Raw genomic sequence first — 56399 nt, 5'->3', positions numbered from 1 at the left:
TTCCAGAATGGCGAGCCATTGCTGAACCGTCTTTTCGCGCAGGCGGCTGGCGATCATGCTCTTGATCTCGTCCCGATGCTGGAAGGCATCATCCGGCGCGTAACCGGCAAGCGCGGGCAGATCGAGCAGCGGCGCGAGTTTCGCGAGTGGCATCATCGCGATCGCCAGCCAGCCGTCGGCGCAGCGATAGACGCCATACGGCGCCGCGAGATAGGCGTGCGCATTGCGCACGGCGGATTTCTTCGGCAAGCGGCCTCCGTCGTTCAGGTGCGTGGTCAGCACTTCGAACTGAAAGTCGACCAGCGCCTCCAGCAAGCTCGTCTCTACATGTACGCCGCGGCCGGTGACGCCGCGCCGTACAAGGCCGGCGAGGATGGCCTGGACCAGGAGATTGCCGGCCAACATGTCGGCGATCGCAAGGCCGAACGGCACAGGCCCGTCATCCGCCTCGCCATTCAGCCACATGACGCCGGAGCGGGCCTGGGCCAGGAGATCCTGTCCGGGGAAATGTCGCCATTCATTGTCGGGGCCGTATCCGGTGATGCTGCCATAGACGACACGGGGATTGATCGCGGCAACGGCGGCATAGTCGAGGCCAAGCCTTTCGATGACGCCGGGGCGGAAGTTCTGGATGACGACGTCAGCCTTGGCGATCAGCGCGCGCAGTTCCTGCAGATCGCCCTCATCCTTCATATTGACCGCAAAGCTCTCCTTGCCGCGATTGATGGCGTGAAAGAGCGTGGAGTCGCCGCCGATCTCGGTGTCGCTCAGATAAAGCCGGCGGCAGAGATCGCCGCCATCGGGTCGCTCGATCTTGATGACGCGCGCGCCGAGATCGCCGAGCCGGAGCGCCGCCATCGGGCCGGCAAGAAACTGGCTCATATCCAGTACGATGATGCCGGAGAGCAGGCCCTCTTCGTGCTCGTTATTCATGTCGGACTTTCAGCGGCGGCGCGTCCGCCGGCCGACCGTTCCTGTAACGCACGGTCTGGATGTGCTCGCAATAGAGTACCAGCTCGCCTTCGCCCTTGAAAACTTCGTAAGAAGAGCGGATCAGGCCGAGCTCGGCATAATTCGGCTGCTTATCCAGATTGGTGCGGATGGTGTATATCGTCTCACCGATGAAGGTGGGCTTGATGAAGCGCAGCTTGTCGTAGCCATAGGAAAAGGCGTTGACGCAATTGGTGGCGACAAGCCCGAGGCCGGCGGAAAAGACGAAGGCACCGGCAACGAGCCGCTTGCCGAACAGGCCTTCGGTTTCGGCGAAGATCTGATCGCTGACGTAAGGATGCATATCAAGGACGAGCGCGTTGAACTGCTGTGACTCGCCTTCGGAGATCGTGCGGCGCAGCGAGCGTATCCTGTGGCCTATCTCGAAATCCTCATAGAACCAGTTCTCCGCGTTCCAAACGGGGATTTCGGCGTGATCGGCCGGCATGGTTTTCGGATGGGTGCTGGAGACGCCGACGGTGGCGGTCATGACATCGTCTTTCGGAAGAAACGCGCCTGGTCTCAGAGAGACCAGAGGCGCTTGGCATTCAGATGATAGAGCCGATTGCGTTCGTCGTTACTTACGCCTTGCATCAGAGTGTGGGTGGCGGCGACCCAGGTGGAGAGATTGCCGCCGAGCGTGCAGACCGGCCAGTCGCTGCCCCAGATGACGCGATCCCAGCCGAAGCTTGCGATGCAATGTTCGACGAAGGGACGCAGCGTTTCCGGCGTCCAGCTGTCCGGATCGGCATAGGCGACGACGCCGGAAATCTTGACGATGACATTCGGGCGCTTTGCCGCTTCTGTGATCCCCGCTGCCCAGCTTTCGCTGAAGCCATCCTTCACCGCCGGTACGCCGCAATGGTCGAGGACGAAGCGGATGTTGGGATTGAGGTCGATGAGTACGAGCGCCTTGGACATCTGATGCGGTAGGACACAGAGATCGAAGGTGAGCGGCGTGCCACCGAGCTGTTTCAGGTTCTCGCGGAAGAGGGCGCCCTCGGAGACGTCATCTGGCACGACATGCAGTACACGACGGAAACCTTTGACGAAGGGATCGGCGAGTACGCGTTCGAGATAGGCGGGAAAGTTCGTGCTTTCAGGGCGGCAGGCGGCGATGGCACCCCTGAGGAGGCTGCCGGGCTCACGGCTGAGGTCTTTGACGTAATCGGTTTCCCGCTCGATATCATCCTCGGCGACGTCGACCTCCATGTGAAGCGTATCGGTGATCCCGAGGCGCTTGGCCTCGCGCGCATAGTCTTCATAGAGGCTGTCGCGATTGAGCGTGCCGGCGCCGGCCAGCCAGGGATAGGCGAGACGGTTCCGGTCGACGATGTGCAAATGGCTGTCGAAGAGCATGGTGATCCTCCCATACCTGCTTGCTCAACATATACTCACAGAAGAATAGTTTATTCAAATAAAAATTACAGCTCGGCCTTATCGACCGTGCCGGCCACGGTTTCGGAGATCTCTTTTGCCGCTTCGCGGACATATTCGACCACCTGCTCGCGCGTAGGCGCCTTCGGGTTCACTGGCTCGATATAGGGGCAGGTGAGGGCGGCAAGCGCGTTGCCGTCCATCGCCAGCACGGGCGCGGAAATATTGTGTACGCCGCTCGTCTGCAGGCTGCTCATGGTTTCGAAGCCCTTTTCACGGATTGCCGCGAGCTTTTCCTCGAGATCTGCGGGCGGCTCCTCCGGATCCTGTTCCTGGCGTCTCTGCTCGTTGATCATCATCTGGCGCTGCTTTGCATCCCGGAATGCCAGAAGAATATGGCCGGAGCCGGTATTGTAGAGATTGATCTGCGCGCCGACGCGGATGGAGATGCCCCAATAGGTGGGAGAATCCTGCTGGGCAATGACGATCACCGAGCCGCGGTCGTAGATCGCCAGATGGCAGGCCTGCTCGGCACGGTTGGAGAACTCACGCATCAGCGGGGTCGCGAAGGAGACGAGGCGGCGCACCGGTGCATGATAATGCGCGAGCCCGAAGAGCTTCAGCGTCAGATAGAAGCGATCGCCATCCTGACGCTGTACGTAGCCGCGCCGCACAAGGCGATCGAGCATGCGATAGAATTCGTTGGGGCTCTTGTTGAGCGCCTTGGCGATTTCCGCCTGCGTCAGGCCACCATCGATCCTTGCCAGCAGCTCCAGAATGTCGAGCCCCTTGTCCAGCGCCGGCGCGCGGTAGCGGTCACTGTCGTCTTCTACGCTCATCAACAAGCCCCTATGCGAAGAAACATGAATCATCATTCATATATGAATGAAGACATTTTACAAGCGCGCGATCGCAGCTTGACGGCCAATGAATAAGATGTTTACTTATAAATCATCGATCCATATTTGGGTCGGGAGGACAATCGGACAAGGGTCCGGTCTCAGGGGAGGAACTTCGATGAGGAATTGGAAGGCCGGTCTTGCTGCCGGCATGATGGCATTGCTGGCGGGTACTTCGGTCTTCGCCGCCGATCTGCCGGGCAAATTTAAGGGTGTGACGATCGACGCCAAGCTCATCGGCGGCCAGCAATATGAGCCGCTTTATGCGCGCATCGCCGAGTGGGAGAAGGAGACGGGTGCCAAGGTCAACATTCTCTCCAAGAAGAACCACTTCGAACTCGACAAGGAAATCAAATCCGATATGGCATCGGGCAGCATCTCCTGGTGTGTCGGCTCGAACCATTCGTCCTTCGCGCCGCAGTATCCCGACCTCTACACCGACCTCGGCAAGCTGCTGCCGAAGGAAGAAATCAGCCAGTTCGTCGATTCGACCATCCAGGCCTCGACCATCGACGGCCGCCTGATCATGCTGCCGCGTGCGCAGTTTGACGTTTCGGCGCTCTACTATCAGAAGAGCCTCTACAAGGACGATGCCAAGAAGACGGCGTTCAAGGCGAAGTACGGCTACGATCTGGCGCCCCCGAAGACCTGGAAGGAAGTCTCAGATCAGGCGATCTTCTTCTCCAACCCGCCGAACTTCTTCGGCACGCAATTCCCCGGCAAGGAAGAGGCGATCAACGGCCGCTTCTATGAAATGCTGGTCGCCGAAGGCGGCGAATATCTCGACAAGGACGGCAAGCCTGCCTTCAATTCCGAAGCCGGCGTGCGCGCGCTCGACTGGTTCGTCAACATGTACAAGGCCAAGGCCGTTCCGGCCGGCACGACCAACTATCTGTGGGACGACCTCGGCGCCGGCTTCGCCTCCGGTTCGATCGCCCTCGATCTCGACTGGCCGGGCTGGGCAACCTATTTCAATGACCCGAAGTCTTCGAAGATCGCCGGCAATGTCGGTGTCGTCGTGCAGCCCGCCGGTTCCTCCGGCAAGCACACCGGCTGGTCCGGCCATCACGGCTTCTCGGTCACCGAAGCCTGCGCCCACAAGGATGCTGCCGCCTCGCTCGTCTGGTTCCTGACGAACGACGATTCGCAAAAGCTCGAAGCCGCCAACGGCACGCTGCCGACCCGCAAGGCGGTCTGGGATTGGGATATCCAGCAGGCGGCTTCCGATCCTTACAAGAAGGAAGTGCTGAGCACCTTCCAGGAAGCCATGAAATATGCCTTCCCGGTTCCGCGCACGCCACAATGGATCGAGATTTCCAACGTCGTTTATCCTGAGCTTCAGGCCGCGATCCTCGGCGACAAGAGCTCGAAGGAAGCGCTCGATGCCGCTGCTCAGAAGGCAACCGATGTCCTGAAGGACGCCGGCGCGCTCTAAGCGGTGCAATTGAAGCCCCGCGCCTTCAAGAGCGCGGGGCTTCCGCAATCTGACTTCGAGAATCGCTTTCGATCGGCACCGCTAGGCGCCATCCGCGTTGCCGGTTTTCTGCCGGGTCTCGTCCCAAGCAATTCATTCCACGCAGTCCGGGCCACGCTGCCGAGGAATGCCGACAGGTGCAAACCATGCTCAAAAGAATATCTCCACCGGTCCTGCTTCTTCTTCCGGCGATCATCGTCCTGGCGGCGGTGGTTCTGTTTCCGCTGCTGCTCTCCTTCTATTCCAGCTTCACGCCGTTTCGCCTGACGCGGCCGGCCACACTCTTCACCTTCATCGGTCTGCGCAACTACATGCGCATCCTTTCGGATCCGGTGTTCCTCGCCGCCTTCGTGCGCACCGTGGTGCTTTTGACGATCGCGCTCAATCTGGAAATGCTGCTTGGCCTCGGATTGGCTTTGCTGGTCAACAAGGCGACCTACGGCAAGCGCGTGCTGCGCACGCTGATGATGTTCCCGATGATGTTTTCGCCCGTTCTCGTCGGCTTTCAGTTCAAATTCATGTTCAACGACAATGTCGGCATTATCAACAATGCCCTGCAATCCCTGGGCATTACCGAGACGGCCATTCCCTGGCTGATCGATGGCAATCTGGCATTGTTTTCCATCGTCATTGCCGAAGTCTGGTCGTCGACGTCGGTCTTCGCGATCCTGATCCTAGCCGGTCTGCTTGCCATGCCGCAGGAGCCTGTCGAGGCCGCCAAGGTCGATGGCTGCACCAGCTGGCAGACCTTCCGCTACGTCACCTGGCCATTCCTGATGCCGTTTGCCTTCATCGCCATGACGATCCGCTCGCTCGACGTCGCCCGCGCCTATGACATCGTCAAGATCATGACCGATGGCGGGCCAGCGCGGCGCACGGAGCTGATCTGGACGCTGGTCGGGCGCACCGCTTATGCCGATGCGCAGATGGGGCTCGCCAATGCCATGGCCTATGTCTCGATCATCCTGTCGATCGTCTTCACCGTCTATTTCTTCCGTAAGCTGGCGCTTGCCCGCACCCAGATCGGAGCGGAGTGGTAATCATGGATCGCAACGCTCAACAACGCCTGCAGCGCCGCCTCTGGAAGGTCGCCTATCTCATCGGCCTCTTCCTCGCGATGCTTATCATCTGCCTGCCCGGTTTCTGGATCGTCATCAGCTCGCTACGGCCGACCGTGGAAATCATGGCGAAACCGCCGGTCTGGATCCCGCAGGAGCTGTCGCTGGAAGCCTATCGCGCCATGTTCAGCGGCGTCGGGCAGGGCGGCATTCCCGTCTGGGATTATTTCCGCAATTCGCTCATCATCTCCGTCACCTCGACCGCCATTGCGCTCGTCATCGGCATGTCCGGCGGCTATGCCTTCGCTCGCTTTCGTTTCGCAGGCAAGTCGGCCGTATTCCTCGGGCTGATGCTGACGCGTTCCGTGCCCGGCGTGGCGCTATCGCTGCCGCTCTTCATGGTCTATGCGCGGCTCGGCATCATCGACACGCATTTCGGCCTGATCCTCACCTATGTCGCACTGAACGTGCCCTTCACCATCTGGCTGATCGACGGCTTCTTCCGGCAGGTGCCGAAAGATCTCGCCGAGGCCGCGCAGATCGACGGCTGCACCCGCTGGCAGGCTTTCTGGCAGGTGGAATTTCCACTTGCCGGCCCGGGTATCGCATCGGCCGGCATCTTCGCCTTCCTTACCTGCTGGAATGAATATGCTCTCGCCTCGCAGCTGACGCGTTCCGTCGATTCCAAGACGCTGCCTGTGGGCCTGCTCGACTACACGGCCGAGTTCACCATCGACTGGCGCGGCATGTGCGCACTGGCGGTCGTGATGATCATTCCGGCGCTCGCTCTCACTTTCATCATTCAGAAGCATCTGGTGTCGGGTCTGACATTCGGTGCGGTCAAAGGTTGATCTCCATGGCTCAGGTTTCCCTCAAAAAACTCGTCAAGCGCTACGGCGCGCTGGAAATCGTCCACGGGATCGATCTCGACATCGCGGACAAGGAGTTCATCGCGCTCGTCGGCCCGTCCGGCTGTGGCAAGTCGACGACGCTGCGCATGATCGCCGGCCTGGAGAATGTCTCCGACGGCACGATCGAGATCGGCGATACGGTCGTCAACGACCTGCCGCCGCGCGACCGCAACATCTCCATGGTGTTCCAGTCCTACGCGCTCTATCCACATATGACGGTGCGCGAGAACATGGGCTTCTCGCTGAAGATCGCCAAACAGCCGCAGGCCGAGATCGACCGGCGCGTCAACGAGGCCGCTGCTATTTTGAGCCTCGAAGCGCTGATGGATCGCCGCCCGGCGCAGCTTTCCGGCGGCCAGCGTCAGCGCGTTGCCATGGGCCGCGCCATCGTGCGCCAGCCAGAGGTCTTCCTCTTCGACGAGCCGCTATCGAACCTCGATGCCAAGCTGCGCACGCAGATGCGCACCGAGATCAAGAAACTGCATGCGAAGGTGCAGTCGACGGTGGTCTACGTGACGCACGATCAGGTCGAGGCCATGACGCTGGCGGACCGCATCGTCATCATGCGCGATGGCCACATCGAACAAGTCGGCACGCCGGACGAAGTGTTCAAGCGGCCCGCCACCCGCTTCGTCGCCGGTTTCATCGGCTCGCCACCGATGAATATCGAAGAGGCGACGCTGAAGGCAGGCGAACTCACCTTCAAGAACGGTGATCGTCTGCCGCTGCCGAACCAGTTTGCCGGAAGGGTCAGGGAAGGAGAAAAGGTCGCCTTCGGTCTCAGGCCCGACGATATCTTCCCGACCGGCCACGGCCTGCATTCCGGCGTGGAATCGGCTGTCTACGAGCTGACCTTGCCGGTTGCCATCACCGAACCGCTCGGCAATGAAACGCTCGTCTTTGTCGAATTCGCCGGGCGCGAATGGGTGACGCGCATGCTCAATCCGCGCGCGCTGAAGAGCGGCGAACGGCTGAAGATGAGCTTCGATCTTAGCCAGGCACATCTCTTCTCCGCCGATACCGGCAAGAGCCTGGCAAACTGAGGAATAGCTCCCATGGCACGTATCGAGAAAATTGAACTGCGCATGGTCGACCTGCCGCCGAAAGTGAAGCGGACGGATGCGATCCAGAGCTTCGTCAGCCAAGAGACGCCGATCGTCACCATCACCGACAGCGATGGGGCAGTCGGCACCGGCTACAGCTATACGATCGGCACCGGTGGCTCGTCCGTCATGCGGCTGCTTTCCGACCATCTGGTGCCGCTGCTGATCGGCGAGGATGCCGATTGCATCGAGGCGATTTGGCACAGACTGGAATTCGCCACGCATGCTACGACGATCGGTCCCATTACGGCACTGGCGCTTGCGGCTGTCGATACCGCGCTTTGGGACCTGCGGGCCAAGAAGCAAGGTCTGCCGCTCTGGAAGCTTGCCGGCGGCGCTAGGGATCGTTGCCCGCTCTATACCACGGAAGGCGGCTGGCTGCACATCGAGAAGGAAGCCCTGGTCGAAGACGCCCTGCAGGCGAAGGCCAAGGGCTTTTCCGGCTCGAAGGTGAAGATCGGCAAGCCGCATGGCTCCGAGGATTACGACCGGCTGGCCGCGATGCGTCTGGCACTCGGCTCCGGCTTCGAGATCATGACCGACTGCAATCAGGGCTTCACCGTCGATGAGGCGATCCGGCGGGCGGCACGCTTGAAGGAACTGGACCTTGCCTGGATCGAGGAGCCGCTGCCGGCCGACGATCTCGATGGCCATATCCGGCTGACCCGATCGACGCCGACGCCGATCGCGGTGGGCGAATCCATGTATTCGATCCGGCATTTCCGCGAATACATGCAGAAGGGCGCCTGCTCGATCGTGCAGGTGGATGTCGCCCGCATCGGCGGCGTCACGCCCTGGCTGAAGGTGGCGCATGCGGCCGAAGCCTTCGACATTCCCGTCTGCCCGCATTTCCTGATGGAGCTGCATGTCAGCCTCACCTGCGCCGTGCCGAACGGCAAATATGTCGAATACATCCCGCAGCTCGACGACTTGACGACGAAGGGCATGGACATCGTCGATGGCAAGGCGGTGGCCCCATCAGAGCCCGGCATCGGCATTGCCTGGGATTGGGAAGCGGTGAAGGCGCGCTCGATCGGCGAATTCACCCGGGAAATTCACGGCTGAGGAGGAGCTTGCCATGCAGCGGATGGGAATGGTGATCGGCCTGGAGCCGGCCAAGGTGGCGGAATACAAGGCACTGCATGTGGCCGTCTGGCCCGAGATCCTGGCGCTGATCTCAGACTGCAACATCACCAACTATTCGATCTTCCTGAAGGAGCCGGAAAACCTGCTCTTCGGCTATTGGGAATATGTCGGCACGGATTTCGAGGCCGATATGGCCAAGATGGCTGCCAACCCGAAGAACCAGGAGTGGTGGTCCTTCTGCATACCCTGCCAGAAGCCCTTCGAGACCCGCAAAGAGGGCGAGTGGTGGGCCATGATGGAGGAGGTGTTTCATCATGATTAGGGATTGGAGTGGAACGGACCGCGAAGCGGTCACCTCCCCCTTGAGGGGGGAGGTCGCGCGGAACGCGCGGGTGGGGGTGATGCTCCGGGCGCATAGCGCTGCCGTTTTCGCACGAGGAGGGATCACCCCACCCCGGACCTTCGGTCCGACCCTCCCCCTCAAGGGGAGGGTGTCGTGACCTTCGATCCCAAATCCTTGCGCCAATGGTGGCCGATGCCGTCGCATCCTCGCTCCATCGTGATCTTCGGTGCCGGCAGCATCGTCGGCGACGCGCATCTTCCGGCTCATAAGCAAGCCGGCTTTCCGGTCGCGGGTCTTTACGATCCGAACGCCGAGAAGGCGGCGGCGCTGGCTGCTCGATGGGGCATTCGAGTTTTCGCCTCCGAAGCGGAGGCCCTTGCTGTCAAGGGCGCGATCTTCGATCTGGCGACGCCGCCGGCAGCGCATGCGACGATCCTTTCGAAATTGCCGCGCGGTTCCTTCGCGCTGATCCAGAAGCCGATGGGCAGTGATCTTGCCGGCGCCTCCGAAATCCTGCGGATCTGCCGCGAGCGGGATATCAAGGCGGCCGTCAACTTCCAGCTTCGCTTCGCGCCGATGATGCTGGCGCTCTACGATGCGGTGAACAAGGGCTATCTCGGCGAGGTCGTCGATTTCGACGCATGGCTGGCGCTTGCAACACCCTGGGGACTCTGGCCGTTCCTGAAAGGCCTGCCGCGGATCGAGATCGCCATGCACTCGATCCACTATCTCGATTTCATTCGCGGCTTGCTCGGCAATCCGCGAGGCGTTCATGCCAAGACCATCGGCCATCCCAATCACGATGTCGCGCAGACGCGGACGGCGGCGATCTTCGATTATGGTGACAAGGTTCGCTGCGTGCTCTCGGTCAATCATGACCATGATTTCGGCCGCAAGTTCCAGGCCTGCGAGTTTCGCATTTCCGGCACCAAGGGCGCTGCCTACGTCAAGCTCGGCGTCAATCTCGACTATCCCAGTGGCGAGCCGGACGAGCTGTGGATCCGCCCTGCCGGCGGCAGCGATTGGGTCGAGGTCAAGCTGGAGGGCGCCTGGTTCCCGGATGCCTTCGTCAATCGCATGGCCAACCTGCAGCGCTTCGCATCCGGTGAGGATCAGGAGCTGATCGGCTCGGTCGAGGATGCCTGGCAGACCATGGCGCTCGTCGAGGCCGCCTATCAGTCTAGCACCTTGCCGGCGACACCGATCGCGGAACTCCCAAAGGTTTGAGCAATGGCAGAGCAAACCATCTATTTAGAAGACTATGAACTCGGCCATGTCAGGGTGACCACCGGACGGACGATCACCGAAACCGATTTCGTTGTCCATGCCGGCCATACCGGCGATTTCTTCCCGCATCACATGGATGCGGAATTCGCCAAGACGTTGCCCGGCGGCCAGCGCATCGCGCATGGGACGATGATCTTTGCGATCGGCGTCGGACTGACGGCCTCGCTCATCAATCCCGTCGCCTTTTCCTATGGCTACGACCGGCTCCGCTTCGTCCGCCCGGTACATATCGGCGATACGATCCGCACCCGCGTCACCATTTCAGCGAAGGAGGATGATCCGAAGCGTCCGGCGTCCGGTCGTGTGGTCGAGCGTTGTGAAGTGCTGAACCAGCGCGACGAAGTCGTGCTTGCCGCCGATCACATCCTCGTCGTTGAACGCAAACCGGCAGCGGAGCAGGCATGATGGCGACGCTGAAGGGAATGACCTGGTCGCATCCGCGCGGCTACGATCCGATGATCGCCTGCTCGAAGGTGTGGCGGGAAAAGACCGGCGTCGAGATCGGCTGGGAAAAGCGGTCGCTGCAGGATTTCGAGACCTATCCGGTGGAAGAACTTGCCGCCCGATACGACCTCATCGTCATCGATCACCCGCATGTTGGCCAGATCACCCGCGAGAACTGCCTGCTGCCGCTCGACGACGCTGAACATGCGGATGAAATCGCGGCGATCGCGGCCGGCACCGTTGGGCGCTCCTATCAAAGCTACAACTGGCAAGGCCGGCAATGGGCCTTTCCGCTCGATGCAGCAACACAGGTGCAGGCCTATCGGCCTAGCCGACTGAGCGCGCCGGTCAAGGATCTCGCCGAATTCGTGACGCTCGCCAAGGAAGGCAAAGCGATCCTGCCGATGCGGCCGCCGCATTCGCTGATGACTTTCATCACGCTGGCTGCCCATCTCGGCACGCCCTGCAACATCGAAGGGCCGGATTTCATTGCCAAGGCTGATGGCGAAGCGGTGCTCGACTGGATCGCGCAGCTCGTTTCGGGCATGGATGCCAGCTGCTACGAAATGGATCCGATCGCCGTGCTCGACCTGATGGGCCAGCCTGACAGCCCCTATGTGGCGTCGCCTTTCATCTATGGCTACGTGAACTATTCCTTTGCTGGATTCAGGCCGGCGCGGATCGCTTTTTCAGATATGCCCGTGACCGATGGACGCGCGCCGAATGGCTCGGCACTCGGCGGCACCGGCATCGCCGTGTCGGCACGCACGCAAGCGCCTGAAGAGGCGAAGGCCTTTGCGCGCTGGATTGCGAGCGGGCCGGTGCAGGCGGGTGTTTATGCGAGTGGAAACGGTCAATCCGGCCATGCCGACGGCTGGGTCAGCGATGCGGTCAATGCGCCGGCGCTCGATTTTTATCGCAACACGCGTGCGACGCTGGAAGGCGCCTATGTGCGGCCGCGGCACGACGGCTACATGGCATTTCAAAGCGACGCATCCGCAGTGATTAGCGATGGACTGCGAACCGGAGAGCGGCATACAGTCCTCATCGACAAGCTGAACCGCCGTTTCGCGCAGTCCTTCGAAGCTTAGTGTGAGGCTGCGCCAACTGATTGTTATTGCATGATCTTATCCGAAATGCCGGCTACAGAGCCGGCGAAGTGGATGAGGTCATGATCCCGGAGGAAAGGATCAGGATTATGGGTCACGGGTTGGAAGGCAAGAAGGTCGTCATCACGGCGGCGGGGCAGGGGATCGGCCGGGCTTCGGCCGAGCGCTTCATCTCGCTTGGCGCGCATGTCTACGCCACCGACATCAACGAGCAGACGCTCTCGACGTTGGAAGGCGCCAGCAAGCATGTGCTGAATGTGCTTGACGGCACCGCCGTCAAGGCTTTCTCGCAAGAGGTCGGCCCTATCGACGTGCTCTTCAACTGTGCCGGCTTTGTCCATGCCGGCACGATCCTTGATTGCGAGGAGAAGGATTGGGATTTCTCCTTCAACCTCAATGCCAAGGCGATGTACACGACCTGCCGGGCCTTCTTGCCGGGCATGCTGGAGAAGGGCAAGGGCTCGATCGTCAACATGGCTTCGGTCGCTTCCAGCGTGAAAGGTGTGCCCAACCGCTTCGCCTATTGTGCCTCGAAGGCTGCCGTTATCGGGCTCACCAAGTCGATCGCTGCCGATTTCGTTGCGAAGGGCATCCGCGCCAATGCGATATGCCCCGGCACGGTCGACAGCCCCTCGCTGCATGAGCGGCTCAGGGCAACCGGCGACTATGACAAGGCAATGAAGGATTTCATCGCCCGCCAGCCGATGGGCCGCATCGCGACCGCCGAAGAGATCGCCGCTCTGGTGACCTATCTGGCCGGTGATGAGGCGGGCTTCACGACGGGTCAGATCCACGTCATCGACGGCGGCTGGACGGGCTGAGGCTTCCTTGTCGCAATCGGAGACCTCGTGTTGCGAGGCCTCCTTTTATTTGCCACTCTCGTTTGCGAATCGGTTTGTAACGGCGATTTGCGATCAGGAGAGCGGCATGGATGCGAACGGATTTTTGCATCGTTCCAGAGGTCTCGTGCTGTGGCGCAAGCACCATGTGATCGTGATCTCCGTGCTTGCCGGTATCGCCGTCTTCCTGTTTCTGACATCACGTGATCTCAATGCCAGCAACCTGTTGATCGCCTGGGACACGACCGCCGTCGTCTTTATCGTCTATAGCCTCTATCGGATGCTGACGGCCAATGCGCTTAGCATCCGCAAGCGCTCGGCCGACCTCGATTTTTCGGATGGATTCCTGCTTTTCCTGTCGATCGCGGCGGCAATCGCCAGCATTGGTGGCATTGCGCTGGATCTGCTTGGCGTCAAGGACGCCTCACCCGAAGTCGCTTTCTACCGCGTGATGATGGCGATCGTGACGATCCTGATTTCATGGACCTTCCTGCACACCCTGTTCACCATCCACTATGCGCATCGGTTCTATAGCATTCCGGGCAAGGGGCAGGGATTGAAATTCGCCGAGCCGGTGGAGGAACCGATCTATTGGGATTTCCTCTATTTCTCCTTCACCATCGGCGTTGCTGCACAGACGGCCGATATCGGCGTTTCCACCGTTTCGATGCGTAAGCTCGTGATTCTGCACGCCATCCTCTCGTTCCTGTTCAACACGACGATCCTGGCGCTTGCGATAAATGTCGGGGCGAGCCTGATCTAGGCCCGCCCCGATGCATCGATGATCCCTGTCGTCAAACGACGGCGTTACCGGCCATCACGGCCAGGATCAGGAACACCAGGAATATGATCAGGAAGATGGCGAAGAGAACGCGCGCAATGGTTGCGGTTGCCGCCGATACCCCTGAAAAACCGAAAAAGCCGCTGATCAGCGAAATCACAAAGAAAATGAGAGCCCATTTCAGCATTTAGCAATCTCCTCTGCGTTGTACTTGTTGAAGACGCGGGAGGAGGGTGATTTGTTCCGAGGGCGGTTGGGTTTTGACGACGGCTCTGGAATTGTGGGGAGTGTGGCACCCCCCTCTGTCACTTCGTGACATCTTCCCACAAGGGGGGAGATTGTAACTTGCAGCGCTGCCATTGCAAAACAATGAGCATCGTATCGGCTGGGCTATTATGCTTTATCTTACGGACTGAATGATGCGCTCCAACGATCTCCCCCCTTGTGGGGGAGATGTCCCGAAAGGGACAGAGGGGGGTACAGCGGGGCCCCAAACTCAGGAAGGCTGGTTTGCGTCAAACCTCCCGTCACCCATGATTGATCATCACATGCCGGACGGCTGTATAGTCTTCGATAGCGTAGACTGACATATCCTTGCCGTAGCCGGATTGCTTGAGCCCGCCATGCGGCATTTCGTTGACCAGCATGAAGTGGGTGTTGATCCAGGTGCAGCCATATTGCAGGCGGGCAGCCGTCTGCATGCCGCGGCTGATGTCCTTGGTCCAGACCGAGGAAGCCAGGCCGTAGTCGCTGTCGTTAGCCCAGGCGACGGCATCCTCGGCATTGGTGAAGCGCGTCACCGAGACCACAGGGCCGAAAACTTCGCGGCGGACGATCTCGTCATCCTGCGTAGCGCCGGCGACGACGGTCGGGGCATAGAAGAAGCCGCGCTCGCCGGAAATCTTGCCGCCGGTGGTGATCTCCATGTGCTTGTGTTCGGCGGCGCGGGTGACGAAGCTTTCGACGCGGTCGCGCTGGCGCTTGGAGATCAGCGGGCCGATCTCGTTCTCGGTGTCGTCAGCGAGGTTGAACTTGATGCTTGACACGGCTGACGTCAGATCCGCGACGAAGTTGTCATAGACTTTTGCGTCGGCATAGATGCGGCAGGCAGCGGTGCAGTCCTGGCCGGCATTGTAGTAACCGAAGGTGCGGATGCCGGCGACCACGGCGTCGATATCGGCATCGTCGAAGACGATGACGGGAGCCTTGCCGCCGAGCTCGAGATGCGTGCGCTTGACCGTCTTGGCCGCAGCCTGCAGGACCTTCTTGCCGGTAGCGACATCGCCGGTGATGGAAACCATGCTGATCTTCGGATGGTTGATCAGCGCATTGCCGACGCTCTCGCCGCGGCCGAGGATGACGTTGACGACGCCCTCGGGAAGGATATCCGCCAGCAGCTTCGCCATCTTCAGCGCCGTCAGAGGCGTCTGTTCGGAAGGCTTGAAGACGACGGTGTTGCCACCGGCAATGGCTGGCGCCAGCTTCCAGGCCATCATCATCAGCGGATAGTTCCAAGGCGCGATGGAGCCCACGATGCCGATCGGATCGCGGCGGATCATCGAGGTATGGCCGGGCAGATATTCGCCGGCGACCGGGCCGTGCAGGTTGCGCACCGCGCCGGCAAAGAAGCGGTAGCAGTCGACAATCGCCGGGATCTCATCATTGAGCACGGCGTTGATCGGCTTGCCGCAGTTCAGCGCCTCCAGGGCTGCGAAACCTTCGGCATCGCGCTCGATGGCATCGGCGATCTTGAGGAGATAGGCCGAACGCTGGCTTGGCGTCGTCTGCGACCAGCTCGTGAACGCCTTTTCGGCGGCATCGACGGCGGCATCGATCTGCCCGAGCGACGCCTCGGGCAAGTTGAGCACCGTCTCGCCTGTCTTCGGGTTGAGGACGCGTTCTTCCGTTTCCGTGCCGGCTTCGAAGCGGGAGCCGATCAGCATTTGGGTATCCATTATTCTCTCCCTTTCATTTGCCGCCGCCGGCGATCTGATCGCCGTCGCGGGTGAGATAGTAGGCTGCCAGGATCGGCAGGAAAGTGACGAGCACGACGACCATGGCGACGACGTTGGTCACCGGTCGCTGGCGCGGACGGATGAGTTCCTCCAGCATCCAGATCGGCAGGGTCATCTGCTGGCCACCGGTGAAGGTGGTGACGATGACTTCATCGAAGGACAGCGCGAAGGCGAGCATGCCGCCCGCAAGCAGCGCCGTGCCGATATTCGGCAGGACGACATGGCGGAAGGTCTGGAAGCCATCGGCGCCGAGATCCATCGAGGCCTCGATCAGCGAGCCGGAGGTGCGGCGGAAGCGGGCGACGGCGTTGTTATAAACCACGACGACGCAGAAGGTGGCATGGCCGAGAATGATCGTCCAGACCGAGAAGGGGATGTCGAACAGGCTGAAGGCGGAGCGCAGCGCAATGCCGGTGATGATGCCGGGCAGCGCGATGGGCAGGATGACCAAGAGCGAGATCGCCTCGCGGCCGAAGAATTTCGTCTGGCTGACGGCGGCGGCGCAGAGCGTGCCGAGGATCAATGCGATGATGGTGGCGATGGTCGCGACCTGCACCGACAGCGCCAGCGCCGACCAGACATCCGGCCTGTTCCAGGCGATGCCGAACCATTGCAGGGTCAGCCCCGGCGGCGGCCACTGATAGCTCTTTTCTTCTATCGTGAAGGCATAGACGAAGATCAGCAGGATCGGCAGATGCAGGAAGAGGAGGCCGCCAGCGGCTGCGATCTTCAAAGGCAAGGAGGCGCGTTGGCCACGATCAGAGCGCATCGAAAGCTCCCTGCTTTTTGGCGATCCAGAGATAGATGGCCATGATGACGATCGGCACGACCGAGAAGGCGGCGGCCAGCGGTACGTTGCCGGCAGTTCCCTGCTGCGTATAGACGGCCTGGCCGATGAAGAGGCGCGAGGAGCCGATGATCTGCGGGATGATGTAATCGCCTAATGTCAGCGAGAAGGTGAAGATGGAGCCGGCGACGACGCCCGGCAAAGCGAGCGGCAGCAGAACCGTGCGGAAGGTCTGGTTCGGCGTCGCGCCGAGATCCGAGGAGGCTTCCAGCAGGTTCGCCGGCACGCGCTCAAGTGCTGCCTGCGTCGGCAGAATCATATAGGGCAGCCAGATATAGACGAAAACGAGAAAGGTGCCGATGTAGCTCACGGAGAGCGAGTTGCCGCCGATGATCGGCAAGGCAAGCACGCCGTCGAGCAGCCAGCCGAGATGCAGTTTGTCGAAGATCCAGGTGAGGATGCCTTCCTTGGCGAGGATCAGCTTCCAGGCATAGACCTTGACGAGATAGCTCGACCAGAGCGGCAGCATGACGCCAAGATAGAACAGCGCCTTCCATTTTCCCTGGGCATAGCGCGCGGCGTAATAGGCGATAGGGAAGGCGACGAAGGCGGATGCGACGGTCACGAGGGCGGCCATCACGACCGTGCGCAGGATGATATCGAAATTCGCCGAGTTCAGCAGCTGGGCATAGGTCGAGAGGGTGAATTCGTAGTTCACCATTCCCGAGAAGTCGTCGATCGAGAAGAAGCTCTGCAGCAAGAGCGCGATCAGCGAGCCGATATAGATGATGCCGAGCCAGAGCAGCGGCGGCGTCAGCATCAGGAAGAGGAATAGTTTCGGGCGGCGCCAGAAGAGATCCGAGAGGCGGCCGAAGACGCCGCCGCGGCGCGGCAGGATCGAGGCCGGCGCCCGGCTCGACGAGGCGGGGAAGGCGGCGGCGTTCATGCGGCGTCGTCCATATAATGAACATCCGCCGGCAACCAGGCGAGGCGGATGGCGGCGCCGGTATCCGGAGCCGGCTGGCCAGCGGGTACGGTCACATGCAGGCGGGCGCCATTCGTCTCGACCGAGAGGCGGGTAGCGGCACCGAGAAAGCTCGTTGCTTTCACGGTGGCCACCACGCCGCTCCCCTCAGTCAACCGGATGGCCTCGGGGCGCAGGCTTGCCCAGCGCCGCTCGCCGCCGAGCGACGACATGGTTTCGGGGGCGATGACATTGGAGGAGCCGACGAAATCGGCGACGAAGCGGGTCTTTGGTCGCTGATAGATGTCGTGCGGCGTGCCCTGCTGCACGATGCGGCCGTCGTTGAAGACAGCGACGCGGTCGGCCATGGACAGGGCCTCGCCCTGATCGTGGGTGACGAAGACGAAGGTGATGCCGAGCGCCCGCTGCAGGCTCTTCAGTTCCTCCTGCATCTGCTCGCGCAGTTTCAGGTCGAGCGCGCCAAGCGGCTCATCGAGCAGCAGTACCTTCGGCTTGTTGACGAGCGCGCGGGCGAGCGCCACACGCTGGCGCTGACCGCCGGAGAGCTGGCCGGGGCGACGCGCGCCATAACCCGGAAGCTTCACCAGTTCCAGCGCCTGCTCGGCTGCCTTCAGCCGTTCGGCCTTGCCGACACCCTTGACCATCAGCCCATAGGCGACGTTGTCGAGGATATTGAGGTGCGGAAAGAGCGCATAATCCTGGAAGACCGTGTTGACGTTGCGCCTATAGGGCGGCACGCCTTCGGCGGTTTCGCCGAAGATTTCGATATGGCCACCCGTGGGCTGCTCGAAGCCGGCAATCAGTCTGAGGCAGGTAGTCTTGCCGGAGCCGGAAGGGCCGAGCATGGCGAAGAATTCGCCGGGCGCGATCTCCAGATCGACGCGGTCCACAGCGCGGACCTGGCCGAAATGGCGCGACACCTGCTGAAAACGAACGGCGGTCATGGGGTGCTCCAGGGGTACTTGTTTTCCTTCTCCCCAGTGGGGAGAAGGTGCCCGATAGGGCGGATGAGGGGCTGAAGAGCGGAGTGAAGCGGAGGGTGAGCGGCAAGCGAAACGCAGCTTTTGCTATGCTGCGCCACCCCCTCATCCGACCCTTCGGGCCACCTTCTCCCCGAGGGGAGAAGGTAAGTTCCTACCGCCCGCCGATCACGCCGATATAGTCGGAGACCCAGCGGTGATAGGGCACGCATTCGCCCTGCGTGCTGCATTTCGCGACGGGCGTCTTCCAGAACTTGATCTTGTCGAAGTGATCATAACCGTTGGTGGCGCAGCCGCTGTCGGTCAGGAGTTCGTTGCCCTTGCAAGCTGCCGGAACCGAGGGTACGGCGCCGAACCAGGCGGCGGCATCGCCCTGAACCTTGGCCTGCAGGGAGTGCTCCATCCACATATAGGCGCAGTTCGGATGCTCGCTGTCGGCATGCAGCATGGTGGTGTCGGCCCAGCCCGTAGTCCCCTCATCCGGGAAGGTGGAGGCGATCTTCTGCTTGTCGGCTTGCAGCAGGTTCACCTGGAACGGCCAGGAGCCGGAGGCGACGACGCCTTCGTTCTTGAAGTCGTCGGTCTGGATCATCGCATCATGCCAATAGCGGCTGACGATCTTGCGCTGGCCACGCAGCAGCTCGAGGGCGGCCTTGTACTGATCTTCGTTGAGCTCGTAGGGGTCCTTGATGCCCAACTCCGGCTTGTGGGCCATGAGATAGAGGGCTGCATCGGCAATATAGATCGGCCCGTCATAGGCCTGCACGCGGCCCTTGTTTGACTTACCATCAGGCAGCGTTGTTTCTTCGAAAACGATATTCCAGCTCTTCGGCGCCTGACCCTTGAAGGCGTCCGTGTTGTACATCAGCACGTTCGGCCCCCAGAGATAGGGCACGCCATAGTGAACGCCGTTGACCGTGTGCCAGGGGGCATTCTTCAGGCGTTCGTCGAGGTTCTTCCAGCTCGGGATCAGATCGGTGTTGATCGGCTGGACGCGCTTGCCGGCAACGAGTCTCAGCGACGCATCACCGGAAGCGGTCACGAGGTCGAAGCCGCCTTCGTTCATCAGCGCGACCATTTCGTCTGAGGTCGCGGCGGTCTTGACGCTGACCTTGCAGCCGGTCTCCTTTTCGAAACCGGTAACCCAATCGTAATTCTTGTCGCTTTCACCGCGCTCGATATAGCCGGCCCACGCGACGATGCTCACCGCACCTTCGCCCTTGCCGAGCGTCTTCAACGGTTCGGCGGCAATGACCTGCGTGGCGAAACTTAAGCATGCGAGTGCGGCCGTGCATGATTTCAGCAGATGCTTCATCGGACTCTCCCGGTTTTTAAGCCTTGATGGCGTGGAGCCAGTGGCTGGCTTCCTGTTCCCGGAAGAAAAGGTGACGCTATTTCACCGCATTCGCAAATTCATTTATCAGAAAGGCGATATCGGAAATTCCGATTCCCGGCGCGTACGCGTGAGCTAGGAATAAGCTCGTGCTACCGCTGCCGGCCCGAGCGCATGCTTTCTGCGACGCCGACGAAGTCGCGGGCGGCCTGCGGCAGGCTCGAGCCCTTGCGCCAGACCATGCCGACCTGCACCACAGGCAGCGAGCCGGAGACGTCGCGGCTTTCGATGCGGTCGCCTTCCAGCGACCAGGGGCGATAGACGAGATCCGGAAGGAGAGCGACGCCCGCGCCTGTCGCAACCAGGCTGCGCACTGCTTCGACAGAACGGGTTCGGAAGGCAACATGGGGGCGGGCGCCGAGCGCCGTCAGCAGCTTGCCGGTATTTTCCTCGATCTCGTCGATGGTCAGCATGATCAGTGGCTCGCGGCTGATGTCGGCGACACTGATGATGTCGGCCGAGACCAGGGGATGACCCATTGGCAGCCAAAGACGATAAGGCGAAGTCTCAAGGATCTCCGCCTGCAGGGCCATGCGATCGCGAAGGTTGGAGATGACCATGACGGCAACGTCTAGTTCACCGCCCACCAGAAGATGTTCCAGATAGCCGCCGTTGTCCTCGATGGCGCTGACCTCGACACCGGGGCAGGCGCGGCGATAGCGCGCCAGAAGATCGGACAGAACATAGCCGGCGACAAGCGATGTCACGCCGATATTCAGCGTACCGCCGGCCTCGTTCCGCTTGCCGGAAAAGCTGGTGCGGGCATCGGAAACGGTCGCGAGGATCTTCGTCGCATGGCGCAGGAACTGGTGACCGTTATGGGTGATGGAGAGACCGCGCGGATGGCGCTCGAACAGCTCGACGCCCAGATCGCTTTCGAGCTCCTTGAGGGCTTCCGTGACGGATGATTGCGAGATGGACAGGTTCTGTGCAGCGCGCGTCACGGAGCCTTGTTCCGCTACGGCGACGAAGTATTGCAGCTGTCTCAGGGTGAAAGCCATGCTCCGGTTAGAGCATGTTCGCGGCGTGAAAGGCAAGCATCCGCCAATCCTGTGAAAGTTCGGACCTTTTTTGGTAGCAATGCCGCCAGAGTTGCAAGTTTCACGTCCGTTTTAAGTATTCCGAAACGCCCTCTGCCTAACGTGAGGGTTGATCATCTTTGTCGGCTTGGAGTGGTCTATGCTGGAGCAGTTGGCGTGAGCGCCTTACTGCATATTTTCCGGGCACACCGGAAGTTTGTCGTCATGATCGGCGGAGTGGCCCTGCTCGTGGGCTCCTCCGGCGTTTTGGCGCTTTCTATCGGCAAGGACAAATTGCTCGATTTAGCGTCGGCTTCCCCCAACGGGCTTCAATGCCTGGATGTCAATCTCGTCACCATCCGCAAGGAAAACCGCTTCTGGGTGCGTAAATATATCCGCACGGAACCGACCGATGGCCTGACACGGGTCAGGACCGCGCTCAGGGTCGCCAAGGCTGTGTATCAGGAGCAGAAGCCGGATCTCGTTCAGGTTGTGGTTCTCGACAAGAACGGACCGACGCTGCGCTCCGACATACGTGGCCGGGCGCTGGGCGCCGACGTGGTCTACGTGCCGCACCCGGACAAGCTCGTCGACGGCAGCTCCGAGGTGCCGGTGACGGCGCGCTACTATGATGGCGGCGCCAGCAATGCCGGCCTGTTCTACGGTGAGCAGGTCACCATGCTGCCGCAGGATATCGATGCCGCGCTTGCCGAATTGAAGGACTATAGCGATTGCGACAACGCGCTGACGAGCGACAATGGTGCCGCGACCGCGAAGAAGGACAAGATGAAAGCGGCGATCGCTGCGGAAGAAAAGGCAGCGGCAAAAGAAGAACAGCATGATGCCAAGCCGTCGCTGCCGGAGCCGAAATCGACCGGCAATGTGCGGCCCGGTTATGACGACAACGGCGAATTCATCGGCGCCGATGCCCGCGACAAGGAAAAGACTCCGTCACCGCGACTGGACCCGACCATGACGGGTGCCGCGGACCGCCGATCGCCCATCACGAATTGACGCCATCGTCCCTGTTGCAGATTGGGCGGTTCCGCGAAACGCTGAAACGCCCAATCTGTTTGTTCTTGCGCAATTCCGGACGAAAAAGCGCCACGCGCTTTCCTTGAATTGTTCTGGCGTCTGAAATCGCCGGATCAATCGGCCTTGTTGCGACGGGCCGGGAAGAGGATGATGTCGCGGATCGACGGCGAGTTGGTCAGAAGCATGATGAGGCGGTCCACGCCGATGCCGAGGCCGCCTGCGGGCGGCATGCCCTGGTCGATGGCATCAAGGAATTCCTCGTCGAGTTCCTTCTGCTTTTCACCGCGCGCATGCGCCTGCTCGAGCTGCTCGACCATGCGGGCGCGCTGCTCTTCCGGATCGTTGAGTTCCGAGAAGGCATTGCCGAGTTCCCAGGCGTTGCAATAGGTCTCGAAGCGCTCGACGAGGCGCGGTTCGCCCGGTACTTCCTTGGCGAAGGGCGAGATGTCCTTCGGGAAATGCGTGACGTGCGCCGGCTGGATCAGCGTGCCCTCGACTTTCTCTTCGAAGATGAAGGCAAGGCATTCGCCCCAGGTTGCATCCTTCTCGACGGTAAAGCCGGCAGCCTTGGCGGCGTCGCGGGCTTCTTCGTCGGTCTTGATCGCCAGGAAATCGATACCGGTCGCTTCCTTGACGGCATCGGGCATCGGCACGCGGCGGAACGGGCCCTTGAAGGAAATCTGCTTGTCTCCGAAGGCGAATTCCGTGCTGCCGTGGATCGACATGGCGAGCGTCGAGAACAGCCGCTCGACGAGATCCATCATGTCCTCGTAGTCGGCATAGGCCCAATAGCACTCCATCATGGTGAATTCTGGATTGTGCCGGGTGGAGACGCCTTCGTTACGGAAATTGCGGTTGATTTCGAAGACTTTGTCCGCGAGGGCCGAAACCAGGGTGCGCTTCAGGAACAACTCCGGAGCGATGCGCAGGTACATGTCAAGCTTCAGCGTGTTGTGATGCGTCTTGAACGGCTCGGCGGTGGCACCGCCATAGACCGAATGCAGCATCGGCGTCTCGACTTCCATGAAGCCGTCATCTTCCATGAAACGGCGGATGCCAGAGACGATCCGGCTGCGCTGCTGGAAGCGGAGCTTCGATTCCTCGTTGGTCATGATGTCGAGATGGCGCTTGCGATAGCGCAGCTCGATATCGGAAAGGCCGTGCCACTTTTCCGGCATCGGCAGCAGCGACTTGGTCAGCATGGTGATCTGCTGGGCGTTGATCGTGAGCTCACCGCGCTTGGTGCGGCGCACTATGCCGGTGACGCCGATGATGTCGCCGATATCGATCATCGGCAGCAGGGAGCGGGCCTCTTCCGAGGTCACGTCCTTGTGGCTGAAGATCTGGATCTTGCCGGAGGCGTCGTGGATATCCATGAACATGCCGGAGTTGCGCGAGGAATAGACGCGGCCGGCAACGGTGACGACATCGCCGGTTTCCGTATCCGGCTCCAGGCCCTCGTATTTCGCAGCGAGCTCGGCATTGGTCATGGTCCGGTGGAAATGCGCCGGATAGACGTCGCCGATCTGTTCGCGCAGCAGCTTCAGCTTCTGGCGGCGAACTTCCGTTGCGTCGGAGGAGAGGGCGGATGCTTCGGTCTTGTCGTTCATGGTTTTAAAGTCCGGTTCAGTTCTTTGGGCCGACGAGGGTCGCAACGGTCTGCGCGGCCAGTTTCAGCCGCTGGCGTACGACGGAGCGGCCGAGGATCGCCATGCTATCGAAAAGCGGCAGGGAGCGCGAGGAGCCCGATACGGCGACGAAAAGCGGCGCGACGATGACCTTCAGCTTCTTGCCCATGCGGTCGGCGATGGCGCGCAGCTCGGCTTCGATCGTCTCGACGTTCCATTCGAGGATCTTTTCCAGATCTGGCTGCACCGTGTTCAGGATTTCCAAGAGTTCCTCTGGCGTCGACTTGATCTTCGCGAAAGCGGAGGGGTCGAGGTTGAGATCGGACTTGAACAGGAAGCCGGTGAGATCGGGCAGTTCGCCGAGCTTGGTGATGCGTGACTGCGAGAGCTTCAGGCCTTCCTTCAAGCGATCGTTTTCCATCGCCCAGATCAGGACGCGATGCTGGAATTCCTCTTCCGAGAGCTTTTCGCGGATCCAGCGGCCGTTCAGCCAGTCGAGCTTCTGGATATCGAAGATCGCACCGGCCTTGGAGAGGTTTTCCGGGTCGAACTTTGCGGCAAGCTCATCCATGCTCAAGAGCTCTTCGCCTTCGGCGATCTGGATGAAGAACAGGCCGAGGAAGTTCATCAGCGCTTCGGGGATATAGCCGAGGGCCGTGTAATAAGAGATCGAGGTCGGGTTCTTGCGCTTCGACAATTTCGACTTGTCGGCATTGCGCATCAGCGACAGGTGCATGAACACCGGCGGCTCCCAGCCGAGATACTGATAGATCAGAATGTGCTTCGGCACCGAGGCGAGCCATTCCTCGCCGCGCGCGACATGAGTGATCTTCATAAGGTGGTCGTCGACGACGTTGGCCATGTGATAGGTCGGCATGCCGTCGGCCTTCAGGAGAACCTGCATGTCGACGGCATCCCACGGGATTTCTACATCTCCGTAAACGCCGTCATGGAACTTGCAGGAGCCTTCCGTCGGGATCTTCATGCGCACGACATGCGGCTCGCCGGCCGCGACGCGTGAGGTCACTTCTTCGGCCGAGAGGTTCAGACAGTGGCCGTCATATTTCGGCGGCAGGCCGGCGGCGCGCTGCGCCTCGCGCATCTTTTCCAGGCGCTCCGGCGTGCAGAAGCAGCGGAAGCCGTGGCCGTTTGTAACGATCTGCTCGACATACGGCTTGTAGAGGTCCTTGCGGTCGCTCTGGCGATAGGGGCCGTAAGGGCCGCCGATATCGGGACCTTCGGACCATTTCAGGCCGCACCATTTCAGCGCGTCGAGCACCTTGGTCTCGAATTCCGGAGTGGAGCGGGTCGCGTCGGTATCCTCGATGCGCAGGATGAACTCGCCGCCGTGTTTCTTGGCGAAGAGATAGTTGAACAGCGCGATATAAGCGGTGCCGACATGCGGCTCGCCGGTGGGGGAGGGTGCGATGCGGACGCGAACGCCTGATGTGGTCATTTTGTTTGCCCGTCATAAAAGGCCGGGCCGCGCTTGGGACAAGCGCCGTCCAGCCGAAAATGTGTATCTGGATCAGGAAACCGGCCGGAAAAGGGCGTTCTTAACGCTTCAGTTCCGCGTTTCCGTATGGCTGGCCTTAGGCCATATTCAACGGGAGACGTCAAGGGAAACTGCGCTGCGAGGCCGCTTGCACCCGGTTGCGCCGCATCGATTTGAGCCGGTCTCTCAATTTCACGAGACGTCTTTACTCTTCATAAGGCTACGGAGACAAAAGCGGGCTGCCCGTCGAATTTGATTTGCAATTTTCGCGGCAGTGACGAAATAGGTCTTCAATCGTCCACCGCGAGGAAACAATGAAGAAACTGATTTTGAGCTTTTTATTGGCGGTCGCCGCGTTCGATGCAGCCGCGGCGCAATCGACCATCACGCGGGACAGTTCTGCCCGGCTGATCGAGTCCTACCGCGCCTATATCGGCAATGACGACCTTTACAATTCCAAGGGCGAGCGCCTGACGGCGCCCTGGCAGATCATCCGCCAGGACCGTGCCAACTATCACGCCTATCGCCGCCGTGACCGTGGCGACGAGGGCGACAGTTTCTTCTCACTGCCCTCCAATCGCCAGAAGCTGGAAGCCATGCTGGCAAACGGCAATATCGCCGACGATGCCGGGAATTATATCGTTCGCGGCAACGTCTGGATCAAGGTCGACATTTATGGCCGCGGCGATATCGGCGAATGGGTCGACGTGCACGTGCAGGATTGATCGCTCTAATGGGACTGCACCCGCTGGCGGGCGCAGTTCTTTCGATCAATGGCCGCCAGATGCGTTTTTCCGCCGGTTGCGTGCCACCATGTTCAGCACTTCAACCAGAGCGGAGAAGGCCATGGCGGCGTAGATGTAGCCCTTGGGAACATGTACGCCCATGCCTTCGGCGATCAGCGTCGTGCCGATCATCAGCAGGAAGGCGAGCGCCAGCATGACGATGCTCGGGTTCTTCTCGATGAAGTTGGCGAGCGGGTTTGCGGCGACCAGCATGACCGTGACGGCGGCGATGACGGCGACGAACATGATCGCCAGGTGCGGCGTCATGCCGACGGCGGTGATGATGCTGTCGATCGAGAAGACCAGATCGAGCAGCAGGATCTGGCCGATCGCCGAGGCGAAGGTCGTGGTTGATTTAGCGATGAAATCCTCGCCCTGCTCCTGCGGATCGACATTGTGATGGATTTCCTTCGTCGCTTTCCAGACGAGGAAGAGGCCGCCGCCGATGAGGATCATGTCCTTCCAGGAGAAGCCCTGGCCGAAGATTTCGAAGACGGGCTGGGTCAGCTGGACGATCCAGGCGACTGTTCCGAGCAGCGCGAGGCGCATGATAAGGGCGAGGCCGATGCCGATCTTGCGGGCTCTGTCACGATGCTCCGGCGGCAGCTTGTTGGTGAGGATCGAGATGAAGATCAGGTTGTCGATGCCGAGGACCACCTCCATGACGACAAGCGTGATGAGCGCCACCCACGCCCCCGGGTCCTGTATCAGCCCGATAATATCCATTGACGATGCCCCCTTTGATCAGCATTCGCCGGTGCTGACCCCCAGCCCGGCCTTTCCAGAATGGCCGTAATGTAAGGAGCGCAGTCGTCCGTACAAGCGCCACCGCCAATTTCGTGGCGGCGGCCTTATCTCCGGGTCTTGTTCCCACGCTGGGTTTCTAGGCCTTCAGGGGGACCCATATCTCCGTCACGCCCGCGCCCGTGCGTGGGTCGAAGCGCTCGTCGTAGCGTTCCATCATGTCGGGGGTGCCGCCATGCTGCTGGCCCGATTGCGGCAGCCATTCGCCGAAGATCTGCTGCACGGTGGCGGAAATGCCGGAGATATGGCCGCGATGCGTGAAGATCGCATAGCGCTGCTGCGGCAGCTTCATTGTCACGAAGCCTTCGGGCAGGCCGTCGGCGGCTGAAACTTCGGCTGCCGACATATAGCGGAAGCTTTCGCTGCCTTCTTCCGCCTGGGTGCAGACGCCATAGGCGACATTGCCGACCTGGCCTGGAATATGACCGAAATGCTGATTGAACTTCTGCCAAAGCGAGGGGATCGCCTGCGTTGCCTCGTGGGCATAGGTTTCCGCAAGGCCGGCGAGCAGCATTGCGGGGTGGGTTTCGAAGCGCGGGGCATCGAGCTTGGGAAGGCGGGTGTCGTCCATTCTGATCGGCTCCTGTAGAGCGAGGTTGCGAATGTGCCCCTGCTTGCGCAGACTTTCCGGCGTCATGCCGAACTGCTCGCGGAAGGCGCGGGTGAAGGCCTCGTGCGAGCCGTAGCCGGCATCGAGGGCAACCTGGAGAATGGAAGAGGAACCGTCGATCAGCGCGAGGGCTGCCTCGCTGAGGCGGCGGCTCCGGATATAGCTGCTGATCGAATGGCCTGTCGTCATGCCGAAGACGCGCGACAGATGATAGCGAGACAGCCCGGCCGTCTCGGCAATCTCGTCCAGCGAGATATCGGACGCAAAATGGCTTTCGATAAACCATATCGCTCTTCCGATCGCGCTCATCTTCAACTCCCCTGGTTGCCGGGCCAGTCATAGGCCTCCGGCGGTGGCGATGCTTGATCGCCGTTGCGGAGTTGGATCACTACCTGCTCGCCGGCAACAAGGGGAGAGTTGTTCGTGCTAATCCTTGCGGTCGGGGCCGTAGCCGGCCAGGAAGACGCGCACGGCACCGCGCACGACATAGTCGATCTCTTCCTTCGACGGAGGCTCCTCCATGTCGCCGAACAGCCGTAGCTTGAAATAGCCGCCACTGGCCATTTCAAGGAAATGACGCGCGGCCATGTCGAAATCATCGATTTTGAGATGGCCAGCTGCAGCCTGGCGCTCGAGGAAGCCGCGCAGCACCGTGCGCAGATTTTCGGGACCGGTGAAGAAGCGTTGACAGAGCGAGGGCATGCGTTCGCGCACGCCGATGACCGTGCGCATGGCGCTGATGGTCTTATCCGAGGTGACGTGCGTGACGAAGACGATACCGAAATCATAAAGCGAGGTCGTGACATCCGCTTCGTCTGAAAGAGCATTGCGCACAAGGTTGACGAAATGGGCGCGCTCGCTCTCCATCATGGCGGCGAACAGATCTTCCTTGTTGGCGAAATAGACGTAGAGAGTGCCCTTGGAAACGCCCGCCTCGCGGGTGACATCGTTCATGCTCGCCGCATCGAAACCCATTTTCATAAAGACACGCTTGGCGCCTTCGAGAATCTGATGACGCTTGGCAGGGTCTTCGCCGGCTGCCCAGCGCCCACCGGAGCCCGGCGCAGGCGCGTTCAACACAGCGGCATTTTGGGATTCGTGTTTCATCGGCTCTTTCACCGTCTCCTTTACGCGATAGGCGATCACTTTTTCCAAATCTTAAACAGATTCGCCAAATAAATCGAACCGCTCAGTTCGATATCTCTTGATATGGAGTGAAAAAGGCTCTATGTCAATTGAACCGAACCGTTCGGTTCGATTATTTTGCCAGATTTCGGTGGTAGGGAAATGTCGTCAAGTCATGGAAACAATGTAGCACGCATCGTGGACGAGCCAGCAGATGCTGAGGCGGAAGCCCGCGAAGGCGGCGTGTCTGCTGAAGCTCCGGCGGCTGAAACACGTCGCAACCCTGCCCCCGCCCAGGCTGCGCCTGCTGCTCCGGTCCCTGCGGCCCCACCGCCGCCGGAGAAAAAGCGGCGCAGCCTGGTTTTTCCGATTATCCTCGTCGCCGCTCTCGCGGCCGGCGGCTGGTACGGCTATGACTGGTGGACGAACGGCCGCTTCATGGTCTCGACAGACGACGCCTATATCGGCGGCGACATCGCGACCATCCAGCCGAAGGTTACCGGCTACGTTTCCAAGGTGAACGTCGTTGCCAACCAGCAGGTCAAGGCCGGCGACGTGCTCGCCACGCTCGATGACGGCGACTATAAGCTGGCGCTGGAACAGGCCCAGGCCTCGCTCGATACCGAGCAGCTTTCACTCCATACCATCGATGCACAGATCGCAGCCGGCCAGGCCGCTCTTGCGCAGTCGCAGGCACAGAAGGTTGCCCTGCAAGCCACTGTCCGTGGCGCGCAGATCACCCAGACGCGCGCTGCCGAACTGCAGTCGAAGTCGGTCGGCACCACGGCCGCCTTGGATAGCGCCAACATCGCGCTCGACCAAGCCAAGGCGAACCTGGTCGGCGGCGATGCCGCGATTGCCTCGGCGCAGGCGAACATCAATCTGCTGCAGGCTCAGCGCAGGCAGGCCGAGAGCACGATCAAGGGACTGGAGGCCGCTCGCGACAAGGCTTCCCGCGACCTGTCGTTCACCGTGCTGAAGGCGCCGTATGACGGCATTGTCGGTAATCGCTCTGTCCAGGAAGGTGACCTTGTTTCTCCCGGCCAGAAGCTGATGGCGATCGTGCCGATCCGCCAGCTCTATATCGACGCGAATTTCAAGGAAACGCAGATCCAGCATCTGGTTCCCGGTTCCAAGGTCAATATTCACGTCGATGCCTATAGCGATCATCCCATCGTCGGCACCGTCGAGTCGATCTCGCCGGCTTCCGGTTCGGTCTTCTCGCTGCTGCCGCCGGAAAACGCGACGGGTAACTTCACCAAGATCATTCAGCGCGTGCCTGTCCGCATCGCATTGCCGCAGGACGCGCTCAACACCGGCCGTCTGCGCGCAGGCCTCAGCGTCGTCGTCGACGTCGATACCCGCACGGCGCCGGATAAGTAAGCGATCAAGCTCGGGAGAGACGCAGCATGTCGTCCGCCAGCACTACAGCCGGGTCGCCTCCGCGCGCGGCCGGCCCCGCCGCGTCAGCGGCGGATCACATCGACACGAAAAAACTCATCGCCTTTCTGGCGATGGTGCTCGGCATGTTCATGTCAATCCTCGACATTCAGATCGTCTCCGCCTCGCTCAGCGAAATCCAGGCAGGCCTCAGCGCCGGTTCGGATGAGATCGGCTGGGTGCAGACGGCCTACCTGATCGCCGAAGTCATCATGATCCCGTTGTCGGGAACGCTGGCGCGCATCATTTCGACGCGCTATCTGTTCGCAATCTCGGCCGCCGGCTTCACTGCAGCGAGCGCGCTTGCCGCGACCGCCACCAACATCGACCAGATGATCGTCTACCGCGCCCTGCAGGGCTTCATCGGCGGCGGCATGATCCCTTCCGTGTTCGCGGCGGCATTCACGATCTTCCCGCCATCCAAGCGCAACGTCGTCTCGCCGATCATCGGCCTGATCGCGACGCTTGCGCCGACCATCGGCCCGACCGTGGGCGGCTATCTTTCCAATGCCTTTTCCTGGCACTGGCTGTTCCTGGTCAACATCCCCCCGGGTATCATCGTTACAATCGTGACCTGGAACTTCATCGATTTCGATAAGCCCGAACTGTCGCTGATGAAGAAATTCGACTGGTGGGGGCTTCTTTCCATGGGCGTTTTTCTGGGCGCGCTGGAATATGTTCTCGAAGAGGGCAATACCAACGACTGGTTTAACGACAATTATATCGTTGCGGGCGCTATCGCTTCCGCGATCGGTGCGGTGATCTTCTTCTATCGTGCCTTCACGGTCGAATTTCCCGTGGTCGATCTCAGAGCCTTCACGAACAAGAATTTCGCTTTCGGCTCGATGTTCTCTTTCGTGATGGGTATCGGTCTCTATGGCTTGACCTATATCTATCCGCTTTTCCTCGGGCGTATCCGCGGCTACGACTCTCTGCAGATCGGCGAGACGATGTTCGTGTCCGGCCTTGCCATGTTCTTTACGGCACCGCTGGCCGGTTTCCTTGCGGGCAGAATCGATCTCCGCATCCTGATGATCATCGGCTTCACCAGTTTCTCGGCCGGTACTTACATCATGATGCACCTGACGACGGACTGGGATTTCTGGGAATTGATGATTCCTCAGATCCTGCGCGGCTTCGGTCTGATGCTCTGCATGGTGCCGATCAACAATATCGCGCTGGGAACCATGCCGCCCGCCCGCATGCGCGGCGCATCCGGCTTGTTCAACCTGACGCGTAACCTTGGCGGTGCCGTCGGTCTCGCGATCATCAACACGCTGCTGACGAACCGGCAGGACCAGCATTATTTCAGCCTGCGTGACCATATTCATTGGGGCAGCCATGCCGCCGTAACCCAATTGAACAACATGGCCGCCAATTTCAACGCAGCCGGCCTCGACGGTGAGCAGGCCGCGTTGAAGCAGATGGTCAACATGGCGACGCGGCAGGCGGTGGTCATGTCCTTCGGGGATATCTTCCTGATGCTGACCGTATTGTTCCTGGCGATGATCCTCGGCGTCCTCATGTTGAGCAAGCCCAGTCCGACAGGCGGCGGTGGCGGCGGAGGCCACTGATCCAACGCTTAAGAATGCTCCCAAGGCATGGCCCCTCCTCGTGAGGGGCCTTTTTTTGTTTATGGTCCTGTGAGGAAAATCGAGCGGCCGGAAATTTTTGATTTACGTACATCAGAAATGGCGGTAAAGGATTTCGGCAAGGAGGAGCCGATGAGACCGACCGTGCATGATATAGCCGCCGCCGCGGGCGTCAGCCTCGCCACCGTCGATCGTGTCTTGAACCAGCGGCCGGGCGTGCGGCTGGTGACGCGGGAGAAGGTGGAGGCCGCTATTCGGGAGATCGGCTATATCCGCGACGTCGCCGCCGCCAATCTGGCCAAGGGCCGCGTCTATCCTCTCGTCTTCATCGTGCCGACAGGCGACAACTCGTTCATGCATGGGCTGCGCTCAGAGGTGCATCATGCGACGTTGCGGGCGAGCATAGAGCGCACGGATATCCGTATCGTCGAGGTGCCACCTTTCGATGTGCCGGCGCTGGTGTCGGCGCTCGATGCGGTGCAGGGGCAGGACATCGCCGGCGTCGCGCTGGTGGCGACCGATGCGCCCGAGGTTCGGGCTGCGGTCGGCCGGCTCGTCTCCCAGCGTGTCCCCGTCGTCACGCTTGTCTCCGATCTGACCGATTCCGCCCGGCATCATTATGCCGGCATCGACAACATCGCCGCCGGCCGCACAGCCGCCCGGCTGCTCGGGCGCTTCCTTGGCGGCCGCCAGGGCGAGATTACCGTTCTCGCCGGTTCCATGCTGGTGCGCGACCATCGCGAGCGCCTGCAGGGCTTCTCTGACGTCATGGCCGAGGAGTTTCCCAGGCTGCACCCGCGACCCGTATTGGAAGGGCGCGACGATCCGGACCTAGCCCGATCGCTCGTTTCCAAGGCATTGTCCGAAAGCAGGGACATTATCGGCATTTACAATCTCGGTGCCGGCAACCGGGGCCTGATCGCTGCCTTGAAGGCCGTCAGGCCCGAGCGCGAACTGACCGTCGTCGTTCATGAGCTGACGCAGCATACGCGTGCAGCGCTGGTGGAGGGCACGATCGACGCCGTTCTCAACCAGGATGCCGGTCACGAGGTGCGCAGCGCCATCCGCGTCATGAAGGCGACCGCCGACGGCCAGGCCGTCATCGCCGATCAGGAGCGCATACGTCTCGACATTTTCTTGAAGGATAATCTGCCCTGAGCATTCGAACACGGCAGAGCACAGGGAGTAACATCTGATGTATTTGGGTCTCGATCTCGGAACGTCCGGCGTCAAAGCGATGCTGATCGACGGCAATCAGAAGATCATCGGCTCGGCCAATGGCGAGCTTGACGTCTCGCGCCCGCATCCCGGCTGGTCCGAGCAGGATCCGGCCCACTGGATCCGCGCGACCGAAGAGGCCGTTGCCGGGCTGAAGGCGGCACATCCGAAGGAGTTGGCGGCCGTGCGCGGCATTGGCCTTTCCGGCCAGATGCATGGCGCGACGCTGCTTGATGCCGATGACAAGGTGCTGCGTCCCTGCATTCTCTGGAACGATACACGCAGCTATCATGAGGCTGCAGCGCTCGACGCCGATCCGCGATTTCGCGCGCTGACCGGCAATATCGTCTTCCCCGGCTTTACCGCGCCGAAGCTCGCGTGGGTCGCCAAGCATGAGCCGGAGATTTTCGCGAGGGTGCGTTGGGTGCTTTTGCCGAAGGACTATCTGCGCCTTTGGCTGACCGGCGAGCACATGTCGGAAATGTCCGATTCGGCCGGCACCTCCTGGCTCGATACCGGCAAGCGCAAATGGTCGTCCGAGCTGCTGGCCGCGACCAATCTCGATGAAAAGCAGATGCCGGCTCTGGTGGAAGGCACCGACGTTGCCGGCAAGCTCCGCAGCGAGTTGGCCTCGAAATGGGGTATCGGCGGCGATGTCGTCGTTGCCGGCGGGGCAGGGGACAATGCGGCCTCGGCCTGCGGCATGGGCACTGTGAGCCATGGTGCGGCCTTCGTTTCGCTCGGAACGTCTGGCGTGCTCTTTGCTGCCAACGGCTCCTATCTGCCGAAGCCGGAAAGTGCTGTTCACGCCTTCTGCCACGCGCTGCCCAACACCTGGCACCAGATGGGCGTCATCCTCTCGGCAACCGATGCGCTCAATTGGCATTCGCATGTGACAGGCAAGTCTGCTGCTGAACTCACCAGCGAGCTTGGTGAGACGCTGAAGGCGCCGAGCAGCGTCACCTTCCTGCCCTATCTCTCCGGCGAACGCACGCCACACAACGACGCGACGATCCGCGGCGCCTTCATCGGTCTCGGCCATGAAAGCGGCCGCGCCGTGCTGACGCAAGCGGTGCTCGAAGGCGTGTCCTTCGCCATCCGCGACAATCTGGAAGCGCTGCGCTCGGCCGGCACGGATATCGCACGTGTGACCGCCATCGGCGGCGGCTCGCGCTCCCGCTACTGGCTGGCCTCGATCGCGACTGCGCTCGGCGTACCGGTCGATCTGCCGGCGGACGGCGATTTCGGCGCCGCCTTCGGTGCTGCGCGTCTCGGCCTGATTGCCGCCACCGGCGCCGACCCCGTCGCGGTCTGCACCCCGCCGCAGACGGCCGGCACGATCGATCCGGTTGCGTCGCTGACGGATGCTTATGCGGATGCCTACAAGCGCTACCGAGCGGTTTATCCGGCGATCAAGCCGTTGAGCATGGTTTGAGGTCAACCCCCTCACCCTAGCCCTCTCCCCGAGGGGAGAGGGGACGACGGAGCTTACTGCAGTCACCCATACCTTCTCCCCTCGAGGAGAAGGTGGCCCGAAGGGTCGGATGAGGGGGGCATCAAAGTGACAAAACACTACCGAAACACCAACCCAAGGAGATGAGACATGAGCACCGGATTTTTTGGTGACATCAGCAAGGTAAAATACGAAGGTCCGGAGAGCACCAATCCGCTGGCCTTCCGCTATTACAACAAGGACGAAGTCGTTGCCGGCAAGCGCATGGAAGACCATCTGCGTTTCGCCGTCGCCTACTGGCACACCTTCACCTGGCCGGGCGGCGATCCCTTCGGCGGCCAGACCTTCCTTCGCCCCTGGTTCCACGAGACGATGGAAGCCGCCAAGCTGAAGGCTGACGTCGCCTTCGAATTCTTCACCTTGCTCGGCGCTCCCTATTACTGCTTCCACGATGCCGACGTACGTCCGGAAGGCAAGAATTTCGCCGAGAACACCAAGAACCTGAATGAGATCGTCGACTACTTCGCCCAGAAGCAGGCCGAAACCGGCGTCAAGCTGCTCTGGGGCACGGCGAACCTCTTCTCCAACCGCCGCTTCATGTCGGGCGCTGCGACCAATCCGGACCCGGACGTCTTCGCCTTCTCGGCTGCGACCGTGAAGACCTGCATGGACGCCACCCATAAGCTCGGCGGCGAAAACTACGTTCTCTGGGGCGGCCGCGAAGGTTACGAGACGCTGCTCAACACCGACCTGAAGCGGGAAATGGACCAGATGGGCCGCTTCCTCAATCTCGTCGTCGAGTACAAGCACAAGATCGGCTACAAGGGCACGATCCTGATCGAGCCGAAGCCGCAGGAGCCGACCAAGCATCAGTATGACTACGACGTCGCAACGGTCTACGGCTTCCTCAAGAAGTACGGCCTGGAAAACGAAGTGAAGCTCAATATCGAGCAGGGCCATGCGATCCTTGCCGGCCATTCCTTCGAGCACGAGCTGGCGCTCGCCAACGCGCTCGGCGTCTTCGGTTCCATCGACATGAACCGCAACGACTACCAGTCCGGCTGGGATACCGACCAGTTCCCTAACAACGTTCCGGAAATGACGCTGGCCTATTACCAGGTTCTGGCAGGCGGCGGCTTCAAGACCGGCGGCACGAACTTCGACGCCAAGCTGCGCCGTCAGTCGCTCGATCCGGAAGATCTGCTCATCGGCCACATCGGCGGCATGGATTGCTGCGCCCGCGGTCTGAAGGCGGCCGCCAAGATGATCGAGGACAAGGCGCTCTCCAAGCCGCTCGCCGACCGTTACGCCGGCTGGGATTCGGCCGAGGGCCAGAAGCTGCTGCGAGGCGAATATTCGCTCGATCAGATCGCTCAGTGGGTCGAGACCAAGGACGTCAACCCGCAGCCGAAATCCGGCAAGCAGGAACTGCTGGAAAACATCGTCAACCGTTACGTTTGATCGACAGCTTCGGGAGGCGGTGATTCATCGCCTCCCGATTTCAGCCTGAAGGCGCGGCTGGAAATGGCTATGGGATTCCCTGAGGGGTCCTTGGCATTGGCGAAAGCATAGCCGTCGGCCTGATGAAAGGGGCCGAACTCCAGCCCCTCTTCGGCACACCTAGCGCGGAAAGCTTCGACATGCTCGACGTCGAAGACCAGCTTGACCAGCACCTGGCCCATTTTCTGCGCCTTGCCCGCAGGATGGATCATCAGATTGGCACCGCCATCCTGCGCGAGCAGCTCAATGATCCGATCGCCCTCCAGACGGAGTGGCTTGAACCCGAAATGCTTCTCGTAAAAGCTGATCGTCGCTTCGACATCGCGGACATAGAGGGTGATTCTGCCGAGCGGCATCGTTGCGTCTGCCTAGCGTCGACTGCGCGGCGGAGCTCCGACCGAGTTCCGCACGATCAGATCCGGCCGCAGCAGGATCTCCGTCTCGGCCGGCTCGCCATCCGAAAGCAGTTCCAGCAGAAGCGCCATCGCGTGCTTGCCGATGGCGGTGCGCGGCTGCCGGATTGTCGTCAGCGACGGCGTCATGAAGACGGCTTGCGGTACGTCGTCGAAGCCGGTCACCGAAAAATCCTCGGGGATATCGTAGCCGCGCGCCTTTAGCCCGATCATCACGCCGATCGCCGTCTGGTCGTTGACGCACATGAAGGCTGTCGGCAGGGTGTCGCGCATGAAGAGCTGCTCGACGGCGAGCCTCCCGCTTTCGATGGTGCCGTCGCCTTCCAGCACGATGCGCAGGTCCTGCCCGATGCCGGCCGCATCCAGCCCGGCTTCATAACCCATGCGCCGGCGGCTGTAGGCGAGGCGTGTGCGGGAATCGCCGACGAATGCAATCCTGCGATGACCCTCGGTAATCAGGAGGTCGATGGCCTTGCGCGCGCCTGCGATATCGTCGACGCCGACATAGGGAATGCCGCCGTTGAAGACCGGCTCGAAAACGCCGACACTCGGCGGCAGCCGCGCCGTCATCGTCTGATGTCCGAAGGGCAGGATGCCGGTAAAAAGGATCAATCCGGCCGCCTGGTTGGAGTTCAGAAACTTCAGATATTCGAGCCCGCGCTGCGCGTCGTTCTGCGTGTGGCCGATGAGGATACCGTAGCCGTGCGAACGTGCCTCATTCTCCAGGCCGATGAGAATATTGGAGAAATTGGGATCGCCGATATCGGGTGCGACCACGAGAATCATGTTCGATCGGCCAAGCCGGAGGCTGCGTGCCATGGCATTGGTGGTATAGCCGGTGATGGCGATCGCCTGATTGACTTTCAGCCGCGTCGAATTGGCGACTTTCTCCGGCATATGGATTGCCCGCGAAACCGTTGCTATCGAAACATTGGCAATTCGGGCGACGTCTTCGATAGTTGCGGGCGTGGAATTCGACACTGCGCTCTGCCTTGGGTCTCGTCTGGGGCTGGAGACTACACAGACTTCGGTGGAGGTCAAAGGTGACCGCGAAAATTTATGCGACATCCAATGATGTAAACCTTTACACAGGTTATGTAAAGGTTTACACAGCATGGAAAGCGGGTGGGACCGCAGGGAGGATTCAATGAGTTCGGAAGCCGTCGACGGTACGGTCGTGCTGTCTGCGAGAGGGATATCGAAATCCTTCAACGGCGTGCAGGTGCTGTTCAGCGTCAACTTCGATCTTCGGGCCGGCGAGATCCATGCGCTCATGGGCGAAAACGGCGCCGGCAAGTCGACGCTGGTCAAGGTCCTGTCCGGTTTCGAGCAGCCGACCTCCGGCGAGATTTTGCTCGATGGCAAGCCGGTGAAGCTGCCGCCGAACGGTGCGGCCGAGGCGCTCGGCATCGTCATCATCCACCAGGAGTTCAATCTTGCTGAGCATCTGACCGTCACCGAGAGCCTGTTTCTCGGCCGCGAAGTCACCCGCCTCGGCGTGCTCGATCGCAAGTATATGCGTGCCGAAACGCGGCGCGTGCTCGACCTTCTCGGCTCGCATGTCGATGAGAACGCCATCATCAGTACGCTCTCCATCGCCGACAAGCAGATGGTGGAGATCGCCAAGGCGATCAGCCGCGATGCGCGCATCGTCTTCATGGATGAGCCGACCGCCGTTTTGTCGCGCGAGGAGACCAATTTCCTGTTCAAACAGGTGCGCAAGCTGCGCGATCAGGGAACGAGCTTCGTCTTCGTCTCCCACAAGCTCGATGAGGTCATGGACCTGACGGATCGGGTCACGGTGCTGCGTGACGGCCAATGGGTGAAGACCTCGCCAACCTCGCTGCTCGATGGCGAATCGATCGCCCAGCTGATGGTCGGGCGCGAGCTCTCGAGCCTTTATCCGGCCAAGAACGAGCCCGATGTCGACGAGAAGGTGGTGCTCAGCGTCGCCTCGGTCTCGACCGGCTACGTCCACGATGCGAGCTTCGAGCTGCGCAAGGGCGAGATATTGGGCTTTTCCGGCATGATCGGCTCTGGGCGAACCGAGCTGATGGAGGCGATCGTCGGACTGCGTTCGCGTGTCTCCGGCGAGGTCGTCGTCAACGGCCAAACGGTGCCGCCGCATGACGTGCATGCGGCCATCGATGCGGGGCTTGCCTATATGACCAAGGACCGCAAGTCGAAGGGCCTGCTTCTGAGTTCTGGCATGGTCGTCAATCTGACGCTGCAGTCGCTCGACCGGCATGGCAAGTTCGGTTATCTGAGCGCCTCAAGTGAAGCCGATGCGCTGGCGAGGGCGCGCCGCCGTTTCGATATACGCGTACGTGACGGCAATATCGTTGCCGGCCGCATGTCCGGCGGCAACCAGCAGAAGCTGCTGCTGGCGAAGGTCATGGAGACCGAGCCGCAGATCATCATCATCGACGAGCCGACGCGCGGTATCGATGTCGGTACGAAGCAGCAGATCTATCATTTCATTTCGGCGCTGGCGCGTGACGGTCATTCGATCATCGTCATCTCCTCGGAAATGCCCGAGGTCATCGGGCTGTGCACGCGGATCGCGGTCATGCGCGAGGGCCGGATCGTCGGCGTGCTCGAAGGTGAAGAGATCACCGAGCAGGAAATCATGCGTTATGCGGCGGGCCTGAAGAAAAAGACCGCTGCCTGAATGGGCGGCGGAGAGCAGGGCGAATTCCCAGAAGTCATGGGACGGGAGGTTGGTTTTGGTTATGAGCGTGGGTGAAGACAGTAGCGGAAAGGCCGGTCGGCGGGGGCGCTCCTGGCGGGATGTCGATCTCAGGGCCGTGGCGCCGTTTGCAGCGCTGGTGCTGCTTCTGATCGTAGGCGCGCTGGTCAATCCGAACTTCATCGGCATTACCAATCTCACCAATGTCGCGACGAGATGCGCCTTCATCGCCATCATCGCGGTCGGTGCCACCTTCGTCATCTCGGCGGGTGATCTCGATTTGTCTGTCGGCGCGATGGTTGCCTTCGTCGCAAGCCTGATGATCCTCCTGATGAATTCGGGTGTCATCGCCGATCCCGCCCTGATGCTGGCAGCCGCCGTGCTGTTCTCGATCGTCGCCGGCCTCCTGTGCGGCCTTGCCAACGGGCTCATCACGACCATGGGCAAGATCGAGCCGTTCATTGCGACCCTCGGCACCATGGGTGTCTATCGCGGCTTGACGACCTGGCTGTCGCAGGGCGGTGCGATCACCTTGCGGCCGGCGAATCTGCAGGCGCTCTACAAGCCCGCCTATTATGGCTCGGTGCTCGGCGTGCCGGTGCCGATCGTGGTCATTCTTGTCGTCACCGGCATTGCGGCCTTCATTCTCTATCGCACTCGCTACGGGCGGCATGTCATCGCCGTCGGTTCCAATCGCGATGTTGCGCGCTATTCCGGCGTGGCGGTCAACCGCGTGCGCACTATCGCCTTCGTCATCCAGGGCCTGTGCGTGTCGATCGCCGTGCTTCTCTATGTGCCGCGACTTGGTTCGACGTCGGCGACGACGGGCAGCCTATGGGAGCTGCAGGCGATCACCGCCGTGGTCGTCGGCGGCACGGCGCTGAAGGGCGGGGCGGGCAGGGTATGGGGCACGATCTGCGGCGCCTTCATCCTTGAGCTGGTCGGCAACATCATGCTGCTTTCCAATTTCATCAGCGAGTATCTGCTCAGTGCCATCCAGGGTGCGATCATCATCATCGCCATGCTGGTTCAGCGCTCGCTTGCTCGCAAATAGCGAATAGCCGGGTCAGGGGGCGCCCGGTTCTTGGTGACAAGGCCCTGTCTCTATCTGGGAGGAAGAAACATGCGAAAGAGACTCATAGGCTTGGCTGTCGTGATGGCGGCTCTGGCCGGCACGGTCCATGCCGAGGACAAGAAGGTAACGATCGGCGTTTCCATTCCGGCCGCCGACCACGGCTGGACCTCGGGCGTGGTATTCCATGCCGAGCGCGTCGCCAAGCTTTTGATGGCGGAGCATCCGGGACTCAACGTCATCGTCAAGACCTCGCCTGATGCGGCGAGCCAGGCCAATGCGGTACAGGACCTCGAGACCCAGGGTATCGATGCGCTCGTGATCCTGCCGTCGGATCCGGATCCGCTCGTCAACGCCATCAAGGAAGTCAAGGACAAGGGCAAGTTCGTGGCGCTGGTCGACCGTGCGCCGAGCAACAATGACAATTCCGTCCGTGACCTCTATGTCGCCGGCAACAATCCGGCGCTCGGCCAGGTCGCAGGCGAATACATCAAGGCCAATACGCCGGATGCCCAGGTTGTCGTCATCCGCGGTCTGCCGATCCCGATCGATCAGCAGCGCCAGGACGGTTTCGACAAGGGCATCGCCGGCTCGAACGTCAAGGTTCTCGACCGCCAGTATGGCAACTGGAACCGCGACGACGCCTTCAAGGTCATGCAGGACTACTTGACCAAGTTCCCGAAGATCGATGTGGTCTGGTGCCAGGATGACGACATGGCTGTCGGCGTGCTGCAGGCAATCGAGCAGGCCAAGCGCACCGATATCAAGTATATCATCGCCGGCGCCGGCTCGAAGGACATGATCAAGAAGGTCATGGATGGCGACAAGCTGATCCCCGTCGACGTGCTCTACCCACCGGCAATGGTCGGCACCGCCATGGAGCTGACCGCCGCCAACTTCTATGATCAGGTTCCGGTTCGCGGCAATTACATCCTCGATGCGACGCTCGTCACAAAGGACAACGCCAAGGACTTCTACTTCGCCGAATCTCCATTCTGATCGGCTGATTCAGATAGACGCGCCCGCCGGTTCCGGCGGGCGTTTTTATGCGTCTGCCGCTTGGCTTCGCATCCTGCGGTAATTTTTGCGGCACGTACCTCTTGCCGTCGGCGACGGGCCGTGATTAGGTCACGGGGCATTCGACTTTCAGCCCGACGACCCTATAGTTTTTGGAGGCTGCGGCACCTCAGCCGCCTCGGATATGGGCCCGAAAGGCATCGGAAACGTTTACAGAACGCGATTAGGGAGGAAATACAGATGAAGACGATCAAGGGACCAGGCCTGTTTCTCGGCCAGTTCGCCGGCGATGCGGCGCCATTCAACTCGTGGGATTCGATCACGAAATGGGCTGCCGATGCCGGCTATATCGGCGTGCAGGTTCCGACCTGGGCAAGCCAGCTCATCGACCTGAAGAAGGCGGCCTCCTCCAAGGATTATTGCGACGAATTTGCCGGTGTCGCTCGCGCCAATGGCGTCGAGGTCACCGAGCTTTCCACCCACCTCCAGGGCCAGCTCGTCGCCGTGCATCCCGCTTATGATGAAGCCTTCGACGGTTTTGCCGCTCCGGAAGTACGGGGCAATCCGAAGGCGCGCCAGGAATGGGCGGTCGAGCAGGTGAAGATGGCGCTGACGGCATCGAAGCATCTCGGCATCAAGGCGCATGCGACCTTCTCCGGCGCGCTCGCCTGGCCCTTCATCTATCCCTGGCCGCAGCGTCCGGCCGGCCTTGTCGAGACCGCCTTCGAAGAGCTTGCCCGCCGCTGGACTCCGATCCTCAACCATGCCGACGAAAACGGCGTCGACGTCTGCTACGAAATCCATCCGGGCGAAGACCTGCATGATGGCATCACCTTCGAGATGTTCCTGGAGCGCGTGAAGAACCATCCGCGCGCCAACATGCTCTACGATCCCTCTCACTACGTCTTGCAGTGCCTCGATTATCTCGAGAACATCGACATCTACAAGGACCGCATCAAGATGTTCCACGTTAAGGATGCGGAGTTCAATCCGACCGGGCGCCAGGGCGTCTATGGCGGTTATCAGGGCTGGGTCGAGCGTGCCGGCCGCTTCCGTTCGTTGGGCGACGGCCAAGTCGATTTCGGCGCCGTCTTCTCGAAGATGACCGCCAATAATTTTGACGGCTGGGCCGTGGTCGAATGGGAATGCGCGCTGAAACATCCCGAAGACGGCGCCCGCGAAGGTTCCGAATTCGTCAAGGCGCACATCATCCGCGTCACGGAAAAGGCCTTCGACGATTTTGCGGGCAGCGGCACGGACCAGGCGGCGAACCGGCGCATGCTGGGGCTGTAATCTCTTTTTCTTCTCCCTGGCGGGGAGAAGATGTCCGAAGGACAGATGAGGGGGACGAGGAGCGTCGCGACGAGTGCCTTGAGCCACAAGCGAAAGGCAGTGTCCGCTGAGTCCCCCCTCATCCGACCCTTCGGGCCACCTTCTCCCCGCAGGGAGAAGGTGAGTACAATTCCATTCATTCAGGAGGATAAAATGGCAATCGAAGGATCATCGGAACAGACGCGCGAGCCGCGCATCCGGCTTGGCATGGTGGGCGGTGGCGCCGGCGCATTCATCGGCGCTGTGCATCGCATCGCCGCGCGCATTGACGACCAGTTCGATCTCGTCGCCGGCGCGCTCTCGTCTTCGCCGGACAAGGCTCAGGCTTCCGGCCGCGATCTCGGTCTCGATCCCTCGCGCACCTATTCCAGTTATCGTGACATGGCAATTCGCGAAGCCAAGCTGAAGAACGGCATCGAGGCGGTTTCGATCGTCACGCCGAACCATGTGCACTATGACGCCGCCAAGGAATTCCTGCGGCGCGGTATCCATGTCATCTGCGACAAGCCGCTGACCTCCAATCTCGCCGATGCCAAGAAGCTGAAGAAGGTGGCCGATGAAAGCGGTGCGCTCTTCATCCTCACGCATAATTACACCGGCTATCCGATGATCCGTCAGGCGCGCGAGATGATCGCCAACGGCGAGCTCGGCGATATCCGCATCGTGCAGGCCGAATATCCGCAGGATTGGCTGACGGAAAATATCGAGCAGTCCGGTCAGAAGCAGGCTGCATGGCGTACCGACCCCTCTCAGTCCGGCGCCGGCGGTTCCACCGGCGATATCGGCACGCATGCCTATAATCTCGCTTCCTTCGTCACCGGTCTCGAGCTCGATAGCCTTGCTGCCGATCTCGACAGCTTCGTTGAGGGACGTCGCCTCGACGACAACGGCCATGTGCTGCTGCGTTTCAAGGCGAAGGGCAAGGAAAAACCGGCGAAAGGCATGCTCTGGTGCAGCCAGGTGGCGCCGGGCCATGAGAATGGCCTGAAGCTCCGCGTCTATGGCACCAAGGGCGGCATCGAGTGGACGCAGGCCGATCCGAACTATCTTTGGTACACGCCGTTTGGCGAGCCGAAGCGGCTGATTACCCGCAACGGCGCCGGCTCGGGTGCGGCCGCGGCGCGCGTCTCGCGCATCCCGTCGGGCCATCCGGAAGGCTATCTGGAAGCTTTCGCAACGATCTATACTGAGGCTGCGCGTGCCATCAATGCCCGAAAGAAGGGCGTGGCGGTCGATCCCGCCGTGGTCTATCCGACCGTCGATGACGGCGTGAAGGGCGTGGCTTTCGTCGAGGCTTGCGTTGCGTCCTCGAAGCGCAATGGTGCCTGGGTCAAGCTCTAGGTTTGGTGCAGGTTCGAGGCGGGCGAACCGCCTCGAACCTGCTCATTCAGGCAGCGATGTCCCGTTTGCGCTTCGTCAGTGCATCGACGCTCAGAGGGCCCGCGCCGGCGGCGACGAGAAACAGGAAGATGAAGCAGAAGAGGATAGCCGCCGTTCCGCCATTCTGGGCGGGATAGAAGCTCTGCGGCGCGTGGCGCAGGAAATAGGCGAAGGCCATCAGGCCCGACAGAATGAACGAAGCAATCCGCGTCTGGAAGCCGATGAGGACGAGGAAGCCAAGGGTGAGCTCAAGCAGGCCGGCGATCCAGGGCAGCGATCCGACGGCGGGCACATTTTCGACGGCTGGGAAATGCAGGATTTTCTGCGTTCCATAGCTGAACAGCACAAGGGATGCGACGATGCGCAGAAGGCTCAGCAGATAAGGGTGGAGGGTATGGAGAGCAGCGAGCATTTCTATCCTTTCGTCGTCGAGTTGAGCACCACCCTCAATTGATCCACTTCGAAAAGACAAGTCACGACTGTTGACATTGATGTTATCGCCCGCGGGTGGCCTGGACAGAGCTGTTAGCCGGCTGCATTTTTTGGCATCTGCAACGTTGCAGTTTCCTCAAATCGACGCTGTACTTTGCCAACCGGGTTGGCTAAACCGCAGCCAACGAAGCCACAACAGACGGGATTTTCATCATGATCGATCCGAAGCTTCTTGCCGATCGCTTCCCAGGCGATTTCACATTCGGCGTTGCCACTGCCGCGTTCCAGATCGAAGGTGCCACCAAGGCCGACGGCCGTAAGCCATCTATCTGGGATGCTTTCGCCAACATGCCGGGCCGCGTCTATCAGCGCGATAATGGTGACGTCGCCTGCGATCATTATAACCGTCTGGAGCAGGATCTCGATCTCATCAAGGAGATGGGCGTCGAGGCCTACCGCTTCTCGATCGCCTGGCCGCGCATCATTCCCGAAGGCACCGGCCCCGTGAACGAAGCCGGCCTCGATTTCTATGATCGCCTCGTCGATGGCTGCAAGGCGCGAGGGATCAAGACCTTTGCGACTCTCTACCATTGGGATCTGCCGCTGGCGCTCGCCGGCGACGGCGGCTGGACGGCGCGTTCGACGGCGCATGCCTTCCAGCGCTATGCCAAGACCGTCATGGGCCGCCTCGGCGACCGTCTGGACTCTGTCGCCACCTTCAACGAGCCCTGGTGCATCGTCTGGCTGAGCCATCTCTATGGCGTTCATGCACCCGGCGAGCGTAACATGCAGGCGGCGCTCTATGCCATGCATTATATGAACCTTGCCCATGGTCTCGGCGTCGAGGCGATCCGCTCCGTGGCGCCGAAGGTGCCGGTCGGCATCGTGCTGAATGCCGCTTCGATCCTGCCGGGCTCGGATCGCCCGGAAGATGCCGCCGCTGTCGAACGCGCGCATCAGTTTCACAACGGCGCCTTCTTCGATCCGATCTTCAAGGGCGAGTATCCGAAGGAGCTCGTCGAGGCGCTCGGCGATCGTATGCCTGTCATCGAAGACGGCGATCTGAAGACCATCAACCAGAAACTCGATTGGTGGGGTTTGAACTATTACATGCCGATGCGCGTCTCCGACGACGCCTCGAAGAGCGGCGATTTTCCCTGGACGAAGGAGGCGCCGCCGGTCAGCGACGTAAAAACGGATATCGGTTGGGAGGTCTATTCGCCGGGTCTGAAGCACGTCGTCGAGGATCTCAACAGGCGCTACGACCTGCCGGAGTGCTACATCACCGAAAACGGTGCCTGCTACAATATGGGCGTCGTCAACGGCGAGGTCGATGACCAGCCGCGCCTCGATTATTATATCGAGCATCTCGGTGTCGTCGCGGATCTCATCAAGGATGGCTATCCGATGCGCGGCTACTTCGCCTGGAGCCTGATGGATAATTTCGAATGGGCGGAAGGCTATCGCATGCGTTTCGGCCTCGTGCATGTCGATTACGAGACCCAGGTGCGCACGATCAAGAAGAGCGGCAAATGGTACCGCGAGCTCGCTTCGCAGTTTCCGAAGGGCAACCACAAGGCGGTTTGATGCGGTTCCATCTTCCTTGAGGGGGAAGTCGCGCGGAACGCGCAGGTGGGGGTGATTTCTGGGGTGAACGCGGGGGTCACCCCACCCCGGACCTGCGGTCCGACCCTCCCCCTCAAGGGGAGGGTGTCGGTCGCTTGAATCGGTAAAGCCTGATAAATATCGCGCATGACCCAACGGCCGATTTTTCTTTACGCGCTTTGCGGCAGTCAACGGCAGGCCTCGACCAGCCGCAGGCTGCTGCAGGCGCTGCAGCTCGCCTGTCCTGACGGCGTCAGCATCGCCATCTGCGATCTGATCGGCGCTCTGCCGATCTTCAATCCCGACGATGAGGGCGAGAGGACGCCGCCCGTGGTCGAGAGATTTGCAGCCGAGATCCGTAAGGCGGATGGTCTGATCGTGTCCTGCCCCGAATATGCTCATGGTATTCCCGGCGGCTTCAAGAATGCGCTGGATTGGCTGGTGTCGCGCGACGAAGTGCCGTTCAAGCCGTTGATGCTCGCCCATGCTTCCCATCGCGGCGATCTTGTCCTAGCACAGCTGACCGAGGTCCTGCAGACCATGTCGCTGCACATCGTGGCCGACGCTTTCCTGCGCTTGCCGATTGCGGGCAAGAGCGATGAGGCACAGGCGGCCATGCTTCTGGAGGCGCACGAAAACGGCCTCCTGTCCGGGGGTCTCAGCCGTTTCGCGCAAACGATTGCCACCAGAGCATGATTTTTCCGGCTTCGGCAAATATGCAACCCATTCCTGTAGGAATCTCCGATACGCCTTAACCGTTTGTTGAAGACCTGACGGCAGACTTCCGTGCCAAGGAGAAAAGGCGTGGGAGCAACTTTCAATTCATTGCGGCAAGCGACACAGATCGGTCGTCATTCCATTGTGACGGCCGTTTTGATTTCCTTTGCTCTTGTGGTTGCCGTCGTGACCCTGATGGTGCTGACCGCAATCGGCCGCGTCGCCGATTACTCCAACAAGCTGGATGACGAACGTTCCTGGGAGACGACCGTCGGCGCCCTGAAAACCTTCCAGGGGCAGCTGGAAGCGACGCTGCATGATCATTCCGCGCGCAACGATGCGGCGCGAAGCGTCTACGGGACGAACGACCGGGGCTGGATCGCCGGCAATTACGGCGACATCTCCTCCGACGGCGCGCTGTTCGATACCGCCGTTATTGTCGACGACCACAACAAGCCTATCATTGCCTATCACGACGGCGTGCCGTTGACGGAGAATATCGAAGACGTCCTCGGCACCGCCATTTGGGCCCTGGTCGATCAGGCGCGCACCACGCGCGTGACCGGTGTGCCGGAAGCCTCGGGTTACATCATGACCAGGGATGGTATCGCCGCCGCCGGCGCGGCGACCATCCGCGAAAGATCCGGCCGCATTCCCGCGCCGCAAGGCCAGCGTCGTTACCTGATCCTCGTGCGTTATCTCGACGCTGCCCGCATCAAGATGCTTTCCAACACCTATGTCATCAGCGGCCTGACGCTGATGCCGCCGGAAACCGTGGCTCGCTATGCGGTTTCCATCGTCGATCCCTTAGGCAAGTCGCTGGGGCGGCTGGTCTGGAGCTCGCGCGAACCGGGCGACATGAGCTACCAAAAGGTCCGGCCGCTGGTGCTCGGCGCGCTCGGCCTTGTCGGCCTGTTCTTCGTCGTGCTGCTGATCTTGGGGTCGTTGGCTGGGCGCAGGTTGCGGTCGGAGGAGGTTCAGGCGCGTCAGGTTTCACTGCGTGACAGGTTGAGCGGTCTTCTCAATCGGGAGGGGTTGCGGCTCGATGTGGACCGGCTGGTCGAACGGGCGCGCAGCGACGGCACCAATGTTCTGCTTCTCTATCTCGATCTCGATGGTTTCAAGGAAATCAACGATTCCTATGGGCATGGCACGGGCGATCAGCTCATTCGCGCCGTGGCGGCAGGCCTCAGCGTGCTTGTGCCGCCACAGGCGGCGCTGGCCAGGGTTGGAGGAGACGAATTCGCCATCGTCTTTCCGACGAAGGAACTCAACGACGCGCCTGCCTTGCAGCTGGCGGAACAGATCCTGGATTTTCTCTCCGAGCCCTTGGAAATCGGCCGGCGGGTGGTCGTCGTCGGCACCAGCATCGGCATAGCGAGTTCGCCGGAAGGCCGGATCGACAGAGAGGAACTGGTGCGGCGTGCCGATCTTGCCATGTACAAGGCCAAGGAGGCGGGCCGCGCCCGCATGACCTGCTACGACACGGCCATGGATGCCCATCGCGAGGAGCGCAACGCGCTTGAACTCGATCTGCGCCGTGCCATCGAGATGGAAGAGCTGACGCTCGCCTATCAGCCTCTGGTCGAGGCATCGAGCTGCGAAATGATCGGTGTCGAAGCGCTCGTGCGCTGGAACCGTCCCGGTCACGGCCCGATTTCACCAGAGGTCTTCATTCCCATTGCTGAAACCAGCGGTCTGATCGAGGCGCTGGGGCTGCTCGTCCTGCGCAAGGCCTGTGAAGCCGCGCGGCAATGGCCGGATCTTCGCATCGCCGTCAATGTATCGCCGGGTCAATTCCGCAATCCTGCCTTTGCCGACTACGTCCGCAGCGTACTGAACGGGACGGGGATAGAGGCCGAGCGGGTAACGCTGGAAATTACCGAAGGCTACATCATCCAGAATCCGGAGCGCACCCGCCAGTCGATCGAGCGGCTGAAGACACTCGGGGTCAAGGTGGCCCTCGACGATTTCGGCTCCGGTTTCTCCTCTATCGGCTATCTGCGCCAGTTCGGCTTCGATCGCATCAAGATCGATCGCTCACTGACCATGAATGTGCTCGAAGACGACCGCGCCCGTGAAATGCTGCAGGCGACGGTGGCATTGGCCCGTTCACTCGATATTCCCGTGACCGCCGAAGGTATCGAGACCGAGGCGCAGGGAAGGGCGCTGGAAGGCTTCGGCTGCGACGAGCTGCAGGGCTATTTCTACGGAAAGCCGATGCCGGAAACCGAGATCAGCAAGCGGCTTGCCGTGCAGATGGCGGTAGAGCTGGGCGAGGAGCATGCCGCGGCCTGATATGCCCAAAGCATTTCCGCTTTTCCTGGAATTGCGTCAGCCGATATGCTCGTGGCCGCGCTTGCGGGCGAGCGCGATCTGCCGCTGCCTTTCGCGATAACGTTCGCGATCCTCTTCACTGCGCTCGTGATAGCAATGGCTGCAGGATACACCGGCTTCGTAGAAGGGCGAGGTCACTTCCTCTGATGTAATGGGATTGCGGCAGGCGTGACAGAGCTTGTGATTGCCTTCCTTCAGGCCGTGTTCGACGGAGACGCGCTCATCGAAGACGAAGCAGGCGCCTTCCCAGAGGCTTTCTTCCGCCGGCACTTCCTCCAGATATTTCAGGATGCCGCCCTTGAGGTGATAGACCTCGTCGAAGCCCTGCTGCTTCATGAAAGCGGTCGCCTTCTCGCAGCGGATGCCGCCGGTGCAGTACATGGCGATCTTCGGCTTGTTGTGCAGGCCGGTATTGTCGCGCACCCAATCGGGAAATTCGCGGAAGGTCTTGGTCTTCGGGTCAACCGCGCCCTTGAAGACACCGATGGCGGTCTCATAGTCGTTGCGGGTATCGATGACGATCGTATCGGGATCGGAGATCAGTGCGTTCCAGTCCTTCGGCGCGACATAGGTTCCGACGACCTTGGTGGGGTCGATATGCTCGACGCCCATGGTGACGATCTCTTTCTTGAGCTTCACTTTCATGCGCACGAACGGCATTTTCGACGCGCGGCTTTCCTTGTGCTCCAGGCCGGCAAATTCCGGCTGGGCGCGCAGGAAGGCAAGGACTGCGCCGATGGCAGCATCCGTGCCGGCGATGGTACCGTTGATCCCTTCATGCGCAAGCAGCAACGTGCCCTTGACGCCATTTTCCTCGCAGAGCGCAAGCAAAGGCTCGCGCAGGATTTCGAAGCGCGGAAAGGAAACGAAATGATAGAGCGCGGCAACGAGGAATGCGCCGGTCGCGTCGCGCCGTGGATCTGAAAGCTTGTCGGTCATGGCGGGGAAATACAATTTTGTGGGCTTTCAGGCAATCGGGATTCGTATTTTGAAACTATGCGACCTGGCAGCCTCGATCCTTCGAGGCATCGCCACCGGGGCCACCCTCGTCCTTCGACGGGCTCAGAATGAGAGTGGAGCGGCCTTTGAGCTTCAGACAGTGCTCCGCAGTGACGCGCCGGGCGCCGATGACCAGCCCTCATGCTGAGGTGCGTAGGCGCTCAGGGCCGAAGCCTCGAAGCACGAGGGCGGGTGAGGGGTCTTATCCGCCTCAATCCACCGCCTCCAGCCAGAGGCGCTTTATGGTTCGTGCCTCGCGCTTGGGCTTGTCTGCAAAGACCCAACGCGCCCGGTTCAGCGCTTCCTCACGGGCCGCCTGCTGCCGGGAAATGATCGCCTCCAGCAGGCGCGCGTGATCGTCGCTCCCGTTGAAGAGATGCGGCTCGCGATCCGCGACATCCGCCAGCATCGACATGTCGAGATAGCGGCCGAGCACATCGACCAATATCTTGGCCTCCAGCTGCTTGGCATGCATGGCGGCCGGCCAGACGTCGCGTAGCAGCATGTGATGCATCCAGTAATCCTGACTGCGCTTGCGCAGATCGTGAAAGCACTCGGCATGGGCCGCTTCCACATGGCACTCGGAAAGCGCCTGCACCGCCTTGCGGAGATTCTTGCGCCACCCCTTCTGGAAAAGACGGGCCGTGTCGCGCCGCCCAGCCTCGAATGATATATCCTTCAACGTCTCGAGCGCCTCGTTGCAGGTGGTGATTGCCAGCCGTGCCTTGCTTTCGAGATCGGTCTCGGCCTCGGCGAGGCGGTCGCGCTTGCTGGTCAGAACATCGGTTACTCGGCTAAGCGCCTGCAGTTCATCTTCGGATTTCGCCGTCGTCTGCAGGTAATGGCTGGCCTCAATCAGCGCGGTCGCGTCGCGTAGGCCTGAAAGCGAGCGGGCCATGTCACGAAGCCGGTCATTCTCGTGCTGTTGAAATTCGCGCGCAATCGGCGCTATCAGACGGTAAAGCGCGCACGCGCTTGATGTTCTTGCGCGCGGCGTGAACCGCTTCGTGCAGACCTTGGGGCCTATCCGTCAGAACAGCTATCGCTTTGCCGAGTTGATGCGCGGCGGCTTTGTGCACCTCGCCATCAAGAGCCCGGTCAGGCCGTACGCGATAGCTCATCGTACTCCTGTTCGAACTGGGTCGCGAGAGCCTGATTGGAGTAGCGGTATTCGCCGGTCACTTCGCGGCCGATCCAGTCCGGCAGTTCCGGATCATCGCTTTCGTCTTCCATCTCCACTTCGGCGATCACAAGACCGCGATGGGCGCCGCGAAAGACATCCACCTCCCAGACAAATCCCTTGAAGGGCACCTTGTGGCGGGTCTTCTCGATGACGAGGCCGACCGCCGTTCCCAGAAGCTCCTCGGCCTCATCGACGGGGATCTCGTACTCGAATTCATCCCTCGTCATCGCCTTGCCGATCTTGATCGTCAAAGTCGCCGTGGTTTCGTTCGTCAGCCTTATCCGCACGGAGCGGTCGTTCATGGAGGCAATATATCCTTGTCGCAGGATCAGCTTCTCCGAAGCGTAATCACGCCAATGATCGCCGCGCACCAGAAACTTTCGCTCGATCTCTTTTGCCATGCGTTTAACATGCTCCACTGGCACAGACCGCGGCAGACTATAGTATGTCACGACGAATTCCTACCCGTCCTGTCCAAAGCATGCTTTTGTCTCGACAAGCATTCTCGGGGAGGTTATTCGAGAGCCGGTTTCAATCGTTTTAAAGGAGCGCACCGACCATGGGCGAGAAAACCGAAAAGCTTCTTTCCATTCTGAAACTGCAGCCCGTCGTTCCGGTGCTGATCGTCGATGATGCGAAATCGGCCGTGCCGCTCGCACGGGCGCTCGTTGCCGGCGGTCTGAAGGCCATCGAGATCACGCTGCGCACGGCCGGCGCGCTCGATGCCATCCGTGCGGTCGCCGAAGAGGTGGAAGGGGCCGAAGTCGGCGCCGGTACGATCCTCAATGTCAGCCAGTGGGATGCGGCCGTCGAAGCCGGTTCCAAGTTCATCGTCAGCCCCGGCACGACCCAGGAACTGCTGGACGCTGCGCGCTCCTCGCATGTGCCGCTGCTGCCGGGTGCCGCGACCGCAAGCGAAGTCATGGCGCTGCGGGAGGAGGGCTATACGGTGCTCAAGTTCTTCCCGGCCGAGCAGGCCGGCGGCGCCTCCTATCTCAAGGCCTTGTCCTCGCCGCTCGCAGGCACGGTCTTCTGCCCGACCGGCGGCATTTCGCTGAAGAATGCCCATGATTATCTGTCGCTGCCGAACGTCATCTGCGTCGGCGGCTCCTGGGTGGCACCGAAGGAACTGGTTGCATCAGGCGACTGGGCCGGCATCACCAAGCTTGCCGCCGAGGCTGCCACGCTCAAGGGCTGAGACGATCGCTTCCGTTCAATTGTAAAGGCGCGCAGCCTTCTGCGCGCCTTTTTAGATTCTATGGATTGGTATTTGCGGTTGCGCTTCCTATCTCCCTCTCACCATCACAAGGACGGAGGACCATCCATATGATCGACGCCCGCAAGCTTCTTGACCAATTCCTGGGATCACAGGTTCCGGGAGTGCAGGGGACCGTGAAGGACAGGGCAACCCAGGCCATCAATCTCGCCAGGGATAATCCGATGGCGACGAGCGCGATCGCCGGCGTGCTGCTGGGGACGAAGACCGGACGCCAGGTTGCCGGCAATGCGCTGGCGCTCGGCGGCCTCGCCGCCATCGCCGGACTTGGCTATCAAGCCTACAAGAATTACCGCGATGGCAATCAGCCGCAGCCGGCACCCCAATCGACCCAGCAGGCCGAGCCGCAGTTCCTGCCGCCGCCGTCAGATTCCGGCTTCAGCACAGCGCCTGCCATCGCCAGCAATGATTTTACGCTTTCGCTGGTGCGGGCGATGATCGCGGCCGCCCGTGCCGATGGCCATATCGACGATGCGGAGCGTCAGCGCATTCTCGGCAAGGTGCACGAGGCCGGTGTCGGGTCGGAGGCGGAAGCCTTCTTCCAGCGCGAGCTTGCCAATCCCGTCGATCTTGACGCGATCGTCGCCTCGGCGAAGACCGAAGAGCAGCGGGTACAGGTCTATACCGCGTCGCGGCTCGCGATTGAGCCGGATTCTCGGGCCGAGCGCGGCTATCTCGATCTGCTGGCCGGCAGGCTCGGTTTGGCCGACGCCTTGGTCGACCATATCGAGGCGACGGTCGCTGGTGCCAAAGTCCCACTCTGATAGATAGCGCTGGTTGCCTTTCGGCGGCGGCTGGCCTAAGCCTTCGCCGAAACATTTCATGGCGTGCTGGGGATCGGCGATTGACGGACAAGAAAAGCGACACCCGCTCGGCGGCGATCGCCGCCGGCATTATTTTGGTGGCGGCGACGGTCGCGCTTTACCTGATGCCGAATGTCATCGTCTGGCTCGGCTCGATTTCGCCATGGCTCGGCACGAGCTTCGGCGTATTGGTCATCCTGGCCTTCTTCCTGGTGTTCTGGCTGAGAGCCCGGTACCAGCGGCGCAATGGGCCGTAAGCTCTAGCGTAAGGCTTTCCCGAATCCTCCGAAATCGCTCAGTTCTGCAGTGAGGCGCCGAGCAGAATGACGCCCGTGCAGATGACCAGCAGCGCACCGAGAATTTCGATACCATTGCCCACCCAGGCCGAAAGCCTCGAGCCCTTGCCCGTGAAACGGACGGCGGTGCCTTTTGCGAAGACGGCGATCATGGCAAGCAGCGAGACGGTCAGCGCCGTGCCGATGGACATGGCCAGCACGGACAGAAGCCCGCCGAGATAGAGCCCGTTCAGCATCGAAAAGGTCATGACCAGCAGGGCGCCAGAGCACGGTCGCAGTCCAACGGCGATGATGGCCGACCAGGCTTCGCGGACACTGAATTTTTCATTCGACAGCATCTTCGGATCGGGAAGATGGGCGTGGCCGCAGGTCTCGCAATAAGCGCCATCGCCGGCCGCATGGGCGGGATCGTAGCATTGATAGCCGCCGGCAGTGGACATGACGGCGCCGCTGCGCGCAAAACCTCTCGTCGAATCCGTGCCCGTCGCGGCCCCCTCGAACAGCGAAACACTGATTGGCCCCGCCGATGTCGCGAGCTGCATTTCCTGACGCTGCGCCCGGCTCTGCATCATTGCCCGCAGCTTGCGGAACAAGAGCCAGCTGCCGAACAGGATGACCATGACGAAGCTGGTGATCTCCATGGCGTTGGTCGCCATCGTCATGGTGATGCCGGAACCACGCAGGACGAAATAGGCGGCGCCGACGACAAGGACGGCAACGAGGCCCTGAATGAGCGCGGAAACGAACGAGATGCCGATGCCGCGCTTCAGCTCGATCTCGTTGGCGACCATGTAGGAGGAGATGACAGCCTTGCCGTGGCCCGGACCGGCGGCATGGAAGATACCATAGGCGAAGGAAAGGCCGATCAGCGTCCAGAGTTGCCAGGGATCCTGGCGCATGGCCTCGATGGATCTGGTAAGCGCGCGATAGAAGGCTTGCTGTTCGTAGTTCACATAGAGGAAGATCGGGGCAAGCGGGCCGCCAATCGGCTGGAAGCTCGGCTCCGCCGTGCCGATGCCGAGCGGAGAGCCTGCGGCATGCGCCAGACCGGCGGCCGCCAAAAGGGCGAGTACCGCGGCCGGAGCGAGCTTCCTCAGTCTCGAAGTCAGCATTCGACGTCTATCCGCGTTGCGAAGAGTTTCGACATGGTCGTTCCCGTCGGATCGTTGAAGAAGGCATCCGTCAATGTCGATCTGTTTTCGGCGATAACCTCGTCCGGATTGGGGCGAACGACCTTCTGCGTACAGCTTTTGAAGGCATCGCCCTCCGTCACCAGTTCATTGTCGCTCGGGAAATCGACTGAGGTGTAGAGCGTCGGATCGTAGATGCCGAAGCTCAGCTTGTTGCCCTTGGCAAGCGGCATCGGCTCGGAAGGCTTGACGGCGAAGAACATCAGGAGCTGGCCATCGCGATAATCGACATTGATGACGTCAGGCTTGTTCACCTTGATCACTTTACCGTTCAGCGTCAGGTTCGTGTAATAGTCGTAGTCGGCAAGCGACTCGCGCACCGTCTTGCCAACCTCCTTCAGCTCGTCCGGGTCGAGCTTCAGATTGGTGTTCTTGTCGAAATCCATCAGCACCGAGGAAGAGAATACTTCATCGAACCGCCAGACGTTGCGCAGTTCCTGCACATTGCCATCCGCGCCGGCCAGCACTTCCAGGCGGGCTTCCACGAAAATATGCGGATGCGCCGATGCTGCGGCGGGCACGAGCAGCAGGCCGCCGGTCAGGGCAACAGCGTAGGCGGTCGTGGATTTTCTCATGCGTCCGATAGGTTTCGCGAGCATTGATTCACTTCGTTTTCTGGTCAGGAAATGAGACGGAATTGGGACCGGGCGGCCAAGCTCGGGCGTTCAGCCGTTCTTGCGGAACCAGTTGTGCAGATAGTCCACAAAGATGCGCACCTTGGCCGGCAGATAGCGCCGGTGCGGATAGACGGCATAGATGCCGCGATCGGTCGGAAGATAGTCGTTGAACAATGTCAGCAATTGCCCGCTTTCGATCGCCTGGCGGCCGATGAAATCCGGGACGATGGCGATGCCGAGATCGGCAAGAGCTGCGCGCAACGTCGCATGCGGGCTGTTGACTTCGAGCGTGCCGTTGATGGCGACGTTGAAAGTGGTGCTGTCGGCATCGACGAAGCGGATATTGCCTTGTGAGCGGGTGTTGGTATCGATGATGAAAGGCACGCGGGCAAGATCGCTCGGATGCTCCAGCGTCGGATAGCGCTCGAGGAACGCCGGGGTTGCGCAGAGATGGATGCGGAAGTCCGAGATCTTGCGGGCGATCATGCCGGAATCCTCGAGCTTGGTGATGCGCACGGCGACATCGAAGCCTTCCTCGATCAGATCGACAAAACGGTCGTCGGCAGAGATTTCCAGCGCGAGATCGGGATTTTCCTTGGCAAAGTCGATCAGCGATTGCCCGACATCGGCGTCGACGAAGGTGCGCGGCACGGAGACGCGCAGCCGGCCTTTAAGCTGCTGGTTGTTCTCGCGCACGAGGTCGGCAAGGTTGTCGATCTCCTTCAGGATATCGGAGGCGGTCCGATAATAGGTATGGCCGGCTTCCGTCATGGAGAATTGACGCGTGGTGCGGTTCAAGAGCAGCGCGCCGAGTTCGTCCTCCAGCTCGCGGACATATTTCGACAAGAGCGCCTTGGAGCGGCCGGTCTTGCGCGCAGCCGCTGAAAATCCTTCGGCTTCGACCACGTCGATGAAGGCGCGAATCCGGGTCAAAGTGTCCATGGTGAAGCCTCCCGCTAACTGTTTCCGGATGTTGAACAAAATGCTTCGATTTGTTCAATTATTTTTTTCGGGCATGGAAGAAAAATTTTCTTGATTATGTCGGCGAATATTCCTATTTCGGGGTCAGCCCAAAGTCGCACGTGCCCGTGGGTGTCCGCCGATCCTCGATGTGGTGAGAAAATCGGTAAGGTACCTGGAATTAACCCCTCCAGTCGCTATTCCGGCCAACCGGAAAATGCGAGGACATCTGAAGCAACGACGGTGCGGGCCTTTTTGTTCTCTCCCGGCTTTCCATCAGCCGGGGTTACTGAAGAGGCACACCTTCATTGCCGGAAGTGCGGTTGGGATCTTCCCTCCAATCCATGGCAGACAAAGCGAATTAGCGCCGCTTGCGGCACTCGTTCATCATCCGCGCTTCGCGCATTTGCACGGTACCGGGGTCTCCACCGGCTGGTTCCTGAGCGAATGAGCGTCGCCCTTTGTCCTCTGGGTCTTCCCCGGAGCCTTTGGAATTGAAAGGGAATTGACATGACC

55 protein-coding genes (2 of these 55 cut by a window edge) are annotated in these 56399 nt (G+C 60.9%); 30 read left to right on the top strand and 25 right to left on the bottom strand.

Features of this window, described 5'->3' with window-relative positions; translation table 11 throughout:
* The 4 genes from FHT84_RS21380 to FHT84_RS21365 form a co-directional block, all read right to left on the bottom strand.
* Positions 1-933: the 5' portion of a CaiB/BaiF CoA-transferase family protein gene (locus FHT84_RS21380; protein ID WP_113249531.1), read on the bottom strand. 225 nt of this gene lie to the left of the window's left edge; the window shows 933 of its 1158 coding nt (coding positions 1-933); its start codon is at positions 931-933; its stop codon lies off the left edge, out of view.
* The gene (locus FHT84_RS21375) at positions 926-1480 is read right to left on the bottom strand and encodes a MaoC family dehydratase (RefSeq protein ID WP_113249532.1); all 555 of its coding nucleotides are present in this window, start codon (positions 1478-1480) and stop codon (positions 926-928) included. Before FHT84_RS21375 ends, FHT84_RS21380 begins: the two co-directional genes overlap by 8 nt.
* Positions 1481-1512: 32 nt before the next feature.
* Positions 1513-2349: an amidohydrolase gene (locus tag FHT84_RS21370; RefSeq protein ID WP_113249533.1), complete on the bottom strand. Its 837-nt coding sequence runs from the start codon at positions 2347-2349 to the stop codon at positions 1513-1515.
* Positions 2350-2414: 65 nt separating this feature from the next.
* A complete protein-coding gene (locus tag FHT84_RS21365; protein ID WP_112343220.1) occupies positions 2415-3206 on the bottom strand; it encodes an IclR family transcriptional regulator in 792 nt (263 codons plus the stop codon).
* A 178-nt stretch (positions 3207-3384) separates the two neighbouring features.
* Here FHT84_RS21365 and FHT84_RS21360 point away from each other — a divergent pair, with 178 nt between their 5' ends.
* The 11 genes from FHT84_RS21360 to FHT84_RS21310 all read left to right on the top strand — a co-directional run bounded on the left by FHT84_RS21360 (position 3385) and on the right by FHT84_RS21310 (position 13683).
* A complete protein-coding gene (locus FHT84_RS21360) occupies positions 3385-4701 on the top strand; it encodes a sugar ABC transporter substrate-binding protein (RefSeq protein WP_113249534.1) in 1317 nt (438 codons plus the stop codon).
* 185 nt (positions 4702-4886) lie between these two features.
* Positions 4887-5780, top strand: a complete 894-nt coding sequence (locus FHT84_RS21355) for a sugar ABC transporter permease (RefSeq protein ID WP_112343222.1) — start codon at positions 4887-4889, stop codon at positions 5778-5780.
* 2 nt (positions 5781-5782) lie between these two features.
* A complete protein-coding gene (locus FHT84_RS21350; RefSeq protein ID WP_095435887.1) occupies positions 5783-6649 on the top strand; it encodes a carbohydrate ABC transporter permease in 867 nt (288 codons plus the stop codon).
* Between the two features lie 5 nt (positions 6650-6654).
* Complete coding sequence (gene ugpC / locus FHT84_RS21345) at positions 6655-7752, top strand: sn-glycerol-3-phosphate ABC transporter ATP-binding protein UgpC (protein ID WP_183764746.1); 1098 nt, start codon at positions 6655-6657, stop codon at positions 7750-7752.
* Positions 7753-7764: 12 nt separating this feature from the next.
* Positions 7765-8877 carry a mandelate racemase/muconate lactonizing enzyme family protein gene (locus FHT84_RS21340; protein WP_113249536.1) on the top strand — a complete coding sequence of 371 codons (1113 nt, stop codon included), beginning with the start codon at positions 7765-7767 and terminating at the stop codon, positions 8875-8877.
* 13 nt (positions 8878-8890) lie between these two features.
* The gene (locus tag FHT84_RS21335) at positions 8891-9220 is read left to right on the top strand and encodes an L-rhamnose mutarotase (protein ID WP_113249537.1); all 330 of its coding nucleotides are present in this window, start codon (positions 8891-8893) and stop codon (positions 9218-9220) included.
* A 213-nt stretch (positions 9221-9433) separates the two neighbouring features.
* The gene (locus tag FHT84_RS21330) at positions 9434-10468 is read left to right on the top strand and encodes a Gfo/Idh/MocA family oxidoreductase (RefSeq protein ID WP_113249556.1); all 1035 of its coding nucleotides are present in this window, start codon (positions 9434-9436) and stop codon (positions 10466-10468) included.
* A 3-nt stretch (positions 10469-10471) separates the two neighbouring features.
* On the top strand, positions 10472-10933 hold the full coding sequence (locus FHT84_RS21325; protein ID WP_113249538.1) for a MaoC/PaaZ C-terminal domain-containing protein: 462 nt from the start codon (positions 10472-10474) through the stop codon (positions 10931-10933).
* Complete coding sequence (locus FHT84_RS21320; protein WP_113249539.1) at positions 10930-12063, top strand: extracellular solute-binding protein; 1134 nt, start codon at positions 10930-10932, stop codon at positions 12061-12063. Before FHT84_RS21325 ends, FHT84_RS21320 begins: the two co-directional genes overlap by 4 nt.
* 107 nt (positions 12064-12170) lie before the next feature.
* Positions 12171-12902: an SDR family oxidoreductase gene (locus FHT84_RS21315; protein ID WP_113249540.1), complete on the top strand. Its 732-nt coding sequence runs from the start codon at positions 12171-12173 to the stop codon at positions 12900-12902.
* Positions 12903-13008: 106 nt separating this feature from the next.
* Positions 13009-13683: a DUF1345 domain-containing protein gene (locus FHT84_RS21310; RefSeq protein WP_183764749.1), complete on the top strand. Its 675-nt coding sequence runs from the start codon at positions 13009-13011 to the stop codon at positions 13681-13683.
* A gap of 31 nt (positions 13684-13714) precedes the next feature.
* Here FHT84_RS21310 and FHT84_RS21305 read toward each other — a convergent pair whose 3' ends face one another.
* The 7 genes from FHT84_RS21305 to FHT84_RS21275 all read right to left on the bottom strand — a co-directional run bounded on the left by FHT84_RS21305 (position 13715) and on the right by FHT84_RS21275 (position 20862).
* A complete protein-coding gene (locus tag FHT84_RS21305) occupies positions 13715-13888 on the bottom strand; it encodes a DUF1328 domain-containing protein (RefSeq protein WP_015341190.1) in 174 nt (57 codons plus the stop codon).
* 340 nt (positions 13889-14228) lie between these two features.
* Positions 14229-15656, bottom strand: a complete 1428-nt coding sequence (locus tag FHT84_RS21300; protein ID WP_183764752.1) for a gamma-aminobutyraldehyde dehydrogenase — start codon at positions 15654-15656, stop codon at positions 14229-14231.
* A 13-nt stretch (positions 15657-15669) separates the two neighbouring features.
* Positions 15670-16485 (bottom strand): ABC transporter permease, encoded by an 816-nt coding sequence (locus FHT84_RS21295; protein WP_113249543.1) that lies wholly within the window; start codon positions 16483-16485, stop codon positions 15670-15672.
* Positions 16475-17449, bottom strand: a complete 975-nt coding sequence (locus FHT84_RS21290) for an ABC transporter permease (RefSeq protein ID WP_112343233.1) — start codon at positions 17447-17449, stop codon at positions 16475-16477. The genes FHT84_RS21295 and FHT84_RS21290 overlap by 11 nt, the downstream gene beginning before the upstream one ends.
* On the bottom strand, positions 17446-18432 hold the full coding sequence (locus FHT84_RS21285; protein WP_113249544.1) for an ABC transporter ATP-binding protein: 987 nt from the start codon (positions 18430-18432) through the stop codon (positions 17446-17448). The genes FHT84_RS21290 and FHT84_RS21285 overlap by 4 nt, the downstream gene beginning before the upstream one ends.
* Before the next feature lie 190 nt (positions 18433-18622).
* On the bottom strand, positions 18623-19783 hold the full coding sequence (locus tag FHT84_RS21280) for an ABC transporter substrate-binding protein (RefSeq protein ID WP_112343235.1): 1161 nt from the start codon (positions 19781-19783) through the stop codon (positions 18623-18625).
* 170 nt (positions 19784-19953) lie between these two features.
* Complete coding sequence (locus tag FHT84_RS21275) at positions 19954-20862, bottom strand: LysR family transcriptional regulator (protein ID WP_112343236.1); 909 nt, start codon at positions 20860-20862, stop codon at positions 19954-19956.
* Positions 20863-21057: 195 nt separating this feature from the next.
* Between FHT84_RS21275 and FHT84_RS21270 the strand changes: the two genes are divergently transcribed.
* Entirely contained in the window at positions 21058-21894 is an 837-nt protein-coding gene (locus FHT84_RS21270; RefSeq protein ID WP_113249545.1) for a hypothetical protein, read from the top strand.
* Positions 21895-22028: 134 nt separating this feature from the next.
* On the opposite strand, the gene lysS is transcribed toward FHT84_RS21270, so the two are convergent.
* Positions 22029-23525 carry a lysine--tRNA ligase gene (gene lysS, locus FHT84_RS21265; protein WP_113249546.1) on the bottom strand — a complete coding sequence of 499 codons (1497 nt, stop codon included), beginning with the start codon at positions 23523-23525 and terminating at the stop codon, positions 22029-22031.
* Between the two features lie 16 nt (positions 23526-23541).
* Positions 23542-24999, bottom strand: a complete 1458-nt coding sequence (gene gltX, locus FHT84_RS21260; protein ID WP_112343239.1) for a glutamate--tRNA ligase — start codon at positions 24997-24999, stop codon at positions 23542-23544.
* A gap of 353 nt (positions 25000-25352) precedes the next feature.
* On the opposite strand from gltX, the gene FHT84_RS21255 reads away from it, so the two are divergent.
* Positions 25353-25763, top strand: coding sequence for a hypothetical protein (locus FHT84_RS21255; RefSeq protein ID WP_112343240.1), 411 nt, complete (start codon positions 25353-25355; stop codon positions 25761-25763).
* A 45-nt stretch (positions 25764-25808) separates the two neighbouring features.
* On the opposite strand, the gene FHT84_RS21250 is transcribed toward FHT84_RS21255, so the two are convergent.
* From FHT84_RS21250 to FHT84_RS21240, 3 genes are all read right to left on the bottom strand, one after another.
* Positions 25809-26549 carry a TerC family protein gene (locus tag FHT84_RS21250; protein ID WP_113249547.1) on the bottom strand — a complete coding sequence of 247 codons (741 nt, stop codon included), beginning with the start codon at positions 26547-26549 and terminating at the stop codon, positions 25809-25811.
* Positions 26550-26706: 157 nt separating this feature from the next.
* On the bottom strand, positions 26707-27546 hold the full coding sequence (locus FHT84_RS21245; protein WP_113249548.1) for a GyrI-like domain-containing protein: 840 nt from the start codon (positions 27544-27546) through the stop codon (positions 26707-26709).
* A 117-nt stretch (positions 27547-27663) separates the two neighbouring features.
* Positions 27664-28344: a TetR/AcrR family transcriptional regulator gene (locus tag FHT84_RS21240; RefSeq protein ID WP_113249557.1), complete on the bottom strand. Its 681-nt coding sequence runs from the start codon at positions 28342-28344 to the stop codon at positions 27664-27666.
* Between the two features lie 180 nt (positions 28345-28524).
* On the opposite strand from FHT84_RS21240, the gene FHT84_RS21235 reads away from it, so the two are divergent.
* The 5 genes from FHT84_RS21235 to xylA all read left to right on the top strand — a co-directional run bounded on the left by FHT84_RS21235 (position 28525) and on the right by xylA (position 35526).
* Complete coding sequence (locus tag FHT84_RS21235) at positions 28525-29745, top strand: HlyD family secretion protein (RefSeq protein ID WP_113249549.1); 1221 nt, start codon at positions 28525-28527, stop codon at positions 29743-29745.
* 26 nt (positions 29746-29771) lie between these two features.
* Complete coding sequence (locus FHT84_RS21230) at positions 29772-31376, top strand: DHA2 family efflux MFS transporter permease subunit (protein ID WP_113249550.1); 1605 nt, start codon at positions 29772-29774, stop codon at positions 31374-31376.
* 150 nt (positions 31377-31526) lie between these two features.
* Complete coding sequence (locus tag FHT84_RS21225) at positions 31527-32552, top strand: LacI family DNA-binding transcriptional regulator (RefSeq protein ID WP_183764755.1); 1026 nt, start codon at positions 31527-31529, stop codon at positions 32550-32552.
* Between the two features lie 37 nt (positions 32553-32589).
* Entirely contained in the window at positions 32590-34047 is a 1458-nt protein-coding gene (xylB, locus tag FHT84_RS21220) for a xylulokinase (RefSeq protein ID WP_183764758.1), read from the top strand.
* Between the two features lie 168 nt (positions 34048-34215).
* Positions 34216-35526 carry a xylose isomerase gene (xylA, locus tag FHT84_RS21215; RefSeq protein WP_145644458.1) on the top strand — a complete coding sequence of 437 codons (1311 nt, stop codon included), beginning with the start codon at positions 34216-34218 and terminating at the stop codon, positions 35524-35526.
* On the opposite strand, the gene FHT84_RS21210 is transcribed toward xylA, so the two are convergent.
* Together FHT84_RS21210 and FHT84_RS21205 are read right to left on the bottom strand one after the other, a co-directional pair.
* Complete coding sequence (locus FHT84_RS21210) at positions 35517-35921, bottom strand: VOC family protein (RefSeq protein ID WP_183764760.1); 405 nt, start codon at positions 35919-35921, stop codon at positions 35517-35519. The genes xylA and FHT84_RS21210 overlap by 10 nt on opposite strands.
* A gap of 12 nt (positions 35922-35933) precedes the next feature.
* Positions 35934-36959, bottom strand: coding sequence for a LacI family DNA-binding transcriptional regulator (locus FHT84_RS21205; protein WP_183764763.1), 1026 nt, complete (start codon positions 36957-36959; stop codon positions 35934-35936).
* Between the two features lie 166 nt (positions 36960-37125).
* Here FHT84_RS21205 and FHT84_RS21200 point away from each other — a divergent pair, with 166 nt between their 5' ends.
* From FHT84_RS21200 to FHT84_RS21180, 5 genes are all read left to right on the top strand, one after another.
* Complete coding sequence (locus FHT84_RS21200) at positions 37126-38649, top strand: sugar ABC transporter ATP-binding protein (RefSeq protein WP_183764765.1); 1524 nt, start codon at positions 37126-37128, stop codon at positions 38647-38649.
* Positions 38650-38710: 61 nt separating this feature from the next.
* Positions 38711-39721, top strand: coding sequence for an ABC transporter permease (locus FHT84_RS21195; protein WP_183764768.1), 1011 nt, complete (start codon positions 38711-38713; stop codon positions 39719-39721).
* A gap of 69 nt (positions 39722-39790) precedes the next feature.
* Positions 39791-40738: a substrate-binding domain-containing protein gene (locus FHT84_RS21190; RefSeq protein WP_112343251.1), complete on the top strand. Its 948-nt coding sequence runs from the start codon at positions 39791-39793 to the stop codon at positions 40736-40738.
* A gap of 258 nt (positions 40739-40996) precedes the next feature.
* A complete protein-coding gene (locus FHT84_RS21185; RefSeq protein WP_112343252.1) occupies positions 40997-42049 on the top strand; it encodes a sugar phosphate isomerase/epimerase in 1053 nt (350 codons plus the stop codon).
* A 192-nt stretch (positions 42050-42241) separates the two neighbouring features.
* Positions 42242-43429: a Gfo/Idh/MocA family oxidoreductase gene (locus FHT84_RS21180; RefSeq protein WP_183764771.1), complete on the top strand. Its 1188-nt coding sequence runs from the start codon at positions 42242-42244 to the stop codon at positions 43427-43429.
* Between the two features lie 46 nt (positions 43430-43475).
* On the opposite strand, the gene FHT84_RS21175 is transcribed toward FHT84_RS21180, so the two are convergent.
* On the bottom strand, positions 43476-43880 hold the full coding sequence (locus tag FHT84_RS21175) for a DoxX family protein (protein WP_112343254.1): 405 nt from the start codon (positions 43878-43880) through the stop codon (positions 43476-43478).
* Positions 43881-44113: 233 nt separating this feature from the next.
* Here FHT84_RS21175 and FHT84_RS21170 point away from each other — a divergent pair, with 233 nt between their 5' ends.
* The 3 genes from FHT84_RS21170 (at position 44114) to FHT84_RS21160 (ending at position 48520) form a co-directional block, all read left to right on the top strand.
* Entirely contained in the window at positions 44114-45487 is a 1374-nt protein-coding gene (locus FHT84_RS21170) for a GH1 family beta-glucosidase (protein WP_183764774.1), read from the top strand.
* Positions 45488-45652: 165 nt separating this feature from the next.
* Positions 45653-46201: an NADPH-dependent FMN reductase gene (locus FHT84_RS21165; protein ID WP_183764776.1), complete on the top strand. Its 549-nt coding sequence runs from the start codon at positions 45653-45655 to the stop codon at positions 46199-46201.
* Positions 46202-46309: 108 nt separating this feature from the next.
* Entirely contained in the window at positions 46310-48520 is a 2211-nt protein-coding gene (locus tag FHT84_RS21160; protein WP_145644463.1) for an EAL domain-containing protein, read from the top strand.
* A gap of 36 nt (positions 48521-48556) precedes the next feature.
* Here FHT84_RS21160 and FHT84_RS21155 read toward each other — a convergent pair whose 3' ends face one another.
* The 3 genes from FHT84_RS21155 to FHT84_RS21145 all read right to left on the bottom strand — a co-directional run bounded on the left by FHT84_RS21155 (position 48557) and on the right by FHT84_RS21145 (position 51142).
* Positions 48557-49498: a rhodanese-related sulfurtransferase gene (locus FHT84_RS21155; protein ID WP_183764779.1), complete on the bottom strand. Its 942-nt coding sequence runs from the start codon at positions 49496-49498 to the stop codon at positions 48557-48559.
* A 271-nt stretch (positions 49499-49769) separates the two neighbouring features.
* Positions 49770-50501 (bottom strand): CHAD domain-containing protein, encoded by a 732-nt coding sequence (locus tag FHT84_RS21150; protein WP_348647380.1) that lies wholly within the window; start codon positions 50499-50501, stop codon positions 49770-49772.
* Between the two features lie 155 nt (positions 50502-50656).
* Complete coding sequence (locus FHT84_RS21145; protein ID WP_113250041.1) at positions 50657-51142, bottom strand: CYTH domain-containing protein; 486 nt, start codon at positions 51140-51142, stop codon at positions 50657-50659.
* Positions 51143-51300: 158 nt separating this feature from the next.
* Between FHT84_RS21145 and FHT84_RS21140 the strand changes: the two genes are divergently transcribed.
* The 3 genes from FHT84_RS21140 to FHT84_RS21130 all read left to right on the top strand — a co-directional run bounded on the left by FHT84_RS21140 (position 51301) and on the right by FHT84_RS21130 (position 53077).
* On the top strand, positions 51301-51939 hold the full coding sequence (locus tag FHT84_RS21140; RefSeq protein ID WP_183764782.1) for a 2-dehydro-3-deoxy-phosphogluconate aldolase: 639 nt from the start codon (positions 51301-51303) through the stop codon (positions 51937-51939).
* A gap of 128 nt (positions 51940-52067) precedes the next feature.
* The gene (locus FHT84_RS21135; protein ID WP_112343262.1) at positions 52068-52781 is read left to right on the top strand and encodes a tellurite resistance TerB family protein; all 714 of its coding nucleotides are present in this window, start codon (positions 52068-52070) and stop codon (positions 52779-52781) included.
* A gap of 80 nt (positions 52782-52861) precedes the next feature.
* Complete coding sequence (locus FHT84_RS21130; protein ID WP_112343263.1) at positions 52862-53077, top strand: hypothetical protein; 216 nt, start codon at positions 52862-52864, stop codon at positions 53075-53077.
* Between the two features lie 38 nt (positions 53078-53115).
* Here the strand turns inward: FHT84_RS21130 and FHT84_RS21125 are convergent, their stop codons facing one another.
* The 3 genes from FHT84_RS21125 to FHT84_RS21115 form a co-directional block, all read right to left on the bottom strand.
* Positions 53116-54228: a nickel/cobalt transporter gene (locus FHT84_RS21125; protein WP_183764785.1), complete on the bottom strand. Its 1113-nt coding sequence runs from the start codon at positions 54226-54228 to the stop codon at positions 53116-53118.
* On the bottom strand, positions 54222-54881 hold the full coding sequence (locus FHT84_RS21120) for a DUF1007 family protein (RefSeq protein WP_169645759.1): 660 nt from the start codon (positions 54879-54881) through the stop codon (positions 54222-54224). The genes FHT84_RS21125 and FHT84_RS21120 overlap by 7 nt, the downstream gene beginning before the upstream one ends.
* A 90-nt stretch (positions 54882-54971) precedes the next feature.
* Positions 54972-55865, bottom strand: coding sequence for a LysR family transcriptional regulator (locus tag FHT84_RS21115; protein ID WP_112343266.1), 894 nt, complete (start codon positions 55863-55865; stop codon positions 54972-54974).
* Positions 55866-56393: 528 nt separating this feature from the next.
* Here FHT84_RS21115 and odc2 point away from each other — a divergent pair.
* Positions 56394-56399 carry the 5' portion of an ornithine/lysine decarboxylase gene (gene odc2, locus FHT84_RS21110; RefSeq protein ID WP_183764788.1) on the top strand. It continues 1128 nt past the right edge of the window, so only the first 6 of its 1134 coding nucleotides appear in the window; its start codon is at positions 56394-56396; its stop codon lies off the right edge, out of view.

The organism is Rhizobium sp. BK289 (assembly GCF_014193575.1).
In the GTDB taxonomy this organism is placed as follows: Bacteria; Pseudomonadota; Alphaproteobacteria; order Rhizobiales; family Rhizobiaceae; genus Rhizobium; species Rhizobium tropici_C.
This window is presented reverse-complemented; position numbering and strand designations above follow the sequence as displayed.

What these genes read in the sequence shown, in the direction of transcription:
- FHT84_RS21235 (WP_113249549.1), top strand. Translation starts at nt 28,525, where the DNA reads ATGTCGTCAAGTCATGGAAACAATGTAGCACGCATCGTGGACGAGCCA.
- FHT84_RS21210 (WP_183764760.1), bottom strand. Translation starts at nt 35,921, where the DNA reads ATGCCGCTCGGCAGAATCACCCTCTATGTCCGCGATGTCGAAGCGACG.
- FHT84_RS21240 (WP_113249557.1), bottom strand. Translation starts at nt 28,344, where the DNA reads ATGAAACACGAATCCCAAAATGCCGCTGTGTTGAACGCGCCTGCGCCG.
- FHT84_RS21145 (WP_113250041.1), bottom strand. Translation starts at nt 51,142, where the DNA reads ATGGCAAAAGAGATCGAGCGAAAGTTTCTGGTGCGCGGCGATCATTGG.
- xylB (WP_183764758.1), top strand. Translation starts at nt 32,590, where the DNA reads ATGTATTTGGGTCTCGATCTCGGAACGTCCGGCGTCAAAGCGATGCTG.
- FHT84_RS21325 (WP_113249538.1), top strand. Translation starts at nt 10,472, where the DNA reads ATGGCAGAGCAAACCATCTATTTAGAAGACTATGAACTCGGCCATGTC.
- FHT84_RS21125 (WP_183764785.1), bottom strand. Translation starts at nt 54,228, where the DNA reads ATGCTGACTTCGAGACTGAGGAAGCTCGCTCCGGCCGCGGTACTCGCC.
- FHT84_RS21330 (WP_113249556.1), top strand. Translation starts at nt 9,434, where the DNA reads ATGCCGTCGCATCCTCGCTCCATCGTGATCTTCGGTGCCGGCAGCATC.
- FHT84_RS21115 (WP_112343266.1), bottom strand. Translation starts at nt 55,865, where the DNA reads ATGGACACTTTGACCCGGATTCGCGCCTTCATCGACGTGGTCGAAGCC.
- FHT84_RS21180 (WP_183764771.1), top strand. Translation starts at nt 42,242, where the DNA reads ATGGCAATCGAAGGATCATCGGAACAGACGCGCGAGCCGCGCATCCGG.
- FHT84_RS21120 (WP_169645759.1), bottom strand. Translation starts at nt 54,881, where the DNA reads ATGAGAAAATCCACGACCGCCTACGCTGTTGCCCTGACCGGCGGCCTG.
- FHT84_RS21275 (WP_112343236.1), bottom strand. Translation starts at nt 20,862, where the DNA reads ATGGCTTTCACCCTGAGACAGCTGCAATACTTCGTCGCCGTAGCGGAA.
- FHT84_RS21320 (WP_113249539.1), top strand. Translation starts at nt 10,930, where the DNA reads ATGATGGCGACGCTGAAGGGAATGACCTGGTCGCATCCGCGCGGCTAC.
- FHT84_RS21245 (WP_113249548.1), bottom strand. Translation starts at nt 27,546, where the DNA reads ATGAGCGCGATCGGAAGAGCGATATGGTTTATCGAAAGCCATTTTGCG.
- FHT84_RS21280 (WP_112343235.1), bottom strand. Translation starts at nt 19,783, where the DNA reads ATGAAGCATCTGCTGAAATCATGCACGGCCGCACTCGCATGCTTAAGT.
- FHT84_RS21285 (WP_113249544.1), bottom strand. Translation starts at nt 18,432, where the DNA reads ATGACCGCCGTTCGTTTTCAGCAGGTGTCGCGCCATTTCGGCCAGGTC.
- FHT84_RS21315 (WP_113249540.1), top strand. Translation starts at nt 12,171, where the DNA reads ATGGGTCACGGGTTGGAAGGCAAGAAGGTCGTCATCACGGCGGCGGGG.
- lysS (WP_113249546.1), bottom strand. Translation starts at nt 23,525, where the DNA reads ATGAACGACAAGACCGAAGCATCCGCCCTCTCCTCCGACGCAACGGAA.
- FHT84_RS21340 (WP_113249536.1), top strand. Translation starts at nt 7,765, where the DNA reads ATGGCACGTATCGAGAAAATTGAACTGCGCATGGTCGACCTGCCGCCG.
- FHT84_RS21155 (WP_183764779.1), bottom strand. Translation starts at nt 49,498, where the DNA reads ATGACCGACAAGCTTTCAGATCCACGGCGCGACGCGACCGGCGCATTC.
- xylA (WP_145644458.1), top strand. Translation starts at nt 34,216, where the DNA reads ATGAGCACCGGATTTTTTGGTGACATCAGCAAGGTAAAATACGAAGGT.
- FHT84_RS21335 (WP_113249537.1), top strand. Translation starts at nt 8,891, where the DNA reads ATGCAGCGGATGGGAATGGTGATCGGCCTGGAGCCGGCCAAGGTGGCG.
- FHT84_RS21140 (WP_183764782.1), top strand. Translation starts at nt 51,301, where the DNA reads ATGGGCGAGAAAACCGAAAAGCTTCTTTCCATTCTGAAACTGCAGCCC.
- FHT84_RS21310 (WP_183764749.1), top strand. Translation starts at nt 13,009, where the DNA reads ATGGATGCGAACGGATTTTTGCATCGTTCCAGAGGTCTCGTGCTGTGG.
- FHT84_RS21190 (WP_112343251.1), top strand. Translation starts at nt 39,791, where the DNA reads ATGCGAAAGAGACTCATAGGCTTGGCTGTCGTGATGGCGGCTCTGGCC.
- FHT84_RS21365 (WP_112343220.1), bottom strand. Translation starts at nt 3,206, where the DNA reads ATGAGCGTAGAAGACGACAGTGACCGCTACCGCGCGCCGGCGCTGGAC.
- FHT84_RS21225 (WP_183764755.1), top strand. Translation starts at nt 31,527, where the DNA reads ATGAGACCGACCGTGCATGATATAGCCGCCGCCGCGGGCGTCAGCCTC.
- FHT84_RS21255 (WP_112343240.1), top strand. Translation starts at nt 25,353, where the DNA reads ATGAAGAAACTGATTTTGAGCTTTTTATTGGCGGTCGCCGCGTTCGAT.
- gltX (WP_112343239.1), bottom strand. Translation starts at nt 24,999, where the DNA reads ATGACCACATCAGGCGTTCGCGTCCGCATCGCACCCTCCCCCACCGGC.
- ugpC (WP_183764746.1), top strand. Translation starts at nt 6,655, where the DNA reads ATGGCTCAGGTTTCCCTCAAAAAACTCGTCAAGCGCTACGGCGCGCTG.
- FHT84_RS21170 (WP_183764774.1), top strand. Translation starts at nt 44,114, where the DNA reads ATGATCGATCCGAAGCTTCTTGCCGATCGCTTCCCAGGCGATTTCACA.
- FHT84_RS21200 (WP_183764765.1), top strand. Translation starts at nt 37,126, where the DNA reads ATGAGTTCGGAAGCCGTCGACGGTACGGTCGTGCTGTCTGCGAGAGGG.
- FHT84_RS21165 (WP_183764776.1), top strand. Translation starts at nt 45,653, where the DNA reads ATGACCCAACGGCCGATTTTTCTTTACGCGCTTTGCGGCAGTCAACGG.
- FHT84_RS21355 (WP_112343222.1), top strand. Translation starts at nt 4,887, where the DNA reads ATGCTCAAAAGAATATCTCCACCGGTCCTGCTTCTTCTTCCGGCGATC.
- FHT84_RS21250 (WP_113249547.1), bottom strand. Translation starts at nt 26,549, where the DNA reads ATGGATATTATCGGGCTGATACAGGACCCGGGGGCGTGGGTGGCGCTC.
- FHT84_RS21370 (WP_113249533.1), bottom strand. Translation starts at nt 2,349, where the DNA reads ATGCTCTTCGACAGCCATTTGCACATCGTCGACCGGAACCGTCTCGCC.
- FHT84_RS21295 (WP_113249543.1), bottom strand. Translation starts at nt 16,485, where the DNA reads ATGCGCTCTGATCGTGGCCAACGCGCCTCCTTGCCTTTGAAGATCGCA.
- FHT84_RS21300 (WP_183764752.1), bottom strand. Translation starts at nt 15,656, where the DNA reads ATGGATACCCAAATGCTGATCGGCTCCCGCTTCGAAGCCGGCACGGAA.
- FHT84_RS21175 (WP_112343254.1), bottom strand. Translation starts at nt 43,880, where the DNA reads ATGCTCGCTGCTCTCCATACCCTCCACCCTTATCTGCTGAGCCTTCTG.
- FHT84_RS21195 (WP_183764768.1), top strand. Translation starts at nt 38,711, where the DNA reads ATGAGCGTGGGTGAAGACAGTAGCGGAAAGGCCGGTCGGCGGGGGCGC.
- FHT84_RS21230 (WP_113249550.1), top strand. Translation starts at nt 29,772, where the DNA reads ATGTCGTCCGCCAGCACTACAGCCGGGTCGCCTCCGCGCGCGGCCGGC.
- FHT84_RS21135 (WP_112343262.1), top strand. Translation starts at nt 52,068, where the DNA reads ATGATCGACGCCCGCAAGCTTCTTGACCAATTCCTGGGATCACAGGTT.
- FHT84_RS21375 (WP_113249532.1), bottom strand. Translation starts at nt 1,480, where the DNA reads ATGACCGCCACCGTCGGCGTCTCCAGCACCCATCCGAAAACCATGCCG.
- FHT84_RS21185 (WP_112343252.1), top strand. Translation starts at nt 40,997, where the DNA reads ATGAAGACGATCAAGGGACCAGGCCTGTTTCTCGGCCAGTTCGCCGGC.
- FHT84_RS21290 (WP_112343233.1), bottom strand. Translation starts at nt 17,449, where the DNA reads ATGAACGCCGCCGCCTTCCCCGCCTCGTCGAGCCGGGCGCCGGCCTCG.
- FHT84_RS21360 (WP_113249534.1), top strand. Translation starts at nt 3,385, where the DNA reads ATGAGGAATTGGAAGGCCGGTCTTGCTGCCGGCATGATGGCATTGCTG.
- FHT84_RS21305 (WP_015341190.1), bottom strand. Translation starts at nt 13,888, where the DNA reads ATGCTGAAATGGGCTCTCATTTTCTTTGTGATTTCGCTGATCAGCGGC.
- FHT84_RS21350 (WP_095435887.1), top strand. Translation starts at nt 5,783, where the DNA reads ATGGATCGCAACGCTCAACAACGCCTGCAGCGCCGCCTCTGGAAGGTC.